This window comes from Halomonas sp. AOP22-C1-8, assembly GCF_052378905.1.
GTDB lineage: Bacteria > Pseudomonadota > Gammaproteobacteria > Pseudomonadales > Halomonadaceae > Vreelandella > Vreelandella citrativorans.
In genome coordinates this window covers 115,343-167,522 of the sequence record NZ_JBQSYD010000004.1, presented here as the reverse complement: position 1 = coordinate 167,522, position 52,180 = coordinate 115,343, and the positions used below count along the sequence as shown (strand labels likewise).

At 51.3% G+C, this 52,180-nt stretch carries 52 protein-coding genes and 3 pseudogenes (1 of these 55 only partly in view); 28 read left to right on the top strand and 27 right to left on the bottom strand.

What is annotated here, in order from left to right; all coding sequences use genetic code 11:
• From ACT3TY_RS03960 to ACT3TY_RS03950, 3 genes and pseudogenes are all read right to left on the bottom strand, one after another.
• Positions 1-408 (bottom strand): transposase (locus ACT3TY_RS03960; protein WP_444627402.1); only part of this gene is annotated, 408 nt, incomplete at its 3' end.
• A gap of 153 nt (positions 409-561) precedes the next feature.
• Positions 562-654 (bottom strand): annotated as a pseudogene (locus ACT3TY_RS03955) (hypothetical protein); the annotation flags it as partial.
• A 20-nt stretch (positions 655-674) separates the two neighbouring features.
• On the bottom strand, positions 675-1,184 hold the full coding sequence (locus tag ACT3TY_RS03950) for a transposase (RefSeq protein ID WP_193092728.1): 510 nt from the start codon (positions 1,182-1,184) through the stop codon (positions 675-677).
• Here ACT3TY_RS03950 and ACT3TY_RS03945 point away from each other — a divergent pair.
• Positions 1,178-1,558, top strand: a complete 381-nt coding sequence (locus ACT3TY_RS03945; protein ID WP_226938656.1) for a hypothetical protein — start codon at positions 1,178-1,180, stop codon at positions 1,556-1,558. The two genes, ACT3TY_RS03950 and ACT3TY_RS03945, sit on opposite strands and share 7 nt — an antisense overlap.
• A 291-nt stretch (positions 1,559-1,849) precedes the next feature.
• Here the strand turns inward: ACT3TY_RS03945 and ACT3TY_RS03940 are convergent, their stop codons facing one another.
• The gene (locus ACT3TY_RS03940) at positions 1,850-2,836 is read right to left on the bottom strand and encodes a LysR family transcriptional regulator (RefSeq protein ID WP_225734538.1); all 987 of its coding nucleotides are present in this window, start codon (positions 2,834-2,836) and stop codon (positions 1,850-1,852) included.
• Positions 2,837-2,859: 23 nt separating this feature from the next.
• Here ACT3TY_RS03940 and ACT3TY_RS03935 point away from each other — a divergent pair, with 23 nt between their 5' ends.
• From ACT3TY_RS03935 to ACT3TY_RS03885, 11 genes are all read left to right on the top strand, one after another.
• The gene (locus ACT3TY_RS03935; RefSeq protein ID WP_096277102.1) at positions 2,860-3,954 is read left to right on the top strand and encodes an ABC transporter substrate-binding protein; all 1,095 of its coding nucleotides are present in this window, start codon (positions 2,860-2,862) and stop codon (positions 3,952-3,954) included.
• Complete coding sequence (locus ACT3TY_RS03930) at positions 3,951-5,009, top strand: FecCD family ABC transporter permease (protein WP_096277100.1); 1,059 nt, start codon at positions 3,951-3,953, stop codon at positions 5,007-5,009. Before ACT3TY_RS03935 ends, ACT3TY_RS03930 begins: the two co-directional genes overlap by 4 nt.
• 2 nt (positions 5,010-5,011) lie before the next feature.
• Complete coding sequence (locus ACT3TY_RS03925) at positions 5,012-5,836, top strand: ABC transporter ATP-binding protein (protein WP_016239116.1); 825 nt, start codon at positions 5,012-5,014, stop codon at positions 5,834-5,836.
• Complete coding sequence (locus tag ACT3TY_RS03920) at positions 5,829-6,344, top strand: hypothetical protein (protein ID WP_019282989.1); 516 nt, start codon at positions 5,829-5,831, stop codon at positions 6,342-6,344. Before ACT3TY_RS03925 ends, ACT3TY_RS03920 begins: the two co-directional genes overlap by 8 nt.
• Before the next feature lie 12 nt (positions 6,345-6,356).
• The gene (gene phnG, locus ACT3TY_RS03915; RefSeq protein ID WP_081194694.1) at positions 6,357-6,782 is read left to right on the top strand and encodes a phosphonate C-P lyase system protein PhnG; all 426 of its coding nucleotides are present in this window, start codon (positions 6,357-6,359) and stop codon (positions 6,780-6,782) included.
• A gap of 4 nt (positions 6,783-6,786) precedes the next feature.
• Positions 6,787-7,344, top strand: coding sequence for a phosphonate C-P lyase system protein PhnH (gene phnH / locus ACT3TY_RS03910; protein WP_048766753.1), 558 nt, complete (start codon positions 6,787-6,789; stop codon positions 7,342-7,344).
• Positions 7,344-8,357 (top strand): carbon-phosphorus lyase complex subunit PhnI, encoded by a 1,014-nt coding sequence (locus tag ACT3TY_RS03905; protein ID WP_016239120.1) that lies wholly within the window; start codon positions 7,344-7,346, stop codon positions 8,355-8,357. The genes phnH and ACT3TY_RS03905 overlap by 1 nt, the downstream gene beginning before the upstream one ends.
• On the top strand, positions 8,354-9,166 hold the full coding sequence (locus tag ACT3TY_RS03900; RefSeq protein ID WP_048766754.1) for an alpha-D-ribose 1-methylphosphonate 5-phosphate C-P-lyase PhnJ: 813 nt from the start codon (positions 8,354-8,356) through the stop codon (positions 9,164-9,166). Before ACT3TY_RS03905 ends, ACT3TY_RS03900 begins: the two co-directional genes overlap by 4 nt.
• The gene (locus tag ACT3TY_RS03895) at positions 9,159-9,923 is read left to right on the top strand and encodes an ATP-binding cassette domain-containing protein (RefSeq protein ID WP_016239122.1); all 765 of its coding nucleotides are present in this window, start codon (positions 9,159-9,161) and stop codon (positions 9,921-9,923) included. The genes ACT3TY_RS03900 and ACT3TY_RS03895 overlap by 8 nt, the downstream gene beginning before the upstream one ends.
• Entirely contained in the window at positions 9,923-10,537 is a 615-nt protein-coding gene (locus ACT3TY_RS03890; RefSeq protein ID WP_016239123.1) for an ATP-binding cassette domain-containing protein, read from the top strand. Before ACT3TY_RS03895 ends, ACT3TY_RS03890 begins: the two co-directional genes overlap by 1 nt.
• 320 nt (positions 10,538-10,857) lie before the next feature.
• Complete coding sequence (locus tag ACT3TY_RS03885) at positions 10,858-11,820, top strand: porin (protein WP_086961201.1); 963 nt, start codon at positions 10,858-10,860, stop codon at positions 11,818-11,820.
• Between the two features lie 45 nt (positions 11,821-11,865).
• On the opposite strand, the gene ACT3TY_RS03880 is transcribed toward ACT3TY_RS03885, so the two are convergent.
• Positions 11,866-12,719, bottom strand: a protein-coding gene (locus ACT3TY_RS03880) for an IS5 family transposase (protein ID WP_172118838.1) whose coding sequence is annotated in 2 segments (ribosomal slippage) — positions 11,866-12,377 and positions 12,377-12,719 — 855 coding nt in all. Because the reading frame shifts where the segments join, the coding sequence is not laid out codon by codon here.
• Between the two features lie 150 nt (positions 12,720-12,869).
• Between ACT3TY_RS03880 and ACT3TY_RS03875 the strand changes: the two genes are divergently transcribed.
• Together ACT3TY_RS03875 and ACT3TY_RS03870 are read left to right on the top strand one after the other, a co-directional pair.
• The gene (locus ACT3TY_RS03875) at positions 12,870-13,370 is read left to right on the top strand and encodes a hypothetical protein (RefSeq protein ID WP_141393022.1); all 501 of its coding nucleotides are present in this window, start codon (positions 12,870-12,872) and stop codon (positions 13,368-13,370) included.
• A 56-nt stretch (positions 13,371-13,426) separates the two neighbouring features.
• The gene (locus tag ACT3TY_RS03870) at positions 13,427-13,765 is read left to right on the top strand and encodes a hypothetical protein (protein ID WP_141393021.1); all 339 of its coding nucleotides are present in this window, start codon (positions 13,427-13,429) and stop codon (positions 13,763-13,765) included.
• A 146-nt stretch (positions 13,766-13,911) separates the two neighbouring features.
• Here the strand turns inward: ACT3TY_RS03870 and ACT3TY_RS03865 are convergent, their stop codons facing one another.
• From ACT3TY_RS03865 to ACT3TY_RS03845, 5 genes are all read right to left on the bottom strand, one after another.
• Positions 13,912-14,799 (bottom strand): hypothetical protein, encoded by an 888-nt coding sequence (locus ACT3TY_RS03865; RefSeq protein WP_096277095.1) that lies wholly within the window; start codon positions 14,797-14,799, stop codon positions 13,912-13,914.
• A gap of 689 nt (positions 14,800-15,488) precedes the next feature.
• Entirely contained in the window at positions 15,489-16,550 is a 1,062-nt protein-coding gene (locus tag ACT3TY_RS03860) for a TniQ family protein (RefSeq protein WP_192524527.1), read from the bottom strand.
• A 20-nt stretch (positions 16,551-16,570) separates the two neighbouring features.
• Positions 16,571-17,461, bottom strand: coding sequence for a TniB family NTP-binding protein (locus tag ACT3TY_RS03855; RefSeq protein ID WP_176483352.1), 891 nt, complete (start codon positions 17,459-17,461; stop codon positions 16,571-16,573).
• 9 nt (positions 17,462-17,470) lie between these two features.
• The gene (locus ACT3TY_RS03850) at positions 17,471-19,306 is read right to left on the bottom strand and encodes a Mu transposase C-terminal domain-containing protein (protein WP_176483351.1); all 1,836 of its coding nucleotides are present in this window, start codon (positions 19,304-19,306) and stop codon (positions 17,471-17,473) included.
• 50 nt (positions 19,307-19,356) lie between these two features.
• Entirely contained in the window at positions 19,357-20,046 is a 690-nt protein-coding gene (locus ACT3TY_RS03845) for a TnsA endonuclease N-terminal domain-containing protein (protein WP_217990263.1), read from the bottom strand.
• Positions 20,047-20,177: 131 nt separating this feature from the next.
• Here ACT3TY_RS03845 and ACT3TY_RS03840 point away from each other — a divergent pair.
• Positions 20,178-20,849: pseudogene (locus ACT3TY_RS03840) on the top strand (ATP-binding protein); the annotation flags it as partial.
• A gap of 288 nt (positions 20,850-21,137) precedes the next feature.
• Here ACT3TY_RS03840 and ACT3TY_RS03835 read toward each other — a convergent pair.
• From ACT3TY_RS03835 to ACT3TY_RS03820, 4 genes are all read right to left on the bottom strand, one after another.
• Positions 21,138-21,473, bottom strand: a complete 336-nt coding sequence (locus ACT3TY_RS03835) for a hypothetical protein (RefSeq protein WP_192526909.1) — start codon at positions 21,471-21,473, stop codon at positions 21,138-21,140.
• A gap of 81 nt (positions 21,474-21,554) precedes the next feature.
• Positions 21,555-22,433 (bottom strand): helix-turn-helix domain-containing protein, encoded by an 879-nt coding sequence (locus ACT3TY_RS03830; protein WP_192526908.1) that lies wholly within the window; start codon positions 22,431-22,433, stop codon positions 21,555-21,557.
• A gap of 794 nt (positions 22,434-23,227) precedes the next feature.
• Complete coding sequence (locus ACT3TY_RS03825; protein WP_192526907.1) at positions 23,228-25,141, bottom strand: TRAP transporter permease; 1,914 nt, start codon at positions 25,139-25,141, stop codon at positions 23,228-23,230.
• Between the two features lie 138 nt (positions 25,142-25,279).
• The gene (locus tag ACT3TY_RS03820) at positions 25,280-26,260 is read right to left on the bottom strand and encodes a TAXI family TRAP transporter solute-binding subunit (RefSeq protein WP_192526906.1); all 981 of its coding nucleotides are present in this window, start codon (positions 26,258-26,260) and stop codon (positions 25,280-25,282) included.
• A 448-nt stretch (positions 26,261-26,708) separates the two neighbouring features.
• On the opposite strand from ACT3TY_RS03820, the gene ACT3TY_RS03815 reads away from it, so the two are divergent.
• Positions 26,709-28,004, top strand: a complete 1,296-nt coding sequence (locus tag ACT3TY_RS03815) for a hydantoinase/carbamoylase family amidase (protein ID WP_192526905.1) — start codon at positions 26,709-26,711, stop codon at positions 28,002-28,004.
• A 46-nt stretch (positions 28,005-28,050) separates the two neighbouring features.
• Positions 28,051-28,407 (top strand): annotated as a pseudogene (locus ACT3TY_RS03810) (YifB family Mg chelatase-like AAA ATPase); the annotation flags it as partial.
• Positions 28,408-28,431: 24 nt separating this feature from the next.
• Here the strand turns inward: ACT3TY_RS03810 and ACT3TY_RS03805 are convergent.
• From ACT3TY_RS03805 to ACT3TY_RS03795, 3 genes are all read right to left on the bottom strand, one after another.
• On the bottom strand, positions 28,432-29,262 hold the full coding sequence (locus ACT3TY_RS03805; protein ID WP_192526904.1) for a sulfurtransferase: 831 nt from the start codon (positions 29,260-29,262) through the stop codon (positions 28,432-28,434).
• Positions 29,263-29,349: 87 nt separating this feature from the next.
• Entirely contained in the window at positions 29,350-29,928 is a 579-nt protein-coding gene (locus ACT3TY_RS03800; protein WP_444627399.1) for an NADPH-dependent FMN reductase, read from the bottom strand.
• A gap of 23 nt (positions 29,929-29,951) precedes the next feature.
• Complete coding sequence (locus ACT3TY_RS03795) at positions 29,952-30,950, bottom strand: alpha/beta hydrolase (RefSeq protein ID WP_193057261.1); 999 nt, start codon at positions 30,948-30,950, stop codon at positions 29,952-29,954.
• Positions 30,951-31,132: 182 nt separating this feature from the next.
• On the opposite strand from ACT3TY_RS03795, the gene ACT3TY_RS03790 reads away from it, so the two are divergent.
• On the top strand, positions 31,133-33,307 hold the full coding sequence (locus ACT3TY_RS03790; RefSeq protein WP_193054026.1) for a malate synthase G: 2,175 nt from the start codon (positions 31,133-31,135) through the stop codon (positions 33,305-33,307).
• 68 nt (positions 33,308-33,375) lie between these two features.
• Positions 33,376-33,789 (top strand): PaaI family thioesterase, encoded by a 414-nt coding sequence (locus ACT3TY_RS03785; RefSeq protein WP_172116877.1) that lies wholly within the window; start codon positions 33,376-33,378, stop codon positions 33,787-33,789.
• A 110-nt stretch (positions 33,790-33,899) separates the two neighbouring features.
• Here the strand turns inward: ACT3TY_RS03785 and ACT3TY_RS03780 are convergent, their stop codons facing one another.
• The 5 genes from ACT3TY_RS03780 to ACT3TY_RS03760 form a co-directional block, all read right to left on the bottom strand.
• The gene (locus tag ACT3TY_RS03780) at positions 33,900-34,868 is read right to left on the bottom strand and encodes a substrate-binding domain-containing protein (protein WP_444627398.1); all 969 of its coding nucleotides are present in this window, start codon (positions 34,866-34,868) and stop codon (positions 33,900-33,902) included.
• A gap of 121 nt (positions 34,869-34,989) precedes the next feature.
• Positions 34,990-35,982, bottom strand: coding sequence for an ABC transporter permease (locus ACT3TY_RS03775; RefSeq protein ID WP_018916828.1), 993 nt, complete (start codon positions 35,980-35,982; stop codon positions 34,990-34,992).
• On the bottom strand, positions 35,966-37,507 hold the full coding sequence (locus tag ACT3TY_RS03770; RefSeq protein ID WP_193054028.1) for a sugar ABC transporter ATP-binding protein: 1,542 nt from the start codon (positions 37,505-37,507) through the stop codon (positions 35,966-35,968). The genes ACT3TY_RS03775 and ACT3TY_RS03770 overlap by 17 nt, the downstream gene beginning before the upstream one ends.
• On the bottom strand, positions 37,504-38,682 hold the full coding sequence (locus ACT3TY_RS03765) for a Gfo/Idh/MocA family protein (protein WP_444627396.1): 1,179 nt from the start codon (positions 38,680-38,682) through the stop codon (positions 37,504-37,506). Before ACT3TY_RS03765 ends, ACT3TY_RS03770 begins: the two co-directional genes overlap by 4 nt.
• Positions 38,683-38,704: 22 nt before the next feature.
• The gene (locus ACT3TY_RS03760; RefSeq protein WP_193054030.1) at positions 38,705-39,760 is read right to left on the bottom strand and encodes a sugar phosphate isomerase/epimerase family protein; all 1,056 of its coding nucleotides are present in this window, start codon (positions 39,758-39,760) and stop codon (positions 38,705-38,707) included.
• Between the two features lie 376 nt (positions 39,761-40,136).
• On the opposite strand from ACT3TY_RS03760, the gene ACT3TY_RS03755 reads away from it, so the two are divergent.
• Positions 40,137-41,186, top strand: a complete 1,050-nt coding sequence (locus ACT3TY_RS03755) for a LacI family DNA-binding transcriptional regulator (protein WP_444627394.1) — start codon at positions 40,137-40,139, stop codon at positions 41,184-41,186.
• A gap of 75 nt (positions 41,187-41,261) precedes the next feature.
• On the opposite strand, the gene paoC is transcribed toward ACT3TY_RS03755, so the two are convergent.
• Genes paoC through ACT3TY_RS03740 form a run of 3 tightly spaced genes read right to left on the bottom strand, consistent with a single transcriptional unit; the run spans position 41,262 to position 44,956 of the window.
• Positions 41,262-43,445, bottom strand: coding sequence for an aldehyde oxidoreductase molybdenum-binding subunit PaoC (gene paoC, locus ACT3TY_RS03750; RefSeq protein WP_444627393.1), 2,184 nt, complete (start codon positions 43,443-43,445; stop codon positions 41,262-41,264).
• A 3-nt stretch (positions 43,446-43,448) separates the two neighbouring features.
• Entirely contained in the window at positions 43,449-44,399 is a 951-nt protein-coding gene (locus tag ACT3TY_RS03745; RefSeq protein WP_444627392.1) for an FAD binding domain-containing protein, read from the bottom strand.
• Positions 44,396-44,956 (bottom strand): 2Fe-2S iron-sulfur cluster-binding protein, encoded by a 561-nt coding sequence (locus ACT3TY_RS03740; RefSeq protein WP_172116869.1) that lies wholly within the window; start codon positions 44,954-44,956, stop codon positions 44,396-44,398. The genes ACT3TY_RS03745 and ACT3TY_RS03740 overlap by 4 nt, the downstream gene beginning before the upstream one ends.
• A 190-nt stretch (positions 44,957-45,146) precedes the next feature.
• On the opposite strand from ACT3TY_RS03740, the gene ACT3TY_RS03735 reads away from it, so the two are divergent.
• Positions 45,147-46,127 (top strand): XdhC family protein, encoded by a 981-nt coding sequence (locus tag ACT3TY_RS03735; protein WP_172116868.1) that lies wholly within the window; start codon positions 45,147-45,149, stop codon positions 46,125-46,127.
• Positions 46,117-46,713, top strand: coding sequence for a nucleotidyltransferase family protein (locus ACT3TY_RS03730; RefSeq protein WP_444627390.1), 597 nt, complete (start codon positions 46,117-46,119; stop codon positions 46,711-46,713). The genes ACT3TY_RS03735 and ACT3TY_RS03730 overlap by 11 nt, the downstream gene beginning before the upstream one ends.
• An 11-nt stretch (positions 46,714-46,724) precedes the next feature.
• On the opposite strand, the gene ACT3TY_RS03725 is transcribed toward ACT3TY_RS03730, so the two are convergent.
• Positions 46,725-47,102, bottom strand: coding sequence for a DUF423 domain-containing protein (locus ACT3TY_RS03725; protein WP_444627389.1), 378 nt, complete (start codon positions 47,100-47,102; stop codon positions 46,725-46,727).
• A gap of 161 nt (positions 47,103-47,263) precedes the next feature.
• Here ACT3TY_RS03725 and thiS point away from each other — a divergent pair, with 161 nt between their 5' ends.
• From thiS to trmB, 3 genes are all read left to right on the top strand, one after another.
• The gene (thiS, locus tag ACT3TY_RS03720; RefSeq protein ID WP_172116865.1) at positions 47,264-47,464 is read left to right on the top strand and encodes a sulfur carrier protein ThiS; all 201 of its coding nucleotides are present in this window, start codon (positions 47,264-47,266) and stop codon (positions 47,462-47,464) included.
• A 65-nt stretch (positions 47,465-47,529) separates the two neighbouring features.
• Positions 47,530-48,321 (top strand): thiazole synthase, encoded by a 792-nt coding sequence (locus ACT3TY_RS03715; protein WP_444627388.1) that lies wholly within the window; start codon positions 47,530-47,532, stop codon positions 48,319-48,321.
• 8 nt (positions 48,322-48,329) lie between these two features.
• Positions 48,330-49,073: a tRNA (guanosine(46)-N7)-methyltransferase TrmB gene (gene trmB, locus ACT3TY_RS03710; RefSeq protein WP_444627386.1), complete on the top strand. Its 744-nt coding sequence runs from the start codon at positions 48,330-48,332 to the stop codon at positions 49,071-49,073.
• A 280-nt stretch (positions 49,074-49,353) separates the two neighbouring features.
• On the opposite strand, the gene ACT3TY_RS03705 is transcribed toward trmB, so the two are convergent.
• Positions 49,354-50,286, bottom strand: coding sequence for a LysR family transcriptional regulator (locus ACT3TY_RS03705; protein WP_444627384.1), 933 nt, complete (start codon positions 50,284-50,286; stop codon positions 49,354-49,356).
• A gap of 234 nt (positions 50,287-50,520) precedes the next feature.
• Here ACT3TY_RS03705 and ACT3TY_RS03700 point away from each other — a divergent pair, with 234 nt between their 5' ends.
• The 3 genes in view from ACT3TY_RS03700 to ACT3TY_RS03690 are tightly spaced (at most 55 nt apart) and all read left to right on the top strand, a layout consistent with a single transcriptional unit that may run on beyond the window.
• Positions 50,521-51,486, top strand: a complete 966-nt coding sequence (locus ACT3TY_RS03700) for a Bug family tripartite tricarboxylate transporter substrate binding protein (protein ID WP_444627383.1) — start codon at positions 50,521-50,523, stop codon at positions 51,484-51,486.
• Between the two features lie 55 nt (positions 51,487-51,541).
• The gene (locus tag ACT3TY_RS03695) at positions 51,542-52,045 is read left to right on the top strand and encodes a tripartite tricarboxylate transporter TctB family protein (RefSeq protein ID WP_444627382.1); all 504 of its coding nucleotides are present in this window, start codon (positions 51,542-51,544) and stop codon (positions 52,043-52,045) included.
• A 24-nt stretch (positions 52,046-52,069) separates the two neighbouring features.
• Positions 52,070-52,180: the 5' end (the start) of a tripartite tricarboxylate transporter permease gene (locus ACT3TY_RS03690; protein ID WP_444627381.1), read on the top strand. Its footprint extends 1,362 nt past the window's final position; only the first 111 of its 1,473 coding nucleotides appear in the window; it begins with the start codon at positions 52,070-52,072; its stop codon lies beyond the right edge, outside the window.

Genomic DNA, 52,180 nt, shown 5'->3' with positions numbered 1-52,180 from the left:
TTCGGTTAACCTCGCTTTGAGCGTATAGGACGTCATCGGCGCGCCATTATCCGAGTGCAACACCGGCGGCTGATGCCAGCATTTCTCACGCAATAATGCACGCTCCATCAGCTGTTTAGCCAAGTCGCCCGATTCCGTCTCATGAACTTCCCAGGCAATGATTTTGCGGCTGTAGATATCCATGATCAGGTAGAGATACCAGTGCTGGCCTCGTACAACGGAGGCGCAATAGCTAATATCCCAGCTCCAAACCTGGTTCGGCCCTGTCGCCGTAAAACTGGTCGGCGCGGGTACTGTGCGGCGTGCTTTCGTACGGCCACGATGATGCTGCTGGTGATGCTTTTTCAAGACCCGATAAAACGACGATTCGGAGGCCAGATAGACGCCGTTGTCTGCCAGTAAGGGCACGATTTGAGACGGCGGCAAGCTCTGATACTCGGGACGATGACACGTGTTCAAAATGGTCTGCTTTTCCTCATGCGTCAGCTGATGCGGCTGCCTCCCTTGTGCCGCCTGTGGACGCTGATCCTCAACAACAGTGCCACACTCAGATCGCCAACGCTTTAGTGTGCGCTCGCTTACATCGATAATATCGGCTGCTTGATAGCGGGAAGCGCCCCCCATAACCGCTTCGTCAAATAGCGCGATAAGCCTTGCACGTTCGTCGAGCGGCGTTAGTCGTCCTCGCCGCTGTCGGGATCTTCGCTGTACAAGGCGTCGAGCTTTTTTGAGAGCACCAGTAACGACGTCGTCTCTGCCACTACCTTGTCTTTGCGTCGCACTTCCGCTTTGAGTTGCTTGATGGTCTTACGGTCTTCTTTACGTTGCTTTTGCGCCGCTTTTTCCTGATCTTCTTGCCGACCAGCGCCTTCGAGGCAAGCCGCTTTCCACTGTTGAATTTGCTCGGGATAAAGGCCTTTTTCGCGGCAGTAAGCGCCAAGCTCCGCCTCTGACAGGGTGGCGGTTTCGATGACCACGGCGAGCTTGGCGTCGGGCGACCATTCGCTGTCGCCTTGGGTGTAACCCGGCACAGGCACTCCTTTTACTCGACACTGTTTTAGCCAACTATACAGCGTCGCGTCAGAGATGCCTTCCTCTGTTGCTACCGATGCCACACTGTGATTATGGGGTGGTAACAACTTCTTCAGGACGGCTGCTTTACGCTCTGCAGAATAACGTGGCACAAGGACTCCATGCCGCTCCCTCTGGATTAGATTTAGGCGATATCACCAACCGGACAACAAGGCTGACAAAGGGGGATAGTGTTCATCCTGCTCAGTGGAAACAACAAGGTGATATTTTTACTATCAATGACCACGGCACCGATTACTACCCAGCGTTTGGGCTTGAGAAGGATGCTGGCTACCGACCGTATCGCGTCATGTCGAAAATCATCGACATCTTCAAAGAGGATAAAGACGGATGGGGAATGGCCTTTTGGTTTCAGTCGATAAACAGCTATCTTGGCGGGCTAAGGCCCCAGGATCTGATAGCTACAGACCCTGATCTCGTTATTGATGCCGCTCTAGATGAGGTGCGAGGAGTCACACATGGATAGTGAGTAGACCAATATGGGGTAGTGGCAATAACAATCGACACGCTTCAAACGAGCAAAAAAGATAATCAGAGCTCCCCCTAAAGGTGACTTAAGTTATTATGAAGAGCTATCCGTGGAAAGGGGCTATGTCATGTGCAATGGGTCGCCCGCTATACCCCCATAGGGCCATGCCTTTACCGGCGTTGATGTTAGTCTGAATATGCTCACGTGGGTTTAATAACCATTATTTGCGAGGCTACTCATGTCAGCATCAGCCATTTCGCCTCAAAAGCATAGGAATAATGGGCGCGACTACCTGATAGCAGAGGTAATCCATGCTTCACTAAAAGCCTGAGAAATTTGACTCCCCATCATGTATGAGTGACGCCAAAAGCAACCTAATTCACGCTCTGCCGATAAAGCGGGAGGAAGCTCCATCACTGCTAAATGATCCGGTAAATGTACATCTCTTACCCAGCCATACGGCAATAATGCATGACCATAACCTGCGGCAACTAAAGCCATTCGATGCTCAACACCAAGGCCATATGTACGAGTCAAGCCGGAGCTTAATAATTTACTTAAGCCTTCAGTAATTAGCGATGGAACAAAATCATCCTCGCTAAGTGGTAGTAATCCAGGCTCACAGAGCATAAGAGGATGGAGTTCAGGCTGAAGTTTATCGGCTCGCACTAGTAAGACAAAGTGTTCCTTGAATAAGCTTGTATATGCCATCCCCTCAGGAACCGACTGTGCTGCACTAATTAGCAAATCAATTTCACGGTTCTGTAAACGCCGTAACAGACCTTGATGCTTGCCACTAACCAACTCGACTTTAGTTTTACCTGAACGGTGAGCACAAATCTGGATAATCCGTAACAAGTTATCCGGTGCCAGTGAGGAAATCACTCCAATACGTAAGGTTTGCCCAAAGGGAAGAGCTAAGCCATCATCACGTAACCCCTCAAGCCGAGTCACGCCTTCTAAAATTACGGCGATTAAGTCTAAAACTTCCTTTCCAAAGGCAGTGGGTGTTATTTTACTCCCCCTTTCAAAAATGGGCTGTCCGAGAATTTCCTCTACTTTTTTTACTTGATAAGACAAGCCCGAGGTCGAAATACCCATGTCTATGGCCGCATAACGAAAACTACGTTTCATTGCGACGGCCTCAACTAAAAGCAAGTCACGCACAGACACTGCTGCTAGCTTGTTCGAAATTACTTCACGCACCGTCATAAACATTTCGATTCCAATTGATGAAACACTGGCTATAATATTTTTAATCAAAATGATAGTCAATCTCATTCTTAATTGGAGAGGTTATGACCTCAATACCCCGTTGCTTTGCCGTGCTAGTAGCGACAACTTTGTTATCAGGTAACTTGTCAGCGCAAGAATTTAACTTTACTGATGTAACCGGACAGGAAATTAAGTTAGAAGCCCCTCCTAGACGTATCATTACTCTGCCCAATCCAGCTGCAGCTACCTTCATCGCAATAGATGGTTCTACCGAGCTGTTAGTGGGTATGAATGAGGGCTCTAAACGAGCCTTTGAGAGCGGTATGATGAGCGTTATGTTTCCTGAAGCTGTTGATATCTCCAGTGACATTTTGTCGGAAAACGGTGGTTGGATGCCCAACGTAGAGGCCATCGCAGAACTTAAACCGGATTTAGTCATCCAGTGGGGTGAGCGCGGCGATGATATCGTAGCTCCACTTCGCAATGCAGGTTTGCCCGTTGCTCTAATGGTAGGCGGTGGCAATGCGGGTACAGAAGAGCTGGCCCGAGCCAATATGAAAATGGTGGCTGATATCACGGGTAATACTGAAAAACTGTCAAAGCTTATTGATTGGCGTGACCGTGTACAAAGTGAAATTACTACTGGTTTAAAACAAGTAGGCTTTCATGCAACACCAAGCATTTTGCATTTGCGCTCTGCCAAATCCAAGTTGACTGCTACTGGTGAGAAAAGTTATCAACAAACCTTCATCGAGCTGGTTGGCGCTAAAAATGTAGCTCAAGGAGCTGGCGTACAAAGCACTGTTAGCGTGGAACAGATTCTTGAATGGAACCCAGATATTATCTTACTTTCCGCAGCAGAGACGGATGCTGGATTAGAAGCGATATACGACGACCCATTACTTTCTCGCTTAAATGCCGCCGTACAAAAACGCGTTTATAAGACACCTCAAGGTGGATATATCTGGGATAGTGCTTCCCATGAAAGCCCCTACACATGGATGTGGCTGGCCAATCTTACTCATCCCGATATTTTCTCTTTTGACCTACGTCACGAATTAAAAGAAGGCTTCAAATTACTTTATAACTTTGACCTATCGGATGAGCAGATAGATCGAATTCTGCGTATTGCTATGAACGGCGACAGTCACGGTTATCAAGTGTTTCGTAAACAATGAACACATATACGCGATCGATTCACTCGTCCTCAGAAATGGTTGAGCCAGTTACCCTGAGCACTTGGCGTGCTAGTCATTGGCCTCTTTTGTCCCTACTGCTTATAGCGACTGTGCTAATCGGGCTATCAGTAGGTCGATACAGCGTAGCGCTAGATGAGATTGTAGCCATCCTATATGCAGCCTTACGAGGTGATAACTCACAGCATATGGATGCGTTGGTGATCTTGAATGTACGCTTGCCGCGCATATTATTGGCAGGAGTATGTGGGGCTGGGCTTGCCATCTGCGGGGTAGCCTTACAAACCTTATTTCGTAACCCTCTCGTTTCACCTAAAGTGCTAGGTTTATCCTCAGGTTCAGCATTAGGAGGATCACTGGCAATTTTGGCTGGAGTAGGGGGGCCGCTACTGATGGGGGCTACGTTTGTATCAGCATTTGCTGCTCTGTTTTTAGTAGTGCTGATTTCAAATATGGCGGGTCGTACTTTGATGACTATTGTGCTTGCTGGAATTGTTATTGATGCTTTATTTGCAGCAGGTATTTCGTTAGTTCAATATGCCGCGGATCCAGAAACGAGTTTACCTGCCATCGTCTTTTGGCTGATGGGAAGCTTTGCAACGGCGAGTTGGGAAAAATTTGCACAAACTGCTCCTATACTCATTGCCAGCATTTACCTACTGAATAGAATGCGCTATCGCATTGCTGTACTCGCTATGGGTGACGACGAAGCTAAGTCGTTTGGCATCCATGTTGCACGCTCCCGGATGATCGTCTTCGCGTTGATTTCTATCATTATCGGCGCCTGCGTAACCGCATCGGGCGTAGTGGGGTGGGTAGGACTCGTAATCCCACACTTTGCTCGTATGTTAGTAGGCGAAGATCACCGCCGGCTCTATTTCACGAGTCTTATGCTGGGTGCCACTTTCATGATTTTGACTGATACGTTGGCTCGTAGTTTAACTGCTGCAGAGATTCCTTTAGGCGTACTCACAGCTCTAGTTGGCGCCCCCGTCTTTGTGTACTTACTATGCACTCGTCGACGTGAAAGGGCTTAATCATGCAAACCGTCTTTACCTCTCATCTCAGTTTAACTGGAGCGTGCGTACGTTTTAGTGAACGTGTGATTTTTCAGGATTTAAGTTTTAACGTACAAAAGGGCGAAACGTTGGCCATTTTGGGCCCAAACGGACGCGGTAAGACTACGTTGCTAAAAGCTCTATTAGGCTCACAACGTTTAGATCAAGGACAACGGCAGGTACCCCACCTCATCGGCTATGTACCTCAATACCAATACGGTAGTGAAAACCATTGTTGCCTCGATGTGGTACTCATGGCACGAGCCGCCTTGCTTCCCATGTTCAGCCTTCCTTCACAGCGGGATCGTAAGCTAGCTCTTGAAGCATTGGAAAAAGTAGGCGGAGGGCATTTTGCTTATCGTTTATATGGCTCTCTATCCGGCGGCGAGCGCCAATTAGTGTTGCTTGCTCGTGCTTTAGCTACTGGTGCTGAGGTACTCATACTTGATGAGCCGGCTTCAGCTTTAGATTTAGCTAATCAGGACTTATTGCTTAACGTCTTATTCGAGTTACGCCGAGTACGTAGCCATTCGGTCGTTTTTACCACTCACCATCCGCAACACGCTCTGCATCTCGCAGACAAAGTACTGCTGATGCACACCAACGATCAGATTAAATTTGGTCCAGCTGATGAGCTGTTAACCGAGTCTGAGTTATCCCGTTTATACAACGTCAGACTACGCCGTCTAATGGTGCAAACGGGAGAACATTTTCAAAGCACAATCTGCCCGGTTTTTGGAATACGTGAACCGGATCAAGATATGCCCATTTCTTATCCTCTAAACAAAGGTAAATACAATGAGTAACGATACAATCTCCTATCTGGAAAATGGACATGAATTTACAGTCCACTTTGATGAGTTATTAAAATACCACGGTGCCGGTTATCCGGGTGGTGTAGCCCACGGGCTAAAAGTTATGCAGCGAGCCTGGCCCTTGCTAGATAATGGTCGTTTGCCTGAACGACGTGAAATTCGCTGTGTCACAGCCTTTGGAGGCCCAGGGGGTAGAGATGCGATTGAGTTTGTTACCCGCGGTCTTACTGAGGGTCGCTACATTGTTGATAACTCAGTAGGGCTCGAAGAAGAAGAGTCCCCCGGTGGTCGTTATTACTTCCGTTTCGAGTACCGTGGCACCGCTGTTGAAATCACCATCCGTCCCGGACACGTACGCCCCGAGTTCATTCAGTTAGCACGCAAGAAAGACCGCTCACCAGAAGAAGAGATCATTTTGGCTGAAATGAAGCTCGAAATGGGAGAACGCTTGTTAGTCCAGCCCGCAGAAGATATTTACAACGCTACCGTATTATCGTAATAAGTCATAGCCATGAGTCAAGAACGTCAAACTTGGCTCGGGCTACTTGCCCGAGCTAACCGAGATTATCTGGAAAATATCTGGGCTACTTACAATCCGGGTGTGCCTATACAAAAACTCGCTGGCCCTGAAACGGGGTTGGTGCAGCTCAATACACAAGCTTGTAAGGCCTCAGTGTCATTTCAGTTTGGTGAGGCTTCTTGTACTCGCTGCGTAATCGCTATTGGGAAAATTCAAGGTTACGCAGTACATTTGGGCTCCGATCTACGCAAAGCGGAGTTAGCGGCCTATCTAGACGCCTTTCTACAAACGGCCCCCTCCCACCAACGTGAGCTGGTGCTGCACCCTATACGCCAACAGTTAGAGCTAAAAAAGGCTGAGAGGGAGCAGCTGACGGCTGCTACTTCTGTACGTTTCTACACCACACAAAAAACTTAGAATCATGAAAATACCTTTACGATCTGAGCACAGACATGACGATGAGTTACATCGGCAGACGCGTACTTATCGGCGACTACTGCATGCCTTTGGTTACCCAATGCGCATACAGCAACTAGAAGAGCGTGCTATTCATTGCATCGTTGACTGCCTTCTAGACAGCCAAACGACGGTAGCTATTGAGGTGGAAAATAAGGAATTAACAAGCCGTATTTTGAATACAGGCGCAACCTTGAGCCAAACTCCCGAATGGGTTTTTGCAGGTTCTCAACGGCATCACTTACAACATATTCCAGCAGGAAGCCGTGAGGCGCCTGAAAGTGGGGCAACCCTTGTCATGGAAATAGCCGCCATATCACCTACAAACGGGGGGCTTGCTATACGAGCCACCGGTGCAGGACTCAACAAACCACACACTTTATATTTTTCAGGGTTACATCAAAATGTAGTCATTGATCATATTGCTTTTCGTGCCGATTACCCGCGTGGAGTGGACCTACTACTATGCGCTGACACGCAGCTGGTTGTATTACCACGTCACTTAACTTTGGAGATCATTTAATGTACGTACCAGTAAAGGGTGGTGAACAAGCAATTGCTGCTTCCCGTATAGCCGTAGAACGGAGTCGCCGAGGCGACGACACAATCCCCGAGATTGAAATTAATCAAATCATGGCACAAATGTCGTTAGCTCTTGATCGGATCATGAGTGAGGGGGGCTTATACGATCGACGTTTTGCTGCTATTGCCTTTAAGCAAGCTCAGGGAGACATTGCCGAAGCGGTATTTCTCGTACGTGCTCATCGCGCGCAATTAGCCAATTTTGGCTCAAGCCAAAACATAGATCTAAAAACAATGCATTACAGTCGCCACATTTCCGCCACGCAAAAAGAGTTGGCTGGAGGGCAAATTTTAGGCGCCACTTACGACTACACCCACCGCTTACTGAATATGGATTTAGAACACTCTCGCCCTCAGTGCGAGTTACCTAAATCAGTGATAACAGCTCCCTCATCGCCCTCTAGCTCTGAGCCACTGTACGCAGATCTTATCCGCACCGAAATATCTAAAGCTCCGATAGACATTACGCGAACTGTTTTGCCTTCTTTACCTGATCCTTGCGAGCGTCTCGCTCATCTCGCTCGTGGCGAAGAAGGCTACTTAACTGGATTAGCTTACGAGAGTTTGCGTAAAGCCTCAACGAGTCATCCCTATGTAGCGCAATTAATGAGAGGGAGCGTTGAAATATTCGTAGAGCTGGAAGACCTCAATTTAACCGTATCCATTGGTGAGGTTGAGTTAACTGCCTGCACTACTGTGGCTCCAAATTTTAGCTCATCTCCACATTTAGAAGCGGGTTTTGGTATTGCTTTTGGAGCTAACGAGCGTAAAGCCGTCGCCATGGCAATCGTAGATCAGCACTTTAAAATTGAGGGTGCTACCAGTGATGCACTCATGCATACCGACGGAGTCGCTGCATCCGGCTATGTCAGCCATTTGAAATTACCTCATTACTCTGACTTTGATGCTGATTTAGCGCGTTTACGCCGAGTTCAGGCTAAGGAGGAAATATGAATTATGCCTACCTTGATCTACCGTCCAAACAAGAAATACGTCGTAAAACCCTAAAAGCACTCTGTCTACCTGGACGTCAAATACCTTTCTCAGCTCCTGAGCTACCCATTGCCTATGGTTGGGGGGTAGGAGGCATGGCTATTACCGCTGCCTTATTAGAACCGAATGACACGTTAAAGGTAGTCGATCATGGTTCGGATGATACCGTTAATGCCCTGAATATCGCGGATTTTTTTACTAAAACGGCAAACATATCAATTACGACAACAAGCTCAAAGGCTACTCTCATTCAAACGCGTCAGCGAGTCCCTGAAAGCCCGTTGCGGGAAGAGCAAATTGTGGTGTACCAAGTTCCTCGACCTGACCCTCTACGTGGATTTATTAATGATGCGGCCGAAGCACTGACACGGCACGCACATCATGATTACGGTGTCGTGTTAAGCGCTCTATTTGAAACATGGTTGCAACAAGATGAGGCGTGCTTAGGATACGACCACCCTGTGATTGTTAATGATGGGGTCTTAATGTCACCGTCGCCTATTCCTGCTATGGATAACCCCCGCATGGCGATGATGCCTGCTATTCAGATTTTTGGCGCCGCACGCGAGCGACGAATTTATGCATTGCCTGCCTATACACCCTTAGCAAACTTAGCTTTTGTTGACCTGCCTGCTAGCCTGAAAAAAGTCGATACAGCATGTTGTATCTGCGGCTCATCTATTCATTATTTGGATAATATTGGTACGTCAAACACCCCCCATTGGGTATGTTCCGACTCCGAAGCATGCAAGGAGCGCGCTCATGTTTAGCTTGCCAGATCCCGTGCTGACAGCACAGGCTATCTCACTTGAAATAGCTGGGCACCGTATTTTGTCGGATTGTCACCTCAAGCTTTATCCTTCCGAGGTTCTCGCTTTAGTCGGCCCCTCAGGTGCTGGAAAATCAAGTCTTCTGAATATACTTGCTGGACGACAGCTATCTAACAACTGTCAGGCTCTTTCCCTTTTAGGCCAGGATTTACTACGTACCAGTCTTTATCAAACTAACCTTTTACGTCGGCGGGCGTGTGGCTATGTGGCTCAGGATGCCAGCACAACCCTAAACCTGAGACAAAGTGCCGCCACTAATATCGTACGTCGTCTTTTTGATTTAGGTGACAACCGTGCGGTTGATGCACTCAAACAAGCACAAAAATGGGGCCAGCGACTTGGTTTATGTCCAGAACGATTACATGAGCCAGTGAAGAACTTTTCGGGAGGGATGCGCCAACGCGTACAAATCGCTGCGGCCATGATCCATCAGCCGAGCATTTTATTTTTAGATGAACCCACTGCTGGTCTCGACTCAGTCGCTCAAGCAGATTTTTTAGATGTGCTCTCTAATTTGAGAAACCAAACACAGACTGCCATGGTGTTTGTGACTCATGACTTACGTCTAGCTCGACTCATTGCTGATCGGGCCATCGTGATGGATCAAGGCCGCATCGTCAGCGAATCCATTATGGATCGTTTGCTTACTGAGCCTGAGCATCTCATCGCCCAAGCTCTTGTTAAGGCAATGATTTAATGAATAAACCAACTGTGATTTTGCAGTATGAAGGCAATGGCATACATCATGGGCCACTTCGCATAACGGCACAAACAGGGCAGATCGTACAGATCTGGGGAGCGTCAGGCTCAGGAAAATCGACTTTGCTCTCACGAATTTGGGGAAGTCGAAGCTTAGGAACGGCACACTTGTGCATACGAACCCACGATCAGCAGTTCACACCAAGCACAATGACACCCGCCCACTTTGCATTTCTACGCTCACGATTAATGTCGTACGTAGGGCAACATCCTACCGTACTACCTCGCGAAAAACTTGTGGATTGGTTTGCTCTAGTCCCCACAAAGACAGTACTCGACGGACTAAGACTGCTGGACCTCTCTCCTAGCTTACTCTCTCGCTATGCCTGTGATGTCTCTGGTGGTGAACTACAGCGTTTTATGTTGCTTCACGCTTATTTTTCTTCTCCTCCAATCTTACTTTTAGATGAGCCCTGTACAGGATTGGATCCAGAGCGTAGTCATCAGGTGAGCACGCTTTTATTACAGGCTAAAGCCGCTCAGAAACTGGTTATTTACACCAGTCATACGAGTGCCAGTTGGGTGGATCAGTCAATCTCTTTAGACGGTTAAACCGTCTACATTTAATTTAACCTGGAAAAGTACTCATAATGAAAAAAATTTTATTGGGATCTGCGTTGAGTGTAGGTTGCCTAAACTTCGTTCATGCCGATACCTCAGTCACACTGGTAATCCCCCCACCAAACCGTAGTGCTTTAAAGTAGAATTTCTCGCAAAGGAAATTCAATGAAAAAGTCTCCCGCTTTGGCTGAGTGAGCGGCTTATTAATGCCTACGCCATACAACATTTAATAAAAAAGAGGAGGGCCAAAAAGAAAAAAAATCTCACGGCAGTGTAAAAACAAACTCAAAAAGATAAATCAGGGAGTAAACATGTTGTTGAACAACAAAAAATGCCATGGCATTTCTACATTGGCACTAGTAGCAGGTTTAGGGTTTTCAGGAACCACACAGGCATTCAATGTGTATGAAGACGGAGAAACTTACTTTGACCTATATGGCCGTATACACTTGACGTTAAACAACGATGACGGTAACGACTATATTAGTGAAGAAGGTTCACGCCTTGGCTTTAAAGCTGGACATAGGATAAATCCTAAGCTAGAGGGTTTTATAAGAGCCGAGTTTAGATTCACCGCTAATGATCGTGACGAGGCACGGCCTAACGTCATTGATGATATAAGGAACACATATGTAGGGCTACGATTTGAAGACGTCGGAGCCGTAAAGGTTGGTAACTTTGACTCCATCTATTATCAGAACATATCCAAGGTTATCAATGTAAGAAATACTGTGGATTGGCGAGCCTTGGCAAAAGGTGGTGCCCGCGCCCGTGGAAACTCTATCTCTTTTGAATCCCAAAGTTTCGATGGCTTCAGCCTGGGTGTCGCTGGAAAGCTCGATCCAGAAGATGAAGATGCAGGTGAAGAAGAAACACTTAACCTAATGGGATATGTAGCCTATGAAACAGGCCCGGTACGTTTTGCCGCTGGCTATGATGAAGCAGAAGGTGATGATGATGCTCTACTCGGGGCAAGCGTAACCTACAAAATATCTCCACAGCTAAGTGTCGGTGCGTTATTTGAAGAGCAGGGAGATATTCGTCATTATGGTATAGCACCCGTTTTTAGTTACTCAGAAGGCAAAATATACGGGAACGTCAGCTATATGGAAAATAGTGACATGAATTTGAGTGACGTCCAATACGTTGCGGGTGGCAGCTACCGGCTTAGTGATCCAATGTTTGTATATTTAGAATATGCTAGCAGTACAGATAGGGAGATCAATGCGATTGATAAGGATTGGTGGGCTTTAGGGGTTCGATACGATTTCTAAGTTTCACAGAGCCCATTAATACAGTTATCAGCGCTGCGTTGGGTTCTAGGTTCTGTACGAAAAGTCGGCTCGCAAGCAGAGGCCTATGCACGCCACGCATACCATCGCTCTAAAGCTGCTTGCTAACTTATCGTAGCGTGTGGCGATACGGCGTGACTCCTTCAGCCAACTAAAACAGCGCTCTACTGCATTTCGTTGCCGGTATTTAGGCTTATCAAACCGTCTAGGTAGACCTGGCCGTATTCTTCGATGCATGTTGCGCTGCGCTATTACCGGTTTCATGCCGTGCCTGTCGCAATAATGGCGCAACTCATCGCTGTCATATCCTTTGTCAGCCACCATATAGCGACTACGTTTACGTGGTCGCCCAGCGTTACCAGGCAGGTAAATCTTCTCTAATGTCGAAATAAAGTGCCGAGAGTCTGCCTCTTGGCCAGGAGACAGCGTGAACGCCAGTGGCCAGCCGTGACGATCGCAAACCAAATGAATTTTGGTAGTTAAGCCTCCACGACTACGCCCCAAGGCGTGATCTAAGGGTTCTTCAGAGCCCCCTTTTTGCCGCCTCCTGCGGCAGCACGGGTGGAGCGTATAGAGGTCGAATCAATCATCCATGTATCCAGGTCCATCAGTCCATCTTCACGTAGCCTGAGCTGTAAGCGGGAAAGAATGGCTTCAAACGTGCCATCATCTCGCCATTTTCGAAAGCGCTCATAGGCGGTTGACCAGGGACCATATCGCTCGGGTAGATCTCGCCACTTGGCACCAGAACAGAGAACCCAGAAAATGCCATTGAGAACCTGCCGGTCATCCCGCCGTGGCCTGCCCATTACCTGAGTTGGCGACACAATATCTGTAATCTGTGCCCAGTTCTCATTGGATATCTCGTACCGGCCAACCATCATTTTCTCCCTATGCAGCTATTGCATGGGAAAACTTAGCAGATATCACTTTTCGTACAAAACCTAGGTGACGAATGGGATATGTTGGACACCTAAGTTAACGAAGCATTACAGATAGATAGTTAGGTGCTTGTTGCCAGAAAGGCACGCATGCGCACTCATAAACCGTTAAATTTAGGGGGTTTTGTGCCTGAATGGGCTATTAGATTCTTTGATTCGATCTCATCTGTAACATCAGCAGCTAGAGCACTAGGTACGGTTTTGCTTGTTCTATTGCTCTGGAGGCCAGCCTCAAAACTATTCTCTAATATTGGCTTTCCCGATGATTACATAATTCTTTTCCTGACAGTTGGAGCGTTCTCCGTTTCATACCTTGTAGTCAGGTTGCTTGAAATTGGATGTCTCAAGATCTTAAGTTTGCAGAATGATCGAAAGGCTAGTTTAAGAAAAGAGAGAGATCTGGCCAACTTTAAAAAAAAGGTGAGAATGACCCTGCCACACCTCAATCCCAAAGAACTCAGAGTTCTTCGGGAATTGGTTGAATCAGAGCAGCGCATGGATATCCGGGAAAAGGAAGTTAGCTGGCTGAGCAAATCGGGTTGGATCACAAAAATACATCAAGCACCCGCTGCTGAGTTTTTTTCCAGCTGAGCCCTGTAGTACGTCCACTTTTTATTGAGTTCGAAAAAAATCGTTTTAAGGGGATGGTGAATCAAACGATTTCTAATCTTACTGAACCGCAGCGAAATTTTTTGGAGCTTTTTTGGCAAGAGCCGATAATTCATGGCACAAGGGAAAGCCAAAATTCAATGCCTTACAAAATCTACCATGCTGGCTTGGGATTAGTCACTGTACTTGGACTTTCAAAATCAGAATGGCGAGAAGGTGGACACCTGTGCGAGCGATTTGCACTTAATAACTATGCAAAGTCGAGATTGGAAGATGAGGTTTATGGTATTCCTCCTGTTCGGATTGAAGTTGATCTGAACCTCGAATATGTAGAAGGTCCCGGTTCCTCAGGTGGTGGAGCGCGAGGTCGGATTTAACAATCACAGGCATCAGTATTGACCACTAGAGCGAATAGCCAATTTGATGCGAATAAAAAAATGGCAAAGGTGTGGCAGCCTGTCAGCGATAACAAATGGTTATCATGCGAATTATCATAGGGCTCACATTGGCCAAGCTCTACACCTTACATTCCTATTTGCGCTTCAAGCTTTTTTACATGGTACCGCACAGTTCCCGTGCTCATAGGCTGCATACGGCTTCTGCCAGCAAAGATAAAAGCCTCAGGGTCGATTCCCAACTGATCTACCTTCATTAAATGAGGCAGCGGCCCGAGGAGCTCGTAGCGCTCATCATCCACAGTAATGAACACCTTTCGGCTGGATTGCACAACGTGTGCACAGCGAAGCATAAGTACCTTTTTTAATGGCAACTGATAAAGCATTGAAATTGCTGCAGGCATTAAAGCTTTAGCTTCGCGCTCGTTCGGTGTTGAAACAAGCTTTTCCATTACTGCCTTAATTTTTTTAACGTGTTGCTTATTGCTTATCCCTTTATTTTTTTTCTCAGGTAACACGAGATTAACGGCGTATTTATCTTTGGCAAAGGTTCTGAAAACAGCTAAGGAAGCACAATGCCCTGGCTTTTTCTTAGCATGAGATACGATAGCTTCTTCGGGAAGTTCCTGAATGGAAGATACCTTGGCTGACATCAATAGCTCTATAGCTGCTCGCAGATAGTTCCTAACAGTCAAAGGTTTGATTGGTGTCTCTTTGTAAGTAACTCTCTCACTCAATTCTTTTGCATAGTCGACGACCTCACGATGCCAAGGCTGCTTCTCATAACATTGCAAAATATCATTAATCCTCTTATTTTCAATCGCTTGCTCTTTCTCTTCGTTATCCCACTCTATGCCTAGTTTTTCTACTAAGAAATTCACCACATGAAAAGAACGGCGAAGCTTTTCAGCTCCAAATAAATTGAATAAGTGTTGCTGATCAATATCTCTGACGGACAAAGTATTCCGTTCGAGTATGACCAAAAAACGCGCATAACTATCTATTCGCGTCGTCATATTTCCCGCTTGCCTAGGAAGCCTTTCCCAAGAGCAAAACTCAAGAAATAGCGCTCTACACCAAGAAGCTTCAAATAACTCAAGGTTCAGCATTATTCGTCGGTCTAAACGGCGTTTTAAAGAACAGTCTTGGCAAGGGGCGTTGCCACCACCGGGAGTATCTGCTCCACAGTCAGGACATGAGTGAGTTTTTGGATATGGCCCGCTGCAATCTCTACAAACAGCTCGTCCTTCAACATCATATTGATGGAGCTGACGATATTTCCGACAAACCGAGCAGGTTACAAATGCGCAGGCCTTCCTTTCGCATGCCTGGCAGATAATCTCTGAAAGTTCACCATTAGTGATGCGTGAATATCTGCTAGAAAGACATCCACAACGGGAACAGGTATGTTCCTCTCGCCCATGCGGAGCGCAGCTTTTGCAAAACGCAGCGTGACCAATAAGATAACCGGCTCTCGGCAGCGGCTTATCGCAGCGCGCGCAGACACGGTGCAGCCTGAGGCACTCACCGCAGACCGGGTTCTCTTCATACTTATGGGCTCGCACTGACTCGCCGCATTTAGTGCAAGTCTTCTTCTTAAACTCACGGGCATAACATGTCGAGCAGTAAGCGCTCCCTTTGTAGCGCCTTTGCGCCTTAAGCATGGATCGACCACAGTCATCACACTGCAAGTGGGGCTTATGACTCACAAAAATGGGTATCCTAAAAAACTTAATATATGTCGAGCTCTTTCCTGGCGGAACTGTACAAGCTCAGTTCGTCGGCACCGATTTAGACAAGGGCCTTTTGGCTGCTGATTCGTGCTGCGCGTTCTTCGTACCCCCACAGGCAGATATGACAACTGCTCAGCAAAAAAAGCAGGCATTATAGATTTTATGAATGTCCTCTGAGTTAGACCAAGCACACTTGAACCTTCTTGGAATGACGATGGCCAATCAAGAAGCCAATATGCCAAGGTTTCCAAAATTGCAGTCCTATAGGCAACACGCTGATGCTCATACAAGCAACGCTGATTTGAAGGACGATGGAAGGGTTTCAAGTCGTAATGATGCCTCAGTCGATCATGCTGTAGCGAATTAGCGAGCACGCCTGCCATTACCCGAATGACACTCAGAGCTTCCGGACTGGTGGACGCTTGTGGGAGCAAGTTAGTCGGAGTTCCATTCGCTAATTTCAGTAGCTGGGATTGAAGAGCTAACACTAATGGAGAACAGCACAAGGTTGGTAACTTGCGAGAAAGAAGCGACACCCCACATACCGTACAGCGATCCATTCTTTGCACGGTACTTAGATGTGGCATCAATGGCGCATCACAACGTGGGCAAGCATCGCTCATCATGGCGCCATGGTAAGGACAAACAACCATAAACCCTAAACGCCAGTCACGATAATAGATGGCCCCATAATCCTTGAAGCATTCGGAACAATATTGGAGGCCGTGCTGGGTACGTACCTTGTTAGATATCCCCGCTGACAGAAGAAAGGGGACATTTCCCTGACGATGAATTTTTACCAAACTCTGCTCAATTGAACGTAATGTCATCCTTTCGACTGACGCAACATCAAAACCTGAGTGGCGCGACACGGTATAGAGCAGCTCATCACTGGCACTACGATCAATGTCACGGCTCCAGATAGGAATAGATGGAGCCCAGTAATTAGCAAACCGATAGGGGGTCAGGCCGTGAGCAAAGGCGCTACGCATCAACCACGAAGTAAACAGCTCATTCTTAGCTGGTGATAGCATGATCGCCCAGCTTCCTCTGATCACAGTTTAAGCGCCTCCTTGCCATAATCAGAGAGTTTAACCCAGCCGATGTTATCAAGAAGCTTAGCGTCTATATGCTCTTTACCATCTCGGATCGCTTTAACGGTCGCTCTTTTAAGCACGGTCGCTACGCCGCCGATGGTGCCCCCACTCATACTATGTAGCTTTATCGCGATATCCTGACTAGACAGCTGAGAGGGCTCAGCTAATGGCAGTAAGCGTTCAAAGCTGGCCAAGAGGCGCAAGAAGCTAACATCTAACTGCCATCGAGGTAGTGCCAGCGGCTCAAAGCGACTTGAGAGTTGAGTATCGGTGTGCAGCGCGAGAATGGAGTCACGCGTACCGACGGCTACAAGCGGAAGCTGTAGCTTATTGCTCAATCTTTTAAGCATTCCTAGAAAATGCCTCTGTTGTCTTGCACTTCCATGTAGCACATTGTGGATTTCATCAATAATGAGCATCCTGGCTTGTACGTAAGTTAATACCGAAATAGCTTGGTTCTCCTTACGCTGCACGGGATCCGTATCTCTGTGGGCTATCTTTAATGACAGAAGTAACTCAGTCCAAAAACGCCCCTCATTTGGTTCGGAGGGCATTTCCATAACAATGACAGGTGCTAATGGCTCTCCAGAGGGAAGAATCTTCACAGGATGCTTTTCTCTGAAACGGTCGATTAATGTACTTTTTCCATTCCCGCTTTCTCCGACCAGCAACGTGTTGGGCATCCGCTGTACACGGGGATGTGCTAATTGATCCTCAAGCCGGGTCATGATTTCTTTGGCCCTAGGATAGGAAATCCAATGGTTTTGCTGAGCGAAATAAATGCGGTCTTCCGTCGTCCAGGTGAGTGTCTCAGCAATCTCTGGCTTGAGGTGATCAAAATGGGCCATATTCATTCCCTAGGCATCGTCATCGAATGGTTCTATAGGCAGTGCGAATATATCAATCTCACTTTGCACCTCTGTTTGAGGTGGAGCAGGAAAAACACTCTTAGCAGGCGCTTGTGTTTCAACAGATTCCGTTTTCTTGGCGAGTTTCTTCGTCGTATTGATACGAGCCATCTGACGTCTTGCTTGCTTCGTTTTCGTGACGGCCTGTTCAACACGATGACGCATCTTGAGAATGGTCTCAAAAATCACATCCTCATCAACATGCCGCAGTCCTTCCTCTCGAATGCGGCGAGTTGCTTCCCGTAACTCCCACACACTAATCGCTGGTCGAGTAGGATTCCGATAAGGAACCATGTAATAGATCTCACTTTCAGGGTCGTAGAAATAGACTTTACTGATATCGCGTGGATCACGACGGATAGTAAATGAACGAGCCTTCGTTTGATTTTCGGGGTCTTTTGAACCAATCCAAGGGTTCAACACTTCATGGTAGTAATTAATTTCATCCAGCTGGACGCCGTAGCGCTGCACAGTGCGTGAATAAAGAGGAAGGAAGTCTAACTTCAAACGCGTGGGGTCAGTTGGTATAGGCGGCATCCCCAAGCCCGGCTGTGTTGAGTCTCCTAATATACCGAGTTGCCACTTGCGCATTGGTGGCATGTTCAATTCAGAATGCTTGCGACGGTGATACACCCCAACAATAAATTCAACTAAATGCTGCTCAAACTCACGAAGGGTGAGCGCTGATTCTTTTTCTGAGTCATATCCTTTCCGTTGCTCAACGTTGGAAAATGTTGTGCCAGGTAAGGTGTGTATCTCATTTGCAGCAGTACCCATATAACGCTCTATATGTCCGCCGTAGTGGGGAAGCTTTACCGGACGTAATTGCAGGTCGATACCGTATTGTTCACAAGCCCGGCGCAGCATTTTCCCCCGGAATTCTTTCGCGTTATCAGCATGCAGAACACGCATTTTCCCCCAGACTGGCCACTCTTGCCCCACCCCCAGGTTTGCAAGATATTCATGCTTAGGCAACATGGCATTGGAGACACACAAACCCACTGAGATAGCACTGGGCTTTTCCATGCTAACCGCAATCCCCACCACCATTCGTGAAAAGACATCAATAGCCAGAGTTATCCACGGTCGGCCAAGCGCCAGACGATGCTCTTCATCAACTAAGATGACGTCAGCAGGCGTATGATCTATTTGAACAACAGCAAGAGGGAAATCCGCATTTGGAAACTCTCCCCTGATAGGAGCAAAGGTGTCACGCGCCTTATCTCGTAGCCCGCGGCGTCTCATCGTTTCACGTGTCGAAATCTGTTTTATGCGGTTACGGATTGTATTGGAGTGAGGAGGAAGTAAACCGGCCTGTTTGCAATGAGCTTTGACAGTGATAATTACGTCACTGGGCTTATATCGTTGACGACTTAGATATAAGTCATTGATCGCCCCTTCGATTATTGCCTCGACTTTCTTATCGAGCTTTTTCGTACCTGGCTTGCGGCCTCGCGGGGCTGGTATCAATGCTGAAATATGGCCAGCCTCGTGATAGTCCTTAACCCATTGGTATAAAGTGGCAACGTGAACACCGGCTTCTTCTGCTAACTGCTCTGCCTTTGCACGAGTACGAAATGGATCGTCAAGTAGAGGACGGATTGCTGCAAACCGCTGCTGAGCAACTTGCCAGTCTTCGTCTTCGATCTCGGATAAATCCTTTCCTTCAGCAACACCACCTTCTCCAAGCTCTATATCCGTTACGGGACGAAGCTGATGCGCAGACAGACGGTGCACCTCTCCAGTGTCGGTATCTTTAGCAAGGAGGGTTGCTGCATCCAACAAGTGCGAAACTCTATAGGTACGACCATTGGCTGTTATCACAGACCCAGTAGTTACCGATAGAAAAGCGGGCTCTGTAGCCATAAGAAACCTTCTCCGTTAGTAATCCATATGGGGCTGGACATGTTTAATGGGCGTATGAGGTCAGCATGAACACGGCCTATAGCGATCATTTGCCATAAACAACTAAGCGCACACATACGCTTTTCCTCATTCGCATAAGCAGCTGTAAGTAGAATTTCAGGTGTTGTTTCACCGAGCACGGCAAGGGTTCTAGCCAAGTGAGTAGCGGTAGCCGAGTCCTCTGCCAAGTCCCTATAGGCCCTTAGAAATCGTGCATTGTTCAATAGGCCAGTGCCTCTAATCTCTCGCTCAGTCACAATGCGAAAGCCCCAACCTTGCTGCTTGCAATAGCGTATAGCTGCCTGAAATTTAGGCTTCATAATGTGCCAATTTTCTCTCAAATCTTCGCGATACTTAACCTCATACAGAATCGGCGCCGCTTCATCCGAGTAAGTCACGAGCATATCGGGCGTGTACTGACGCCTTTTTCGATCATCATCTTGATACTTAAGGGTTAGCGGCTGCTCACAAACCGTAGCGACCAACGGATCAAAATCGAGGATCATCAGGAAATCGCGCTCTAATGATGACTCAAAATTGCAAGTGCTTCCTCGTAAGAAAGAAACCTGCCCAGTAAGGCTCCTTCGGTTAGTTCCAATAACTCTAACAGGCCGATTCATATTCAGTCGCCTATATATTTGTGATTTTAACACCCAGTCGCTTATATTGGTGTCAATTAGTAGCGTATTTACTTGTCGAAAATAACGTAAGATATTGTTCCAGTATAGCATTAGTAGCTGTTTTTAGTGGAATTCACAGTGGCTCAAAACCCAAACCAGGAGAAATCTCGCTTGCCCATCACGGTGTGCTTTTTTTAGACGAGCTGCCGGAGTTCTCCCGCAACGTGCTAGAAGTTCTGCGCCAGCCACTGGAGACAGGCGAAATACATCTGGCCCGGGCCAGCCACGAACGCCGATACCCGGCTCAGTTTCAATTGGTAGCCGCTATGAATCCTTGCCCTTGCGGGCATTTGGGCGACCCACGCCAGCGTTGCCAATGCACCGCCAGCCAGATTCAGCGCTACCAAGCGCGGCTTTCCGGCCCGCTGTTGGATCGTATTGATCTACAGGTCGAAGTTCCCGCGCTACCGCCCGAACAACTTACCGCCCAGACCCAGGGCGAATCTTCAGAAGCCGTGCGCGAGCGGGTGATGGCCGCAAGAGAGCGCCAAATGGTGCGCGGCGCACTCAACAGCCAGTTAAGCGGTAAAGCCCTGGAAGCCGCCTGCGACTTGAACGATGAGGAGCGCGCTTGGCTTGCCAGCGTGCTGGAAAAGCTCAAACTCTCCGCCCGCGCCTACCACCGCGTGCTGCGCGTGGCGCTGACGCTGGCTGATTTACAGGGGGAGCCCAAACCCACTCAGGCGCACTTGATTGAGGCCATTGGCTATCGACAGCTGGATAGGCTGTTGAAGGGGGCCTGAGAGGGGCGTTTGAACTCTGGTTTGTCTGTAGCAGCACCTCGTTTGATTTTTTAGATCGCTGTTTAGCTTGCGCAGGAAGTGGTGAAACATGGCCCAGCTCCCCAACATCCATTCAAGCGAAATCAAGATCAAAGATTGCCTACTACCCATGGGACCTGGTCAGAACACTCTACCCAAGCTATGAGTATCCTTGCCTATCGTACAAATATTAAGCAAAGTATTCATTCATCCGCCATAATGCGCTTGGATAATCAGGAAGGATGCGGAATCCGCCCATACCGTTTAAATTTAAGGCTCTAGAACACGGCCTTGAGTGAAATAGTCATGAGAAATAGCACTAAGTGCGATAAAAGCCGCTTCTCTATTTCGGTTTGAAACAAGCTCTTTAAGCCGGGTTAAATACTCAATCATTTGCTTTTTAGCACTATCGGAAACCTCTGGCGAGACGGCCTGATCCTCATAATAAAAGTGATGTTTTTTAGAAAAATCATGAATCACAAGATAAACAGCTGCATAATCCGGATCATTTATAATCAGCTCGTTCATATCTTTCTTTAGCTTTACGAAGGCATCTGTGCAAGCCGGAAAATTTTCAAACTTTTCGATAGCGTCAATAAATTTCATATCAACCTCCATTTAAACTCTACTTATTAAGTTGCCATAAAGAACAACTCGATTTATAAAAATACGCCTTAACCAATGAAATTAATCAATTAAAATATTTTTCCTTATATAATCAATAGCTTTTGTTCCTTTCAGCGAACGCCCCCAAATATCGCTAGTAATATCAGTATGAAGTTTGACAGCCTCTGGTGCCGACGTGATCATCGCAACCCCTAATCTAACATTAGGAAGATCCCCTAGTGTAAATGGACTTGTTGCAATAGTGTCTCTTTTTGGTTGTTTGAATATTTGAAAAGAGGAGTTTGGCATTGTGTCTTTCAGCAATCCCACTTGAACACCGATTGGCTGATCTTCGATTAAACCGATAATATGCTCCACCTCATTTTTAGCAATAACGATTCTTTTTTTAACCAACTGATTATCAAGATTATATGTTCCAACAAACCCATTCCCAACGAAGCGCTGAAGTTCAGAAGCAGACATTAGGCTTAAAAACCCAGGCTTCTTGAGCATATAGTTTCTCTTTCTCTCCCTTAGGACATTCATGATATTATCTACGACTTTTAAAGTCTCTGAGCATTTTTTTAGATCATCAGGTAGACTTTCTTTCAGAACATCGTTTAAAACTTCATCATACTGTGGCGTTGTCAATAAATAGGCAATGGGACCAAACATTGCTGAAATATGGCGTGTTTCGACTTCTATTTGCCGCATGCGTTCCATAAAGCTGACACAAGACGATAGATATTCCACACCGACGCCTAAAAGGGTCGTCATTGAAACGGATAAAACCTCGGATATTTTTTCCAAGGTCTCAAGCTTAGGAAGTGCGCCCTTTTCATAACGATATAGCGCCGCCCTTGAAACACCGATTTTATCTGCTATAATTTCAGGCGGTATATTACTACCCAGCCGAAAAGCACGCAGCCTATCTCCAATATCATTAAATTTTTCAGACATACCCAAAAGCCTTCTTATTATAAGATATAGGGGGCATGGCCTTGAACCCGATGTATCGAGCAACATACATTAAAATCTCAATGTACTTTCGCATAACGAAGGCGTGATAAGGCTTACCAAATAAATATTTAGAATCACACATTTCGGGCTCCCAACGGCCGCCTTTTATATCAGAATGAGACACTTATCATAATATATGATTTTTGCGCACTTTGTCTCAAGGAAAGATAACACGTGTGGCAATATAGTGTGCACTGGAAGCCTTGTACCATGATAAAGAGTCGGCTTTTGGCATACACGATCAATAAGATATATCCAGGCAGCTGATCAACCAATGGTTTTTTCATCACCATCGCCGGATTTACGACCAGGAAATCGACAATATCGATGCTGTGCCGATGCGATAAGCGTAGCCTGATGCTACCTGCTTGCACGTGAAGCTCATAAAGAAGCTAAACATCAAAACAGTTACCATAAAAAATAATATCAATATCTCGTAATAACCTATATTAAGCTGATGTCGTAATATCGTACCTAGCCAACCAAGCAATGCTGATCAAGGGCCATAAAACTCGATAGTATTTTCTGCCAGAGAAGAGATCTCATCTTCTAATAAAGCTGGCCGAGACGGCTACGACGGTAAACGCTATCATATTTCGCTCAAAGGATATGGCACCTCAATACAGGTCATATTCAAGGTTACACTGTAATACTAACTTCTACGCTTCGCTTACGAAATGGGGGCTACTTTACAAGCCCCCATTTTTAACGACCGCTAAAGGTATTAGCTACCGTTATCTTGAATAAGACGATTGATAATATTGCGACCGTTGCCACAGGTAAACCACGCCGGACATGATGATACCCAACACCGTTGTCCAAACGTTTGGCCAATAGCACAACACCATTGCGATTAACAATAGGATTCGCTGACTGATATTCGTTTTGGTGCGAAAGTAACCCGCACTTACGGCACCTTGTAGAAACACTCCTATCAAGGCGGACAGCCATACAACCGCAATATCGAATGGCTCTCCATTCATCAACATGGGTGAAAAGGCAAACAGCAAGGGCATAATGTAGAGCATTTTTGATAATTTCATTGCCCTTACGCCGGTCGTAAATGGATCTGCTTTTGCAATTGCAGCTCCAGCATATGCGGCAATACATACTGGAGGCGTAATATTTGAGTCCTGACTTAGCCAGTAAACAATCATGTGAGCGGCAATCAATGCAACGCCCAGCTCGTTCAAGGCTGGTACCGCCAACACTGCTATTACGATGTAAGAGGCCGTTACCGGCAATCCCATACCGATCACTAGGCTCGCGAGAGCGATCAGAATGATCGCTAGAAGCAGATTACCGCTTGAAACCGAGAGGAATATCGAGGTGAACTCTTGGGCCATTCCGGTCAAGCTAATCATTCCCAAAATAATGGAAATGACGCCCACGATAGAACCGATAACCAGCGTACTAAGCCCGCCTTGATAAAGTGCAGCATAGATATCGCCGATTCCCATCCTCGTTTCTTTTGTCCCCCATGAGCAAGGGATTGTTGCCAGCACACCCCAAAAAGCGGCAAATGCTGGTGTAAACCCATAGACAAGCAATGCAATTACCAAGAGCAGAGGCAAACTCAGAATGCCCCGTTTGCGTAGAACTGACCTGACCTTTGGCACCTCGTCATCTGACAGGCCACGAAGACCTAATCGCTTGGCCTCAAAATGAACGGCCCACCAGATACTGGCAAAATAAAGGATCGCGGGCACGATGGAGACTGCAATGAGCGTCTGATAAGGAATGCCAGTTAGCTCTACCATGATAAAGACGCCCGCGCCCATAACGGGCGGCAAAAACATACCCCCGATAGATGCCGATGCTTCAATAGCCCCCGCCGTTTCTTTGGGATATCCCGTTTTTTTCATCAAGGGAATTGTCAAAGAACCAGTAGTGACGGTATTGGCAATCGCACTACCAGAAATGGAACCCAATAGCATTGAAGCAACAATCGAGACTTTGGCAGGGCCCCCAGTGCGCTTACCCGCTAACGCCGTCGCTATATCAATGAAAAAAGCGCCGGTACCGGATGCCGAGAGAAAGGCACCAAAAAAAATAAAAACGATTACGTAGTTAACGAACACTCGAGCGATCATTCCGAAAAGCCCATCTTCCGAAATGAAATTGAATAACGCGATGCGCTCTAGCGAAAAGCCGCGATGCGAGATCACATCAGGCATACTGCGCCCAAATATCGTGAAAAGGATAAACGCTATCGCGATACCGGGCAGCATCCAACCATGCACTCGCCGCGCCATCTCGATGGAGAGAACTAAAAGAATAAGTCCGCATAACAAATCGGCCTGTGTCTCTGCTCCCAGCCGGCGTGTTATATCTGGGTAATAGAGCATGAAATATCCACACACGACCAGAGCCAGTCCCGCCAGCCCTATATCAAGAAGGCTTGGCGCGCTTTTAGATGTACCTCTTCGTGTGGGATACGTTATGAAGACCAGTGCGAAGGTGAGAGCCACAAAAACGCCTAGATGGTATTGCATGTCGGCTGCACCAAAAGCGGCGCTATAAAGGTAGAAAGCACTCATAAACGCAGCAAGCAGCTTGATAATAATGCGCCATGGCGACTGCAGCCCGTCAATATTTACTGTGCCATCATCACGTTCGCTGCGTATCTTTTCGTTTTTCCGCAACATGTATTCGACCTACTCTGAGTTAGTAGCCTACGCACTCTTTACCAAGGCATCCTGAGCGAGAAAAGGTAGTAACAAAAGCGTCGCTTTTAGCTACCACCTTTCTTTCAGTGACTTAATGATAAGAACGTACTTAAAATGTTATTGAGGAAGTTCAATGCCTTGATCACGCCAAAACTGCTCTGCGCCTGGATGCAACGGAATGAAGTTGCCGCCACTCACTCCGTTTTCGAGACTCATTTCCCGTGTGGTATTGCTCACCGCACGCATGTGTTCGAGTCCTTCTTCGCTATACAGACTCTCCAATATACGATAAGCAAGATCGTCGCTTACGTCTTCACTGGCCACGAGAATACCAATGTCGCGGATCGATTTGACGTCATAGTCAATACCGGAATAACTACCAGCCGGAATAATCGCTTCGCTGTAAAATGGGTAGGCATCGAAAAAATCGGCGTCTTTTAGTTCGTCGTACGTGCTAATTAACTTGGCATCAAGGCTCGAAGTGGTATCGACGATTGCGCCCGCAGGAACCCCCCACTGCCCATGATAGGCATCAAGTTGGCCATTGCGCAGCTGGTCGGAAGATTGCGATCCATTGATATAACTTGTACTGACACGATCCTCAAGATCGAAGTACTCCAGGATACGATCCATGGTTTGAGCCGTACCAGACCCGGCGCTACCAACAGAAATGCGGTGACCTTCCAGGTCGGCGATAGATTCGATTCCTGAATCAGCAGTGGTTACAAGTTGCGATACGGCGCTGAAAACAAATCCTAAAAACCGCACATTGTCGACTGTCCCCGTTTCAGCGAAATCCTCAAGTCCGTTCGCGGCAAGATAGGAATCGCCTGTGAACGTAATACCCATCTGCAGATCACCCGAACCAATACGCCGAATGTTTTCGGTAGAGCCCGCCGAGCCTTCAACCGTGAACCGCACATCATCAAAGGTGTCATTCATACGGGATGCAACGCCACTTGCAAGAGTGTTAAAAGTGCCCCCAGTTCCTCCTCCCCCGATAGAGATGAACTCTTTTGCCGATGCGGTAAGGCTGGTCACGCCAAGTATGACTCCTGACACAACAGCAACGCTGTAAGTCCAATGGATCTTTTTCATTTTTAATTAACCTCAAATTTTAAAATGTTTCTCAAATACAAAAGCAAAGAAAATTCCAAAAAAAAAGAAAATGTTTATTAATATAGACTTATGTAGAAAAGGAACCATAAAGACCACTCGACAACATCATTATTGATCCAATTTGGTGCAAAAAAAGTTAAATTTATAATAAATGCACTAAAAAAGTGCTCATTAGTTAATCCTCTTTTGAGGACATGGAAAGTATCGAAGTCCCCCCTATGGATAAGGCATCTCTCTGTTAACGTAAAGGGCTCGCTTTTAATTGCATTGATATTAAAGAGCATCAATACGAATTGACAAATTTAACAGACAATCTCATTATCTAAAAAATGAGATAAGTATCTTTTAAGATAAATTCGCAGATATGGTTGGTCACGTAGTCAGTTATGGATGGTATGAGCGTGCTCAACAACAAGGAGACTATATTATGAGTTCCTCTTCCACCCGCTATTTCAGCTACGTCGACTGGACGGGGTTTTCCTCTGAAAACGCATTGGCCGAAGCAATTTTCCATGAGCTGGCTAACGAAACTTCCGACGAAGAAGGAATCACTCGAGAGTGCTACTCTAGCGGTGAAGATGCCGCATTAAAGATTTTTTCTGCCGTGGCTACTGCTCATCAGTTGGAAGTTTTATCCGATAGTGCAAGCAACATTGTCGTCCGAATGCCCGAGGATGATGGACATCGTGCGGGGCACTATATAGGCTCCCATGCCGACTCAGTACCCAAAGGCGGAAACTATGATGGAGCGGCGGGAATCGTCGCGGGGCTGCTTTGTCTCATTCGCCTTCAGCAGGTGCAACCGCCATTGGCCACCCCTGTGCGCTTATTAATGTTGCGAGGAGAAGAAAGTGCTTTTTATGGGCGCGCCAATATAGGCTCACGCGCGCTTTTCGGCATGCTCGACGAGCATGACCTGTCTGCGAAGTCGAGCGGCTCCGGTAGCACTTTGGCCACCGCAATGGAAGGCGTCGGTATCAATCTTGCGCCTATTCAATTAGGAAAATCCTTATTCGACCCGCAAATTGCCAAAAGCTATCTCGAGTTACACATCGAGCAGGGACCAGTGATGATAGAGCAGCAATGGCCAGCGGCCATCGTCTCCGGTATACGCGGCAATGTGCGCCACACTCGTATCGTGTGCCAAGGCGAAGCAGGACATTCAGGCGCTATCCCACGCACTTTGCGAAAAGATGCGGTGTTTGCCTTCGGCGATCTAGTGAACCGCTTGGATGAACACTGGCGCGCCTTTCTCGAAGAGAAAAAGGATCTTGTCGTCACCATTGGAATGGTGGGTACCGATCCGAAAGAGCATGCTATCAGCCGTATTCCGGGGATGTTGACGTTCGCTTTTGAGGCACGCAGTCAGGCAACTGATACGCTGGAAACTTTCTACCAACGTTTCCGTACGGAATGTGAGGAAGTTGCGCACCAACATGGGGTTACTTTTACCTTCGATGATAGAACCGATACCGCACCAGCCCGCATGCATGACAACGTCATCGAACGTCTCTCTCTCGCCGCCGAAGATTGTGGCATCAAACCACATAAGCTGCCTTCTGGTGCTGGACACGACGCCGCCATATTTGCCAATGCCGGTATTCCGTCAGGCATGGTCTTCGTACGTAATGCCCATGGTTCTCACAACCCACGAGAAGCCATGGATGTGGACGACCTTATCAAAGGCACTGATATTCTCTTTAAAGCGATCACTGATTGGTAAGCACTGCCTGGCTCTCCACTGGGCTGCTTCTCGGCTATATTAATACAGGGTCGAAGTCCCCGCTCTAACGCCCGAACAACTCATCGCCCAAACTCAGGGTAAATCATCGGAAGCCGTGCGCGAGCGAGTGATGGCCGCAAGAGAGCGCCAAATGGTACGCGGCGCACTCAATAGCCAGTTAAGCGGTAAAGCCCTGGAAGCCGCCTGCGACTTGAACGACGAGGAACGCGCCTGGCTTGCCAGCATTCTGGAAAAGCTCAAACTCTCCGCCCGCGTCTACCACCGCGTGCTGCGCGTGGCGCTGACGCTGGCGGATCTGGAAGGCAAACCCAAACCTGCCCAGCCGCATTTAATTGAAGCCATTGGCTATCGACAGTTGGACAGGCTGTTAAGAAAAAGTTGAAAGCGTATGAAAAAAGGCCTGCCATCAACCCTCGTGGCGGCCGCTCATCACCCACGCCGTCCATGAACCATCGAACAGCGAAAGGTGCTCGTACCCGGCCAACTCCGCGGCTACCCACACAATGCAGGCGGTGATGCCGGAGCCACAGCTGAAGGTCAGGTGGTCCGAAGGGTAAAGCTCTTTGCTGCGCATGAGCTCTGAAATCTCTTCCCGGCTCTTGAAGTATCCGTTATCCAAGAGCTCGGTAAACGGCAGATTAAAAGAGGACGGGATATGCCCACTGGGAAATTCCGGACGGGGCTCGGGGCCGGCCCCTGAAAAGCGCTCGGCACTTCGGGCATCCACCAGCTTAAAGCGCTGCTGCGGAATATTGTCGTAGACCTCGTCCACACTGACCACGCTTTCGTTGGCCTTTAGCACAGGGCGGGAGGACAGCGGCGCTGGCACGGAATAACCGTGCTGCACCGGCAGCGACAGCGAGAGCCAGTGAGGCAAGCCACCATCCAGCAGCTTTACATGCTTGAAGCCCGCTTGAGTGAGCAACCAATAGGCACGCGGGGAGGAGTAAACACCCCGATTATCATAAATCACTATCTCATCATCAGGGGTCAAGCCGAGGCCTTGGCACGCCGCTTCCAGTGCCTCTTTCGAGGGCAGCGTATGCGGAAATACCGCCTCCCGGTCGGAAAAGACCTTCTCGATATCAAACTCAAGTGAACCGGGTATTTTTCGATCATCTTCCGGCACATGAGCCGCAACGGGGCTATTGGGCAGCGACGCATCCAGCACCGTGGGTGGAACATCACTCGCCAGGCGGTCCAACAGGTCATTGGCACTCATCAGAATATCTGACATGCGTAAAACTCCCTTGAGACAGTTGGGTAGGCTATTGAAGGGTGCCTGGTTGAAAAGGCTTATTTAAAATAACGTAGCTAAAAAAACCTAATCCTTCACACGCGCCAGAATATCCACCAGCCGCTGGCAGAGCGCATCCAGTTTTTTGCTATTAGCTTCTTCAATAAACGTACCCGTTTCATCAAAAGCCGTGTGCGCTTTGGAGAGCGACATGGGTTGGGGCAGTACGATCAAGCCCAGATTGGCGAGCAGCTGTTGGGCCAGCGGCATCGCGCGAATGCCACCTAACCCACCAGGCGAGGCCGAGACCAGCGCGGCCCATTTGCCTGAGTAAAGTGCCAGGCCCGGCGTGTCTTCATAAGGGCGTGATAGCCAGTCCAGCGTGTTCTTCAAAAGTGGGGTGATAAAGCCGTTGTATTCCGGCGAGGCGATAATCAGTGCCTGGTGATCAGCCAGCAACTCGCGCAGTTTAAGCACGTTCTCCGGAACGCCTTGGGTTTCAATGTCCTCATCAAACAGGGGGCACGGGTAGTCTTTCAAATCCACAAACGTGGCGACGCCGCCCAGCGCCTCAATACGCTTGGCCGCCAGCCGCGCCAGCTGTTTGTTGTGTGAATCCTGACGACTGCTTCCAGCAAATACTAATACCTTGGGTACTACGCTCATTCGATGGGCTCCTTAATGACAGGCTATTGAGGGTCGGCAGGCGCGTGCGGCCCGTCAGGCATCTGGTCAATAAATATGTTGATAGCGCTAAACAAGGCCTCGCGGATCGGCGCTGCTTCGTTAACTAAATGGTGGCGTGCTTCCGGATGGTAGTGAATCTCGGCGGCGGTAAATTTTTGTGCTAAAACGGTCAGGTTCCACTGCCAATCAACCGTTAAATCCTGCTCACCCTGCAAAATCAATGTTGGCACGTCGACAGGCTCAAGCGCGAGCAGGCGTGGCATCCAGCGCCGCATGGCACTTACCCACGCCACACTTAAGCGCTCGGGCTGCAGTGGGTCGTGATCACGCAGAAATTCGGTAAACGCTTCGTCGGTTGAGTTGGGCCGAAATTTACGCGGAATATCCTTCAAGAACGGGCTAGCGATAAGGTGCATCCAACTCGCCTGAGTCCACCGCCAAGGGCGTACCAACGGCGCGAGCAGCACCAGGCCATCCCAACCGGCCTCTTCGCGCCGGGTGAGTGCGTCGGTTGCAAGAATCGCCCCCCCGGTACTCTGCCCAACACCCAACCACGGCCTGGGAGCTATGCCTAGCGTGATCAGGGTGTTTTGCATGTAGGTGAGGCAGTGCTGATAGTCGTCAAAATCTTCAATCTCTGCGCGCGGGCCACTCGAAAGCCCATGACCCGGCAGGTCCCATAGCACTACCCGCCAGCCCTTGGCCAACAGGTGCGTTAACAGGTGACGATAAAGGCCTAAATGGTCAAAGTAGCCGTGCACCACAAAGGCTGTTCCTGATGGATTGGGTGGGCTCCACACCTGGCACCACAAGGCAAAGCGGCCAGTATCGATAAAACCTGCATGTACCTCATCGGTGCTTTCAAAGAGTGCTTCCAGACCATAATGCAGAAAATAGCCCTTCACGACGTCCCACAGCGCTTCACCCGGCACTAATCGGGAAAAGACTGATTCGCCTGCCGTTTGCCGAAACAAACTTTCCATCTGTTGGAAATCCTGCATCCAAACCTCTCTATGAGCGCCCTGTTTTCTTATCATTTGGTCGAGCATTGTGCCGCTTTAACGTCTACGCTGTTTACATGCCTGCACAGTTGTGGAAGTATTTTCCATAAATGTATTTTGCGCTTATTTTACTCTGGCCGTGGCCATTCACCACCCACGGGCACCTTCACAGGAGAAACCCCATGAGCGAGCGTATCACGCGCCACCGTTTGCAGGTGGCCACCGAGCTGGACCGCTTTATTAACGAGCAGGCACTACCTGGCACGGGCGTTGATGAAAGCGCCTTCTGGGCCGGTGTCGATGCCCTGTTCCATGATCTGACCCCAAAAAATAAACAATTGCTAGCAGAGCGTGATGCGCTGCAAGAAAAAATTGATGCATGGCATCGTGAGAACCCCGGCCCCGTTAGCGACATGCCAGCCTACCGGGCGTTTTTGAAAGAGATCGGCTACCTGGCCGACCTGCCTTCCAACGTAAAAGCGACCACCGCCAATGTCGACCGCGAAGTTGCCATACAGGCAGGTCCACAGTTGGTGGTGCCGGTAAGTAACGCCCGCTATGCCCTGAATGCGGCGAATGCGCGCTGGGGCAGTCTTTATGACGCGCTCTACGGCACCGACGCTATTTCCGAGGAAGACGGCGCGGAAAAAGGCACACGCTTTAACCCCAAGCGCGGCGCTAAAGTCATTGCCTATGCGCGAGGCGTTCTGGACCGTGCGGCGCCCTTGGCCACCGGTTCCCACCGCGACGCAGTTAAATACGCGATTCGTGACGGTCATTTGGTCGTTACGCTGGAAGGCGGCCGGGAAACAGGCCTAAAAGATTCCGGCAAGCTGATTGGCTTTACCGGTGAAACGTCCGCTCCTGAGACGATTCTGCTAGCCAATAATGGCCTGCACCTGGAAATCCAGATCGATGCCAGTCACGCCATTGGCAAAACTGACCCGGCGGGCGTAAAAGACGTCGTCGTTGAAGCCGCGCTCACCACCATTATGGACTGCGAAGACTCCGTGGCTGCCGTGGATGCCGAAGACAAGGTAGGCGTTTATAGCAACTGGCTCGGCCTGATGAAGGGCGATCTGGAAGAGAACATCGACAAGGGCGGTAAAACCTTCGCCCGTAAGCTGCACGCTGACCGCACCTGGAACACCACCGAAGGCGGCAAGGTGACCCTACCCGGCCGTTCGCTGATGTTTGTGCGTAATGTGGGCCATTTGATGACCACGCCCGCGATTCTGGATGAGGAGGGCAACGAGTTGCCGGAAGGTATTCTCGATGCCGTGGTTACCTCGCTGCTGGCCCTGCACGATCTTAAAAAAGATGCCGACCAGCCGCGTAACTCGCGCACCGGATCGGTGTATATCGTCAAGCCGAAGATGCATGGTCCTGCCGAGGCTGCATTTGCCAACGAACTGTTTGGCCGCGTAGAAGATATCCTTGGCATGAGCCGCGACACCCTAAAGATGGGCATCATGGACGAAGAGCGCCGCACCACGGTCAACCTCAAGGCGTGTATTGCCGAGGCCTCTTCACGCGTGGCGTTCATCAACACCGGCTTCCTGGACCGCACCGGCGATGAGATGCACACCGCCATGGAAGCAGGCCCCATGGTCCGCAAGGGCGACATGAAATCCGCCGCGTGGATTACCGCCTACGAGAAGAGCAACGTACAAGTAGGCCTTGCTTGCGGTCTACGCGGTCGCGCCCAGATCGGTAAAGGCATGTGGGCTATGCCCGATTTAATGCACAACATGCTGGAACAGAAAATCGGCCATCCAAAAGCCGGTGCCAACACCGCTTGGGTACCTTCACCCACGGCCGCTACCCTACATGCGTTGCACTATCATCAGGTAAATGTCACCGACGTTCAGCGCGAGCTTGAAGCGCTGGGCGAGCCCGACTTCCTGGACGACTTACTCAGCGTCCCAGTGGCGGAAAACCCTAACTGGTCAGATGACGAGATTCAGCAAGAGCTGGATAACAACTGCCAAGGCATTCTGGGTTACGTGGTGCGCTGGGTAGAGCACGGCGTGGGCTGCTCCAAAGTGCCGGATATTCACGATGTAGGCCTGATGGAAGACCGCGCCACGCTACGCATCTCCAGCCAGCATATTGCCAACTGGCTGCATCACGGCATTGTCGATGCGCCGCGCGTAGAGGAAACCCTCAAACGCATGGCGAAAGTGGTCGATGAGCAAAACGCAGGCGACCCCACTTACACCGCGATGAGCAGTCACTTTGAGGACTCCACCGCGTTCAAAGCCGCCTCTGACCTGATCTTCAAAGGCCGCGTACAACCGTCGGGCTACACCGAGCCGCTGCTTCACGAGTGGCGCCAGGTGCATAAAGCGAAGTAAATTCGTTTTATGGTACAACTAGCCCTAAGGCATATGCCTTGGGGCTTTTTTTATGAAGGACAACAACAATGACCATCATGACTGTCGAACAGATCGAGCACTTTCTGGATGAGGTGTTTCCCCAGCGAATGGGCAGAGTTGAAAGCGTAGGCGAGATGTGTGCCACGATGCGCTTAACGGTAGGTTATGAACACCTGCGCCCCGGCCCCCGAGTAAGCGGCCCTACGATGATGGGCTTTGCCGATGTGGCGCTGTATGTGGCGATCCTTGCTCAAATCGGCCCTGAACCCATGGCGGTGACCAGCGACTTAAACTGTCACTTCCTGCGCGCAGCTTCAGGCGAACACGACATTATCGCCCACGCTAAACTGATCAAGCTGGGCCGCCGTTTAGCGGTGGGTGAAGTGCAGATATTCTCCGCAGCCGATGAACGCCGCCCAGTTGTGCACGTCACCGCAAGCTATGCCTTGCCCGCTACGTAGCAGCCGACAAACGGGGTAAGCAGCGACCGTAGAGAATAGCTTGCAAAAAAACGCCCCGGGCCCTGGCTATCAAGAAGCCAGGGCCCGGGGCGTTTTGGCGGCTAGAACGCTTAGTAAGCGGCTTCTGGCTCGTAGTACTCTTCTACATTGTCGAGGGTGATCAGGTCAGCGTTAAGGATGAGCCGTGAAGGTACGCCGTGGTACATATCGCCCAGATGCTCGCCTTTCACGCCGTGTACCGCTAGCGCCATGGCAGAGGCAATCATGTTCGGCGGATAGGTAACGGTGCCTTTAACCATCGGGTGCTCGTCACGGATCATTTCAATCACGCGCTGAGAACCGCCACCGCCCACAATCAGTTGGATATCGTCGCGGTTGTTTTCATCAACCGCCTGAAGCGCCGAGATCAATACGTCATCGTCACCCGCCCAAATGGCATCTACTTCCGGGTTACTGCCCAGCAGGTCTTCCGTTACGCTAAGCGCCTGCTGTGGGTTCCAGTTGGTCGTTTGAGAGGCCAGGATATTGATGTTGGGGTAGTTTTCCATCACCCGGTTAAAGGCATCGACACGCTGGCTGTTGATGGGGATGGGCGGGCCTTCCAGCACCAGAATATTGCCCTCGCCGCCCAACTCTTCAGCGATATAACGCGCGGCGTGCTCGCCTAAGCCTGGGTTATCGCCCGCAATAAAGACGTTTTGCGCAGGCGTTTCAAGCTCGCGGTCCACCACAACGGTATAGATGCCTTCATCGTAGGCTTCAGAAATAACCGCCTGAAGCGTTGCCGGGTCGTGGGGAAGAATGACCAGCGCATCCAGGTTGCGGATCATCAAATCTTCCACGTTAGAGACCTGGGCCGTGCCGGAGTTGGCGGAAAGTACCGTAAAACTGACATCCGGATACTCCTCACTTAGGTCGTTGGCGGCTTGCTGTGCCCACCATAAAAGGCCTGCGGTCCAGCCATGGTCAGCGGACGGCACGGTGACGCCAATATGGTAGTCATCGGCCAGCGCCAGGCTGGACGTACTCGCTATGGCCGTTGCCAGCGCGACAGTCTTGAAAAGGCGTGATAGTGTCATTGTTATTGCTCCCTTTCTAACGTACATCGTGGATGGGCGAGCCAACCCCGCCCAGTGTGATCGTCGGCCCTGTTTGGGCATAGCGACCGAAAAGACCGTTTTTAACGTCCGCTTTTACAAGTCAGGCACGCTTGTACTGCAGCAGTACCGCCAGCAAAATGACGCCGCCCTTGACCAGCCCCTGCAAATAAGGGGAAACGCCGGTCAGGTTAAGCATATTGTTGATAATGCCTAGAATCAGCGCGCCGATGACCGTGCCCCATATCGAGCCGCGCCCACCGGAAAGCGCCGTGCCTCCTATGACAACGGCGGCAATAGCATCCAACTCATAAAAGTAGCCCGCATCACTCGGGCTTACCGAGTTGAGCCGCGAGGTCAGCATGATGGCCGAAAGCCCCACGCAAATGCCCGCAATCACAAAGGTGGAGAGCACAATGCGCTCAACCCGGATGCCCGAATAGCGTGCTACCTGAGGATTAGCGCCCACCGCGCACACATGCCGCCCGTAAGGGGTATGAAACAGCAACACATGAGCGATGATCGCCAAACCAAAGAACACGATCACCGGAACCGGAATGCCCAGCAAAAAGCCGCCGCCCACGCTTGAGAAGTGCGGATTGGGGGTAGAAACCACTGCTGCATCGGTGAAGTAGAGCGCCAGCGAACGAAAAATCGACATACTGGCAAGCGTTACCACAAAGGCCGCTATGCGCCCTCGGGTGACTAACAGGCCGTTGAATAGCCCTAACAACCCGCCCGCAGCGATAGCGGCCAACAGGCCGAGAAGCACCGCCTGAATGGGGTCACTAATGCTATTGACGATATACAGGATAACCACGCCCACCAGCGCCACCATCGACCCCACCGACAGATCGATCCCGCCGGCGATAATCACAAAGGTCATGCCGATAGCGATAATGCCGGTATAGGAGACCTGGCGCATTACGTTGGAAATATTGCGCGTATTAAGAAAATATTCGCTGGCGATGGACGACACCACGAACAGCAAAATCAGCGCCACCAGCGGGGCCAGAATCGTCGCGTTAAGGGGCAGCCTGCGCAGACCTTGGCGTGCAACGCTCCCCATTGACTTGGTATTAGGCGGTTGAGCCATCTTTATTCCCCACTTGTTCACGGTTGGCGTGCTGCCGTGCGCCAGCGGCATACAGCATTATTTGTTCTTCGTTGATATCGTCACCGTTAAGCTCAACGGCTATTTGCCCCTCACGAATCACTAACACCCGATCCGCAATACCAATGACCTCTTCAAGCTCAGAGGAGATCACGACAACAGCTTTATTTTGTTCGGTAAAGTCGCGAATCAACCGGTAAATCTGCTGTTTAGCGCTGATGTCGATGCCGCGGGTGGGCTCATCGAGCATCAGGATCTCGGGCTCGATATCGAGTAGCTTCGAGAAGTAAACCTTCTGTTGGTTACCACCGCTCAACAGGCTCACCGGCGCCGCGAGGTTGGATGCCTTGATGGCCAAGCGCTGCTGGTAATGTTCAGCTTGACGCCGTTCAGCGCGATGCTTGATAAACCCGCGCACATAGCGTTTCAGGCTAAGGGCGGTAATGTTCTGCATGACGTTAAACGAGAGAATCAGCCCCTTGCCCTGGCGGTCTTCCGACAGATACGCCAAGCCGTGGGCGTGGGCTTCGTTGGGCGAACGAAGATCAACAAGCTCGCCATCGATTAATATTTCGCCCTGCTCTTTGCGGTGCAGCCCCATGATAGTTTCAGCAATTTCGGTGCGCCCCGCACCTACCAGCCCGGCAAGTCCCAACACTTCGCCACGGCGTACTTCAAGGTTGATGTCCTTGAGCTTGCCCTTGAGGCTCAAGCCCCGCACCCACAGCGCGGGCGGCGTGTTATCAGCACGTTGCGCAAGCTTCTCAGGGTAAATTTGTGACAGCTCACGCCCGACCATTTTGCGCGCCATGTCCTCTTCATTAAGCGTCGCGGTCTCGCACAGCTCTACCTGCTGGCCGTCGCGTAAAATCAGCAGCCGATCACAGAGATCTTTGACCTCTTTTAGCTTGTGAGAAATAAACAGAATCGTGACGCCCTTGGCGACCAGCGCACGCACCACGTTAAACAGCACCGCGACTTCGCGGTCGGTCAGCACCGTGGTGGGCTCGTCCAGAATCAGCAGACGCGCGTCGTTAACCAGCACCCTGGCCACTTCTACCATCTGCTTTTGGGCAACGCTTAGCCGCTCGATGGGAAGCTCAGGGTCCAGGTCCACTTCAAGCGAGCTGAGCAGCTCTTGGGTTCGCTTACGCATACCAGCGTGGTCAAGAAAACCATGACGGCGTACTTCCTGGCCGAGAAAGACATTTTCGTAAACACGCAGCGTGGGGATTAAATTGAATTCCTGGGGGATCATCGCCACGCCGTGAGAACGCGCCGTAATCGGGTCCAATGCGCTGAATATCTGGCCATTCAGGTGAATCGTACCCACCGTTGGCGTGTAAATACCGCTGATGATCTTTAACAGCGTGGATTTTCCGGCGCCATTTTCCCCCAGAATACCCAGCACTTCGCCCGGCATAACGGAAAGGGAAATATCATTCAGTACTTGAACGGGGCCGAAGGCTTTACCGATCCCTTCAAGCGTTAAAATAGGCTCACTCATGGGGCGCCCCCGGAAACGTCCGGCGCTTTACTCAGATGCAGCGGCGTCCAGCCACCCTCCGCCTGGTGTGAGGTAATCGCCGCGGCAATAAAGCGCATGCCATCCACACCGTCTTCAATGCCGGGCAGCCAAGTGGGATACTCACCAGCCGCGTGACCATCGGCCAATGCCTGATACAGGTTGGCAAAGGCTTCAATGTAGCCTTCCGGATGCCCGCCCGGCACGCGAACGCCTTGAGCGATATTCGCACTTAGCCAGTCATCGCGCCGCGTTAAGCGCTGGCTTGGCCCATTAAGCGGTTTCAGCCACAGCTCGTTGGGCTGCTCCTGAGCCCATTGCAGGCTGGCCTTCTCGCCGATGACGCGAATGGTTAGCGCGTTTTCATAACCAGCGGCCGTCTGGCTTGCCCACAGCATGCCTCGCGCACCGCCATCGAAACGCAACAACGCCTGAACGTTATCGTCCAACGCCCGCCCCGGCACGGCTGTCACCAACTCAGCGCTGACCTCACTGACGCGCTGGCCGCTAATAAACTGGGCCAGCTGAAACGCATGCACGCCGATATCTCCCAAACAACCCGCCGCTCCCGCCTGGGTGGGGTCTAAACGCCAGGCGGCTTGACGGTTATCGGCTTTCGGGGGTTCGCTTAACCACTCCTGAATATATTCGACCTGCACATGGCGAAGCTGCCCCAGCGCGCCCTGGGCAATCAGTTCACGGGCATGCTGAACCAGTGGGTAACCCGCATAGTTGTGCATTAATACAAAGTGGCGAGCGCTTTTCTCAGCCGCTTGCGCCAGCTGCTCGGCTTCCTCAACGCTGAGCGTCATGGGTTTTTCACACACCACGTGAAAGCCCGCTTCCAGGCTTGCCAGCGCCGCCGGGTAATGCAGATGGTTGGGCGTGACAATCGCCACAACCTGGGCGCCATCTTCACGAGCCGCTTCGCCTGCCAACAGTGCTGCGTAGTCGGCATAGCAGCGCTGCTCATCTATACCTAACTCGTTGGCGGTCGCCAGGTTGCGCGCGGCCTGGGATGAAAAAGCCCCGGCCACCAGCTCAAAGCGGTCGTCCAGGCGCGCCGCCATACGGTGCACACCGCCGATAAAGGCGCCCTGGCCGCCGCCTATCATGGCGAGGCGAAGTCTGCGTGGCGTGTTATTGATTATTGTCATGAAGTAATCCCTGAGCGTTAATTTAACCGAGGCCCAGCAGCGTGCGGTTGGCCTGGCGATCCGTTCCGGCATCGGCAAAATCATCAAACGCGCGGTCGGTCACCTGAATGATGTGCTCGTTCACGAACGTGACGCCTTCCGCCGCGCCCTGCTCAGGATGTTTGATCGCGCACTCCCACTCGATGACTGCCCAGCCATCAAAATCGTACTGCGCCAGTTTCGAGAACACCGCTTTGAAATCCACCTGCCCGTCGCCCAAGGAGCGAAAGCGGCCTGCCCGCTCGACCCAAGAAGTGTAGCCGCCGTAAACGCCCTGCTGGGCGGTAGGATGAAACTCGGCATCCTTGACATGAAACATGCGGATATAGGGGTGATAGCGGTCAAGAAAGGCAAGGTGATCAAGCTGCTGGAGCACCAAATGCGAAGGGTCATACAGCATGCAGCAGCGCGGGTGATGGTCCACTGCGGCTAAAAAACGCTCAAAGGTCGCGCCATCGTGCAGGTCTTCACCGGGATGTATCTCAAAACATAAGTCCACACCCGCCGCATCGAAGGCATCCAGAATAGGGCGCCAGCGTTTGGCAAGCTCGGCAAAACCATCTTCAACCAGCCCTGCGGGGCGCTGCGGCCAAGGGTAAAGAAACGGCCAAAGCAGCGAGCCGGAGAACGTGGCATGGGCCTTCAAACCCAGATTGGCGCTGGCCTGGGCAGCAAGCTTTAGCTGTTCGACAGCCCAGGCTTGGCGCGCGACCGGGTCGCCGTGCAGTTCAGCCGGGGCGAAGCCATCAAACAGGCTGTCATAAACCGGATGCACGGCCACCAATTGGCCCTGCAAATGCGTCGAAAGCTCGCAAATTTCCAAGTCATATTGCGCTAGAAGCGCCTGGACTTCCTGGCAATACGCTTGGCTTTCTGCTGCTCGCTCCAGATCAAAAAACCGCTTATCCAGCGTGGGCATTTGCAGCGCTTTAAAGCCCAGCTCCGATGCCCAGCGAGCAATATTCTCCAGGCTATCGAAAGGCGGCTCGTCACCAATGTACTGGGCTAGAAAGAGCGCGGGCCCTTTAAGGGTCTTCATCATCGACCTCATTTGTTTTGTTGTTTTAGCGTCAGCAATCAGTGCTGAAAGACACAATGTAATGGATTACATTTCAGCAGAGCAACGTACATCGGTCAAGCGCGTCAAAAAGGGGGTATAAAATGGATAACGCACTGCTGTAAAAGAGCTTTAAATCTTAAACCTCTCGGTAAGCGCTTATATTTTAGACTAAAGAATAAATAAAAAGAGGGAATAAATAGCCGCATAATTAACGCGCTAATAGTAAGGATGCGTTTAAATGTTGTGGTTAACACTGCCAGAGTTTCAATGTAAACATTTACATTTTTAGCATTAGCGCGCCAACATTGTATTTAATCGCCCACCTTTTAGGCACGTTTTTCAGGACCACCGTTCAATGCTTAACAATCAGGTAACGAGCAAACAGCCGCATAGCGTGCCAACGATTAAAGACGTGGCGAAAGCGGCGGGCTGTTCGACAGCGACCGTGTCACGCGCCTTGGCAACGCCTGAAAAAGTCAGCGATGCCACCCGAAAGCGGGTGAATCAGGCAATTGCTCAAGTGGGTTATTCGCCCAATATTGCCGCCCGCAATTTGCGCCGCGCGGAGTCCAAAACCATCGTGGCGCTCCTGCCGAATATTTCTAATCCGTTCTTCTCCGAAATTATTAGCGGCATGGAGGATGTTGCCCATCAGGCGGGTTACCAGATACTGATTGGCGACTGCGAACACGACCCAGCGCGCGCAGAGGCCTACTTTCGGCTGCTTTCCACCAATCAGGCCGATGGCATTGTGCTATTGACCTCCGAGATTCCCAAGGCGCTGGTCAAGCAAGCGGATAATCAAGCGGACTTTCCGTTGGTCATGGCGTGTGAATTTTTTAGCGATATCGACCTGCCGTTAATTGCTATCGACAACCATCAAGCCAGCTGTCAGGCGATTGATTACCTGGTGTCGCTCGGCCACCGACGTATTGCCACGCTTTCCGGCCCGGCGAACAACCCTATTTGCGAGGAGAGAAACCGCGGCTACCGCGATACGCTCGCGGCCCATCAATTGAGCAATGAAGCGCGTATTGCAGAGGGTAACTTTGGCTTTCGCTCCGGGTATCAGCAGGGGCTAGCACTGCTGGAGGGGAAAACGCGCCGCCCTACCGCAATTTTTTGTCATAGTGACGAAATGGCGGTTGGCGTGCTGAAAGCCGCCCGCCAGTTGGGCATAAGCGTGCCCGACCAGTTGTCGGTTGTCGGCTTTGATAATATCGGCCTGAGTGAATACTGCGACCCGGAACTGACGACCATTAGCCAGCCGCGCAATGAAATCGGCCAGCAAGCCATGCAGTTGCTGCTCCACCTTTTGCGCGGCGAGCAGCCCATTCGGCATCAAACGCTAAGCAGTCACTTGATCGTGCGTAAAAGCACCGGGCGGCTTAAAGGTAAACAGTGAAAGATAAACCGTAAAAAAGGCCCGGTATCAATCGCCTGACCCGGGCCTTTTTAGCGCAAGCGTGACTTACGCGTGTTACGCGGCGGGTAGCTGATCAAGCATACGGTCCAGCGTCATCGGATACTCGCGCACCCGCACTCCTGTCGCGTTATACATCGCGTTAGCGATCGCTGCCGCCACGCCACAGATGCCCAGCTCGCCCACGCCTTTGGCTTTCAAGGGAGTGGATGCAGCATCGGTGGTATCCAGGAAAATCACCTCCTGCTCGGGAATATCGGCGTGAACCGCCACCTCGTAACCTGCCAGATCATGGTTCACAAAGAATCCGCGCTCCAGGTCAGGACTCATGCCTTCCATCAAGGCTGCGCCTGCCCCCATGGTCATGCCTCCCAACACCTGGCTGCGCGCCGTGGTCGGGTTGAGGATACGCCCCGCATCGCATACCGAGAGCATGCGCCGAATGCGCGTTTCGCCGGTATGGGCGTGCACGGCCACCTCCACAAAGTGCGCAGCGAAGGTGGCAATCTGCATCTTGTCTTTAAAGTCGCCAAAATTGATCGAATCTTCGGCCACCAGCTCTTCACCTGCCGCGACATCCGCCAGCGCCAGGTCGGTGTTATCTGCCAGCACGCGGCCATTTTCAAAACGCGGTGCGTCTATCTCCAGCCGCTTGGCTATTTCAGATTGAAGCGCAACACAGGCGGCATACACCCCAGCCGTCGAGCTTGCCGCGCCAAACTGCCCGCCCGAACCTGAGGATGTCGGGTAGGCGCTGTTACCCAAGCGAACCTCTACTGCATCGATTTTTAGCCCCATGGTTTCCGCGGCGGTCTGGGCAATGATGGTATAGGAACCCGTGCCGATATCGGTCATATCGGTTTCTACCACCAGCCGCCCGCTCCGCAGGCGCACGCGTGCGCCGGATTTCAGAGTCGGCGCACCGCGGTAGGCACCCGCCACGCCATAGCCAATCAGCCACTGGCCTTGGCGTTTTTTACCCGGCGTTTGGCTACGCTCAGCCCAACCAAACTTCTCGGCGCCCTGGCGTAAGCACTCGACAAAGTGACGTTCGCTAAAGGGCTTAGAGGAATCTTCGGGGTCGACCTGGGTATCGTTAAGAATACGGAATTCGACCGGGTCCATACCCAGCTTTTCAGCCATTTCATCCATGGCGATTTCTAGCGCGGCCAAGCCTGAGGCCTCGCCAGGCGCACGCATATCCGCCGATTCGGGAAGCCCCATATCGATAGGCTGATGAGCCACGCGGCGATGTTCACCGGCATAGAAATGGCGAGTCTGATTGACCGGGTCTTCACCGCTGCCGCCGGGTAGCGTATGCGAGACCGCCGAGTGGTCAAAAACGGTGATATGGCCCTCAGCATCGGCGGCGATACGGAGTCGCTGGATAGTTGCCGAGCGGTGGGTGGTGTTGTTGAACATCAGTTGGCGTGGCAAGGCGAGCTTGACCGGGCGGCCCACCGCCCGTGAACCCAGCGCGGCAAGTACCGTATCCGCCCGCAGCCACAACTTACCGCCAAAGCCACCACCCACAAAGGGGCTCTCCAGCCGGATGGTATCGGGGTCGATACTGAACGTGGTCGCCAGCGCCTGACGCGTCCATTCGATCATCTGGTTCGAGGTCCACACCGTCATCTGGATGCCATCGGACCAGTCGACGATAGACGCGTGCGGCTCCATCATGGCGTGGCTCTGGGAAGCAGTACGGTAGACTTCGTCAAGGGTCACCACCGCGCCTTGAAAGGTGGCCTCCACATCGCCTACCTCGGCCTCCGGCTCGCCGGTGTTCTGAAGCCGCTCCCAGGCGCTTTCAAGATCAAACACGCCGGGCGTTTCTTCATAGCGCACCTCAATCAGGGAAGCCGCGCCACGTGCCTGCTCCAGCGTTTCTGCCACCACCACGGCAATCGCTTGGTGATAATGCTGGATGGTGTCACCGCCAAACAGCCGGGCGACATTGCTATCCGCGCGCTCCAGCGGCTCAATGTCCAAGGTGGTGACCACGTCTACTACGCCGGGGGCAGCACGCGCCGCAGAGGCATCCATATATGTCACGCGGCCGTTGGCGATGGTGGCACACAAGGGGTAACCCACCAGCTGATTGGCCACCACGTCATGGCGCTCATAGGCGTAGGGCGCCTGGCCGGTTACCTTAAGGATCCCATCGATTCGCGTATGGGGTTTGCCGATGATACGCGCGTGATCAAACAGGTTGTCGTCTGTCGCTTGATTGAAATCCATGGGTTACTCCTGCGCCAGCAGCGCGGCAAGCGTTCGTTCAGCCAGCGTTACCTTGAAGGCGTTGTCTTGCGTCGGGCGTGCGCCATCCAGTAGCCGCGCCATGACCGCTTGCGCCCCTTCCGGTAAGACTGCATCGGCCTCATCGCGCTGCCAGGGCCTAGGGGCTACCCCGCCCAGCGTGATACGTCCGGTGCCGTCAGGCTTCTGCATAAGCGCAACGGACACCAGTGCAAACGCATAGGAGGCGCGGTCGCGTACCTTGTAATACGCTTGGCGGCTTTCCACCGGCGGGGGGAGTAGCACGGCGGTAATCATCTCGCCCGGTTCCAGCGCCTTTTCCACATGAGGAGTGTCACCGGGCAGGCGATAAAACTCATCCAACGTCAGGCGCCGGGTTTCGCCATTAGGGGTTACCGTTTCGACATCAGCGTCCAGCGCACGCAGCGCAACGGCCATATCGGAAGGGTGCGTGGCAATGCACGCGTCTGAGGTGCCGATGACACCCAGCTGGCGCGTAACGGCGCCATCGCCAAGGGCGGCGCAGCCTGCCCCGGGCTTACGTTTATTGCAGGGCATGCCGGTATCGTAAAAATACGGGCAGCGGGTACGCTGTAGAAGATTGCCGCCGGTCGTCGCTTTGTTGCGCAACTGGCCTGAGGCACCCGAGACCAGCGCCCGGGTTAGCACGCTGTAGTCGCGGCGTATTCTTGCATCAGCCGCCAGCGCGTTATTGCGCACTATCGCCCCGATGCGCAAACCGCCGTCGCGGGTGGGCGTAATGTCGTTTAAGTCGGTGTGGGTGACATCAATCAAATGCGCCGGGGTTTCAATCTCATGCTTCATCAGGTCAAGCAGGTTAGTGCCGCCAGCAATAAACCTGGCGCCCGGCACGTGTGCAGCACGAGCGGCGGCTTGGGCGGGGTCACTTACGCGTTCATAAGAGAAGGATTTCATGCGCCCTCCTCCGCTGCCTGATGAATAGCGTCTAAAATATTGGCGTAAGCACCGCAGCGACAAAGATTGCCCGACATCCGCTCGCGAATTTCGCTATCCGTTATCTCGATGGGAGCGGTGAGGTCTTGCGTCACGTGACTGGGAATGCCTGCACGAATTTCTTCCAGCACGGCGCTTGCCGAACAAATCTGCCCCGGGGTGCAATAGCCGCACTGGAAAGCGTCATGCTCAACAAACGCCTGCTGCATGGGATCAAGCTGTTCGGCGTCGGCTTTTCCTTCAATAGTGACTATCTCATCGCCTTCGTGCATTACCGCAAGCGACAGGCAAGCGTTGATGCGCTCGCCGTTAACGGACACCGTACAGGCACCACACTGCCCCAGATCACAGCCTTTTTTGCTGCCGGTGAGCTTCAAATCCTCACGCAGGGCATCCAGCAGCGTAGTGCGGTTATCCAGCGTCAGCGTATGGTGTTTGCCATTAACGGTAAGGGATACGATGGTGCTATCGGTAGCTACGGCCTTGGATCGTCTTTCGACATTATTAGAAGAGTTCATGAACATGCCCTCCTTGTGCATTGCCATGGCGTATTGAATGCCACAAAGACTTCAGCATAGTCATAATCGTGGTAGGAGGCCCAATCCTCTGCCCTGATTGCGTCGTTGCGCTAGGCTAATATGCACAGTGATTGGATTGCACTCGCACGGCTGGCATGGATGCCGTTTGCCCACTATTGGAAGCGTTTGAATGCAACACTTGGATTTGCAGGTTATTGAGCAAGCACACGCATGGTGCGAGGAAGGCGAAACGGTGTGGCTATGTACCGTGCTGGCCACGTTTGGCTCATCGCCCCGCGCGCCCGGCTCGTGGATGGCGGTCAGGCAAGATGGCCAACATATCGGCTCGCTATCCGGGGGCTGTGTGGAGGAGAACTTTATCCAGCGCCTGAGTGAGCGCGCGTTTGATCGCCCCATTACGCTGGTGCGCTATGGCGACCCCGAAGCGGATCAAGGAACGAACATCTCCCTGCCCTGCGGCGGCATGCTCGAAGTGCTTATTGAGCGCCTGCCCGCCACACCAGACACGTTTGGACACCTGACCACGCTGCTCGCAGCACTTCAGGGCCAAGAACGCGTGCTGCGCAACGTGCATTTATCCAGCGGGGAGCGCTACTTTTCTGCCGAGACGGGATTAGGTCCCCGTGTGGTAAAGGACGTTGAGCAAGACATCGTTCAGATGCGCCTTGCTCCTGCCCGGCGGCTGATCATCGCGGGGATCTCAGCGATTTCAACGCCCTGCGCCAGCTTTGCCGTCACACTGGGGTTTGAAGTGATCGTCTGCGATCCGGACGAGACGGCTTGCCGAAATTTTGGCGTACCCGGCGTGGATGTGAAGGCGCTGCTGCCTTCGCAGTACATTGCCTCTGGCAACTGCCATGGCGCTACGGCCATTGTGGCGCTTACTCACGACCCACGCATTGATGATCTCGCCATGATGGAAGCCGTGCATACGCCCGCCTTCTATATTGGCGTGATGGGCTCACGGCGCTCTTCAGCCGCACGGGCCGAGCGGCTTACTCGCTCCGGCAGGCTGACAGAGGCCCAGGTTGAGCGCATCCACATGCCGATTGGCCTGGCACTGGGCAGCAAGACCCCCGCCGAAATTGCCTTGGCCGTCATGGCGGACATTGTGCGCGTTCAGCATGGAAAACCGCTTGATGAGCTCTAACCACGTTGTGGCCCTGATGATGGCCGCAGGCTACTCGCGCCGCTTTGGGCCTAGCGATAAACGCTGCGCACCTCTGCCAAATGGCCAAACGCTGCTGGCAACCTCGCTTGCCAACGCCCAAAGAGCGTTTACCCACCTGCGTGTGGCCGTGCGTGAAGAGGATGACCCAACGTTATTAGGACTTCCCCAAGACATGCCGCTGGTGCGCGTTCGCCAAGCGCACCTTGGCCTGGGGGCAAGCCTGACTGAAGCGGTGGGCGCCCTGGGTCGTGACCCCGGCCTGGATAACATGGGCGCCGTGGCAATTCTGCTCGGCGATATGCCCTATGTTGATCCAAAAACGCTGCTGACCCTGCAGCGCTTGGCCTGCCGAGACACCATCGTGCGACCCTGCTTTGAAGGCCAGCAGGGGCACCCGGTGATTTTCGGGCGGACAATGTGGCCCGCGCTTGAGAGGCTAAGCGGCAGTGACGGTGCCAAGGGTGTGATCCAGCAGTACGCCTCACGCCTGCGGGAATGCCCGGTCGCGGATGCGGGCATCTTGCGTGATATCGATGCGCCAGCGGATCTACCAGGGGCTGTTTAGTTAGAGGCTTGTTAAGGGCTTCTGATCACCGCTACCGCCAGCATCAGCCACCCGGCAATCAGCAGAGCGCCACCTATCGGCGTGACGATGCCTGCATTCAAACCGGCCATCGCCATGGCATAAAGCGAGCCGGAGAAGCCCACGATTCCCAAGCCCCACAGCGCAACTGGCCACTGCCAGCCCCTGAAACCGAACACACGCTGACCGACCAGTACCGCCATTATCGCCAGTGTGTGCCAGGCCTGGTAGCGCACGCCGGTTTCGGCCGCGTGCACCAACTCCGCCGATACTCGCGCGGCCAGACCATGAGCAGCATACGCGCCCACCATGACCGTGATAGCTCCAGAGAGCGCTACCAGGCACCAAATGATTCGTTCGCTACGTTGCATTACTGCTCCTTTCAAGGTGTTAGCGCGCCTGTGTAAGCACGCGTACGACTCGGCATACCTTGCGCCGCAGGAAACCGCTACAATAGAGGCACTTTTTGGTATTTCGCTAGGGTTAGCCCTAACTCTTATAGACCCTATGCCTCGATAGACGAGACGCCCTTATGCAAATTCAACTCAATGGCGAGCCTTACACGCTGGAAGCGGGCCTGACGGCTGCGGATCTAATCGATCAATTGGCGCTTACGGGTCGGCGGGTCGCGGTAGAGATCAACGAAGAGATTGTGCCACGCAGCCAGCTAGCCATCACTCCCTTGGCCGAGGATGACCAGGTCGAAGTGGTGCACGCCATTGGCGGTGGCTAGCCCGCAGCTCTCATGATCCTTCCACTGGCTACGCCCTATTTCTTGCGCTTTAACCAGGATTCGCTATGACACTTCAAAACGATGCGCCGTTTACTATCGCCGGACGTAATTTTAGTTCTCGCCTGCTGGTCGGCACCGGCAAATATAAAGACTTCAACGAGACCGGCGCGGCGATTGCCGAAAGTGGCGCCGAGATTGTTACCTTTGCCGTACGCCGTACCAATCTGGGCCAGGAAGCCGGACCCAACCTGCTCGACGTGATATCACCGTCGCGCTATACACTACTGCCCAACACGGCAGGCTGCTACACCGCCAAAGACGCCGTGCGCACTTGTCGCCTGGCCCGCGAACTGCTGGATGGCCACAAGTTGGTCAAACTGGAAGTACTGGGCGATGAGACCACGCTTTACCCCAATGTGGTCGAAACGTTAAAGGCCGCCGAAACACTCTTGGCCGATGGCTTTGACGTCATGGTGTACACCAGCGACGACCCCATTGTGGCACGTGAGCTTGAAGCCATGGGTTGCTGCGCCATCATGCCGCTGGGCTCGCTGATTGGCTCAGGTCACGGCATTCAGAACCCGCACAACGTGCGCCTGATTGTGGAACAAAGCAGCGTACCGGTGCTGGTGGATGCCGGTATCGGCACGGCATCCGACGCGGCCATGGCCATGGAGCTGGGTTGCGACGGTGTGCTGTTGAATACCGCCATTGCCCACGCTCGTGAACCGCTGCGTATGGCGCGCGCCATGAAGAGCGCCGTAGAAGCCGGGCGCGATGCTTTCCTGGCCGGGCGCATGCCGCGCCGCCAAACGGCAGACCCTTCATCACCTTTTGCTGGCCGCATTAACGGTTAAGAGATTTTATGACTGATATTAAAAATACCGACGAGTCCTCAACCGGGCCAGAAAGCGCTGAAGCGCCGCTGCATCGTCGCGGTATTAAAAGCTATGTAATCCGTGCCGGACGCATGACCCAGGCCCAAAACCGGGGCCTTGAAGATGTATGGCCGCGCTTTGGCCTAACGATTGATGATGGCCTGCAGGACCTGACCGCGCTGTTTGGCCGGGAAGCCCCCCGCGTGGTTGAAATCGGCTTTGGCATGGGCAACTCGCTTATCGAGCAGGCAGAAACCCACCCGGATACCGACTTTATCGGCATTGAAGTGCATTCACCGGGCGTCGGCAAGCTGCTTGATGAAGTAGACAAGCGCGGTCTAACCAACCTGCGCATCTACAAGGAAGACGCTTTGGCCGTGCTGGAAAAGTGCCTGCCGGAAGGCTCATTGACCACCGTGCAGCTGTTCTTCCCCGACCCCTGGCCGAAGAAAAAACACCACAAGCGACGCATTGTGCAGCCCGCATTTGTCGAGCTGATTCGCACCCGCCTGAAACCCGGCGGCACCTTCCACATGGCGACCGACTGGGAAGCCTATGCCGAGTGGATGGCCGAGGTAATGGAAGCCGCTCCCGGCTACGCGAACACAGCCAATGCCGACACGGCGCCCTATGTGCCCCGCCCCACCTTCCGCCCGCTAACCAAGTTTGAAGCCCGGGGCGAGAAGCTGGGCCACGGCGTGTGGGATTTGATTTACCAGCGCGAGGCGTAAAGCCACCGCCACTTTCAAGAAAAGGTCGTCAGCGTAAAGCTCTCGCTGACGGTCGCCTTGGCATACTAGGCACTTAGCGTTTCCGTCAGCAAAAGCGAAGATATATCACCAAGCAGGTTTAGGTTGTGCATTATCAGTAGAGGCTCGGTCAAAGCATATCTACCAACCATCACTAAGGCAGATACTTTATCTCAGGGTAATTTATCGCTAAACATTCACCATACGCCGCCCTCAGATCATACCAGAAATTTTTATAGCGATTGCCTAATATGAAAGCCAGTTATTTTGTCGGCTTTGTATTTAAAGATGTCAAAATACCCATTTTATTTAAACTCTCAATTTCCGTATATATCTCCTCACAGAAAGATTCAGCAATATTACTTAAAGGCTTATATTTAGATTTAAGCAACGCAATTTCCCATTCGATCGCTGGTTCCATTGGCTTAGCTATAACAGCCGTACCTTGTAGTAAAAGTTCGGCAATAGGATCAATCACTGCAACGCCTAACCCACGATCTACCAATGCGCACACCCCTCGCATATGGCGCATTTCAGCCGCAATATGTCTCTTGATGTCGACAGTTTGCATAATATAATCTACTCTGGCGCGCAGAGGACTATCTGCCATCAACTCCACAAAAACCTGATTTTGCAAACTCGCGATAGCCACAACGTCTTGCTTTGCAAGTGGATGTGTACGGTGCATGATGCAGCGGGCAGAGCAGCGTGCAAGACTACTGACTGTCGCGCCATAAGTATCGGCTTCAAGCGTTATACCTAATGCCATATCACAAGTATTGTTATCAATCATTCTAAGCAACTCTTGCAATCCCGCATCAATAACGCGAACACCTACATTCGGATGATTTTTTTTGAAGCGTTTAATCACATCGAGTAGAAAAGTGTCACAAAATATGGGTTGTGCAGCGACAACAACATTACCCAACTGATTATTAGATATAGCATCTGCATCTTTTTGCGTATTTCGAATACTAGCCATTAGCCTTAAAACAGATGCATGGTACAAAAATGCTTCTGATGTTGGCGAAAGCTGATTACGCGTACGTTTGAATAACGCAAAATCCAGTTCATCTTCTAGTCCAATTAATAGGCGGCTCACCATAGATTGGCTAATCCCCAAGGTGTCAGCTGCCGCTTTTGTCGTCCCATGTTTCATAAAAGCATCAAAGGCTTCAATTTCTTTAATTTTCATTTTTTGGCTCTCAATACCTTAACTGAATCAACTTCATGAAAAATCGCTGCTCCACTTGGCATGCTTGCAGCTTTCATAGACCAGTAGAACTAAATCGAATACTAAATTGAATTGTTGCAACAAATTGCATACTTGTCTATTTTAAGCGTGCTGGATTCAATAAATGCTGTTTACAAAGAACCTTAATAACAGCGATTCAATAACAGCTATGCAACTACTGTTGCGGAGATATGTATGAAACGCACCCTAAGCTTAGCGGCAGCAACGCTTCTCACCGCGTCCACCGCCTATGCACAGAGCTACCCCTCAGAGCCCGTTACCTTGGTCGTACCTTACGGCCCTGGCGGCGCCTCCGATCTCGCGGGCAGAGCATTAGCTGAATCTGCTCGTCAGTATTTAGGCGAGCCGGTTACGGTAGTTAACCAAGCTGGCGCGGGTGGAATGACCGGCGCACGTGATGTAACCCGCACTGATCCTGATGGCTATACGCTACTTCTTGCACGTGTGGGGATGGCGCTGTCACCGGCAGTAAATGAAAACAATAGCGTTCACTGGGATGAGTACACATTCCTTAGCCCACTTGAAGCAACGCCGATGATTCTTGCTGTGGCGGACGATTCCCCCTATGAGAGCGTTGAGGATCTATTAGAAGGTATTGCCAATAGCTCTGGTGCGATGAGCTATGCCGCTTCTGGCGCCACTGCAATTGATGGTTTTACCGTTCAATCGCTCTTGGCCGATGCAGAAATGGACCCGCTGACAGCAGCAACGCTAATCCCGTATCGCGGAGGCGGCGAACTAGCAACGGCTCTTTTAGGGGGGCATGTAGACTTTCTTGCCATCGCGGCTGCATCTCTGATGCCTCATATCGAGAGTGGCGATATGCGCCCGCTCATGGTTTTTTCACCTGAGCGTATGGAAACACTTCCCGAAGTACCTACAGCTGAAGAGCTGGGATATGAGCTAGCTGGGCAAGTAATTGGCTGGAGCGCGCTATACGGCCCCCCCAACTTACCCGAAGATGTAGTGAACAAGTGGGCCGAAGTAATGGAACAGGTGGCCGAGGATGAGTTATGGCTAAGCCGTGCTCAAGCCCGGGGTTCAATCTCCACTATCGGTAGTGTTGATATGGAAGCTTATGCCAAAGAACAGTATGAGTTTTATCACACCTTAGCGGAACAGTTTGGTTATTTGGACTGAATTAGCAATAAGCACATTGCTATTACTATTACATTATTGAATTGCTGGAGGGGTCATGGGTATAACGCGTGGTTTAGTTATTACAGTGCTGTTTAGTATCGTTCTGTTTTTGCTGATCCCAGCCTATGTACCCCGGCCCCGCTTTATTCCGGGCTTTGCACCACCACCTGATATGTGGCCACGAACGGTTTCCATGCTGGGAATGGCGCTAGGAATGCTGCTTGTCGGGCTATCGTTTTCCCGTAAAACCGAAGCACTCGCTGATCCTGAAGATGCCAGCGCCCTCCGGGGCGGCACACCCCTTGCCACGTTGCTCACTCGCTTCGCCTGGACAGTACTGGCTTTTGCGCTTTTTATCGGAGCAGTGTCGCTGTTAGGATTTTTGCTCTCGAGCATCCTGCTGTTAATGACGATGCTAATACTGACGGGGTATTGGCGCAAAAAAATAGTGGCAACCATCGTAGCCATCGTACTTCCACTACTTCTCTACCTGTTTTTCTCCAGCGCGCTCAATACGCGTTTCCCGGCTGGCAGCCTTTTAAGGGCTTTCGGAATTTAACTGTCGCGTACAGGACTGACCACTATGCTCAACGAACTGCTGGTTGCCTTCCAAGCGGTGGCCACCATTGAAAATTTCTTGATCATGGCCGCCGGTATCTGGGGTGGAGTGATTATTGGCGCGATTCCCGGCATG

Bases quoted from the DNA above. Each gene is read 5' to 3' on its own strand.
- ACT3TY_RS03795 (WP_193057261.1), bottom strand. From the start codon at position 30,950: ATGCAGGATTTCCAACAGATGGAAAGTTTGTTTCGGCAAACGGCAGGC.
- ACT3TY_RS03725 (WP_444627389.1), bottom strand. From the start codon at position 47,102: ATGCAACGTAGCGAACGAATCATTTGGTGCCTGGTAGCGCTCTCTGGA.
- ACT3TY_RS03765 (WP_444627396.1), bottom strand. From the start codon at position 38,682: ATGACAATAATCAATAACACGCCACGCAGACTTCGCCTCGCCATGATA.
- ACT3TY_RS03825 (WP_192526907.1), bottom strand. From the start codon at position 25,141: ATGTTGCGGAAAAACGAAAAGATACGCAGCGAACGTGATGATGGCACA.
- ACT3TY_RS03715 (WP_444627388.1), top strand. From the start codon at position 47,530: ATGACACTTCAAAACGATGCGCCGTTTACTATCGCCGGACGTAATTTT.
- ACT3TY_RS03730 (WP_444627390.1), top strand. From the start codon at position 46,117: ATGAGCTCTAACCACGTTGTGGCCCTGATGATGGCCGCAGGCTACTCG.
- trmB (WP_444627386.1), top strand. From the start codon at position 48,330: ATGACTGATATTAAAAATACCGACGAGTCCTCAACCGGGCCAGAAAGC.
- phnH (WP_048766753.1), top strand. From the start codon at position 6,787: ATGAAAATACCTTTACGATCTGAGCACAGACATGACGATGAGTTACAT.
- ACT3TY_RS03905 (WP_016239120.1), top strand. From the start codon at position 7,344: ATGTACGTACCAGTAAAGGGTGGTGAACAAGCAATTGCTGCTTCCCGT.
- phnG (WP_081194694.1), top strand. From the start codon at position 6,357: ATGAGTCAAGAACGTCAAACTTGGCTCGGGCTACTTGCCCGAGCTAAC.
- ACT3TY_RS03895 (WP_016239122.1), top strand. From the start codon at position 9,159: ATGTTTAGCTTGCCAGATCCCGTGCTGACAGCACAGGCTATCTCACTT.
- ACT3TY_RS03755 (WP_444627394.1), top strand. From the start codon at position 40,137: ATGCTTAACAATCAGGTAACGAGCAAACAGCCGCATAGCGTGCCAACG.
- ACT3TY_RS03735 (WP_172116868.1), top strand. From the start codon at position 45,147: ATGCAACACTTGGATTTGCAGGTTATTGAGCAAGCACACGCATGGTGC.
- ACT3TY_RS03790 (WP_193054026.1), top strand. From the start codon at position 31,133: ATGAGCGAGCGTATCACGCGCCACCGTTTGCAGGTGGCCACCGAGCTG.
- ACT3TY_RS03695 (WP_444627382.1), top strand. From the start codon at position 51,542: ATGGGTATAACGCGTGGTTTAGTTATTACAGTGCTGTTTAGTATCGTT.
- ACT3TY_RS03860 (WP_192524527.1), bottom strand. From the start codon at position 16,550: ATGCTATCACCAGCTAAGAATGAGCTGTTTACTTCGTGGTTGATGCGT.
- ACT3TY_RS03925 (WP_016239116.1), top strand. From the start codon at position 5,012: ATGCAAACCGTCTTTACCTCTCATCTCAGTTTAACTGGAGCGTGCGTA.
- ACT3TY_RS03760 (WP_193054030.1), bottom strand. From the start codon at position 39,760: ATGAAGACCCTTAAAGGGCCCGCGCTCTTTCTAGCCCAGTACATTGGT.
- ACT3TY_RS03775 (WP_018916828.1), bottom strand. From the start codon at position 35,982: ATGGCTCAACCGCCTAATACCAAGTCAATGGGGAGCGTTGCACGCCAA.
- ACT3TY_RS03920 (WP_019282989.1), top strand. From the start codon at position 5,829: ATGAGTAACGATACAATCTCCTATCTGGAAAATGGACATGAATTTACA.
- ACT3TY_RS03875 (WP_141393022.1), top strand. From the start codon at position 12,870: ATGCGCACTCATAAACCGTTAAATTTAGGGGGTTTTGTGCCTGAATGG.
- paoC (WP_444627393.1), bottom strand. From the start codon at position 43,445: ATGGATTTCAATCAAGCGACAGACGACAACCTGTTTGATCACGCGCGT.
- ACT3TY_RS03855 (WP_176483352.1), bottom strand. From the start codon at position 17,461: ATGGCCCATTTTGATCACCTCAAGCCAGAGATTGCTGAGACACTCACC.
- ACT3TY_RS03745 (WP_444627392.1), bottom strand. From the start codon at position 44,399: ATGAAATCCTTCTCTTATGAACGCGTAAGTGACCCCGCCCAAGCCGCC.
- ACT3TY_RS03890 (WP_016239123.1), top strand. From the start codon at position 9,923: ATGAATAAACCAACTGTGATTTTGCAGTATGAAGGCAATGGCATACAT.
- ACT3TY_RS03700 (WP_444627383.1), top strand. From the start codon at position 50,521: ATGAAACGCACCCTAAGCTTAGCGGCAGCAACGCTTCTCACCGCGTCC.
- ACT3TY_RS03815 (WP_192526905.1), top strand. From the start codon at position 26,709: ATGAGTTCCTCTTCCACCCGCTATTTCAGCTACGTCGACTGGACGGGG.
- ACT3TY_RS03785 (WP_172116877.1), top strand. From the start codon at position 33,376: ATGACCATCATGACTGTCGAACAGATCGAGCACTTTCTGGATGAGGTG.
- ACT3TY_RS03935 (WP_096277102.1), top strand. From the start codon at position 2,860: ATGACCTCAATACCCCGTTGCTTTGCCGTGCTAGTAGCGACAACTTTG.
- ACT3TY_RS03805 (WP_192526904.1), bottom strand. From the start codon at position 29,262: ATGTCAGATATTCTGATGAGTGCCAATGACCTGTTGGACCGCCTGGCG.
- ACT3TY_RS03900 (WP_048766754.1), top strand. From the start codon at position 8,354: ATGAATTATGCCTACCTTGATCTACCGTCCAAACAAGAAATACGTCGT.
- ACT3TY_RS03885 (WP_086961201.1), top strand. From the start codon at position 10,858: ATGTTGTTGAACAACAAAAAATGCCATGGCATTTCTACATTGGCACTA.
- ACT3TY_RS03780 (WP_444627398.1), bottom strand. From the start codon at position 34,868: ATGACACTATCACGCCTTTTCAAGACTGTCGCGCTGGCAACGGCCATA.
- ACT3TY_RS03830 (WP_192526908.1), bottom strand. From the start codon at position 22,433: ATGTCTGAAAAATTTAATGATATTGGAGATAGGCTGCGTGCTTTTCGG.
- ACT3TY_RS03705 (WP_444627384.1), bottom strand. From the start codon at position 50,286: ATGAAAATTAAAGAAATTGAAGCCTTTGATGCTTTTATGAAACATGGG.
- ACT3TY_RS03845 (WP_217990263.1), bottom strand. From the start codon at position 20,046: ATGAATCGGCCTGTTAGAGTTATTGGAACTAACCGAAGGAGCCTTACT.
- ACT3TY_RS03820 (WP_192526906.1), bottom strand. From the start codon at position 26,260: ATGAAAAAGATCCATTGGACTTACAGCGTTGCTGTTGTGTCAGGAGTC.
- thiS (WP_172116865.1), top strand. From the start codon at position 47,264: ATGCAAATTCAACTCAATGGCGAGCCTTACACGCTGGAAGCGGGCCTG.
- ACT3TY_RS03835 (WP_192526909.1), bottom strand. From the start codon at position 21,473: ATGAAATTTATTGACGCTATCGAAAAGTTTGAAAATTTTCCGGCTTGC.
- ACT3TY_RS03740 (WP_172116869.1), bottom strand. From the start codon at position 44,956: ATGAACTCTTCTAATAATGTCGAAAGACGATCCAAGGCCGTAGCTACC.
- ACT3TY_RS03770 (WP_193054028.1), bottom strand. From the start codon at position 37,507: ATGAGTGAGCCTATTTTAACGCTTGAAGGGATCGGTAAAGCCTTCGGC.
- ACT3TY_RS03930 (WP_096277100.1), top strand. From the start codon at position 3,951: ATGAACACATATACGCGATCGATTCACTCGTCCTCAGAAATGGTTGAG.
- ACT3TY_RS03865 (WP_096277095.1), bottom strand. From the start codon at position 14,799: ATGACGACGCGAATAGATAGTTATGCGCGTTTTTTGGTCATACTCGAA.
- ACT3TY_RS03800 (WP_444627399.1), bottom strand. From the start codon at position 29,928: ATGAGCGTAGTACCCAAGGTATTAGTATTTGCTGGAAGCAGTCGTCAG.